40 protein-coding genes, 6 tRNA genes and 1 pseudogene are annotated in these 40,890 nt (G+C 39.6%); 15 read left to right on the top strand and 32 right to left on the bottom strand.

Going from position 1 to position 40,890, the window contains the following annotated elements:
* Nucleotides 1-670 precede the first annotated feature (670 nt).
* The 4 genes and pseudogenes from L659_RS0115600 to L659_RS0115590 all read left to right on the top strand — a co-directional run bounded on the left by L659_RS0115600 (nt 671) and on the right by L659_RS0115590 (nt 3,017).
* Complete coding sequence (locus tag L659_RS0115600) at nt 671-883, top strand: calmodulin (protein WP_007585535.1); 213 nt, start codon at nt 671-673, stop codon at nt 881-883.
* Nucleotides 884-1,052: 169 nt separating this feature from the next.
* Entirely contained in the window at nt 1,053-1,259 is a 207-nt protein-coding gene (locus L659_RS0115595; protein ID WP_024591130.1) for a hypothetical protein, read from the top strand.
* Between the two features lie 382 nt (nt 1,260-1,641).
* Nucleotides 1,642-1,836 (top strand): annotated as a pseudogene (locus tag L659_RS1000000123500) (EF-hand domain-containing protein); the annotation flags it as partial.
* Nucleotides 1,837-2,069: 233 nt separating this feature from the next.
* Nucleotides 2,070-3,017 carry a PDC sensor domain-containing protein gene (locus tag L659_RS0115590; RefSeq protein ID WP_024591129.1) on the top strand — a complete coding sequence of 316 codons (948 nt, stop codon included), beginning with the start codon at nt 2,070-2,072 and terminating at the stop codon, nt 3,015-3,017.
* Nucleotides 3,018-3,052: 35 nt separating this feature from the next.
* Here L659_RS0115590 and L659_RS0115585 read toward each other — a convergent pair whose 3' ends face one another.
* Nucleotides 3,053-4,672 carry a M28 family metallopeptidase gene (locus L659_RS0115585; protein ID WP_024591128.1) on the bottom strand — a complete coding sequence of 540 codons (1,620 nt, stop codon included), beginning with the start codon at nt 4,670-4,672 and terminating at the stop codon, nt 3,053-3,055.
* 142 nt (nt 4,673-4,814) lie between these two features.
* Here L659_RS0115585 and L659_RS1000000123820 point away from each other — a divergent pair, with 142 nt between their 5' ends.
* On the top strand, nt 4,815-4,964 hold the full coding sequence (locus L659_RS1000000123820; RefSeq protein WP_007585545.1) for a hypothetical protein: 150 nt from the start codon (nt 4,815-4,817) through the stop codon (nt 4,962-4,964).
* Nucleotides 4,965-5,070: 106 nt separating this feature from the next.
* On the opposite strand, the gene L659_RS0115575 is transcribed toward L659_RS1000000123820, so the two are convergent.
* Nucleotides 5,071-5,310: an RNA recognition motif domain-containing protein gene (locus L659_RS0115575; RefSeq protein WP_007585551.1), complete on the bottom strand. Its 240-nt coding sequence runs from the start codon at nt 5,308-5,310 to the stop codon at nt 5,071-5,073.
* Between the two features lie 256 nt (nt 5,311-5,566).
* On the opposite strand from L659_RS0115575, the gene L659_RS0115570 reads away from it, so the two are divergent.
* Nucleotides 5,567-6,853 (top strand): VCBS domain-containing protein, encoded by a 1,287-nt coding sequence (locus L659_RS0115570; RefSeq protein ID WP_024591127.1) that lies wholly within the window; start codon nt 5,567-5,569, stop codon nt 6,851-6,853.
* A gap of 80 nt (nt 6,854-6,933) precedes the next feature.
* Here L659_RS0115570 and lipA read toward each other — a convergent pair whose 3' ends face one another.
* The 13 genes from lipA to leuS all read right to left on the bottom strand — a co-directional run bounded on the left by lipA (nt 6,934) and on the right by leuS (nt 19,902).
* On the bottom strand, nt 6,934-7,899 hold the full coding sequence (lipA, locus tag L659_RS0115565) for a lipoyl synthase (protein ID WP_002958515.1): 966 nt from the start codon (nt 7,897-7,899) through the stop codon (nt 6,934-6,936).
* Nucleotides 7,896-8,549, bottom strand: coding sequence for a lipoyl(octanoyl) transferase LipB (gene lipB / locus L659_RS0115560; protein WP_010554695.1), 654 nt, complete (start codon nt 8,547-8,549; stop codon nt 7,896-7,898). Before lipB ends, lipA begins: the two co-directional genes overlap by 4 nt.
* 19 nt (nt 8,550-8,568) lie before the next feature.
* The gene (gene ybeD, locus L659_RS0115555) at nt 8,569-8,847 is read right to left on the bottom strand and encodes a DUF493 family protein YbeD (RefSeq protein ID WP_002958517.1); all 279 of its coding nucleotides are present in this window, start codon (nt 8,845-8,847) and stop codon (nt 8,569-8,571) included.
* Nucleotides 8,848-9,022: 175 nt separating this feature from the next.
* Nucleotides 9,023-10,186, bottom strand: coding sequence for a serine hydrolase (locus tag L659_RS0115550; protein WP_010554697.1), 1,164 nt, complete (start codon nt 10,184-10,186; stop codon nt 9,023-9,025).
* Between the two features lie 314 nt (nt 10,187-10,500).
* The gene (locus tag L659_RS0115540; protein WP_010554698.1) at nt 10,501-11,265 is read right to left on the bottom strand and encodes a septal ring lytic transglycosylase RlpA family protein; all 765 of its coding nucleotides are present in this window, start codon (nt 11,263-11,265) and stop codon (nt 10,501-10,503) included.
* A complete protein-coding gene (gene rodA / locus L659_RS0115535; RefSeq protein WP_007585558.1) occupies nt 11,265-12,371 on the bottom strand; it encodes a rod shape-determining protein RodA in 1,107 nt (368 codons plus the stop codon). The genes L659_RS0115540 and rodA overlap by 1 nt, the downstream gene beginning before the upstream one ends.
* Entirely contained in the window at nt 12,368-14,236 is a 1,869-nt protein-coding gene (mrdA, locus tag L659_RS0115530; protein WP_024591126.1) for a penicillin-binding protein 2, read from the bottom strand. Before mrdA ends, rodA begins: the two co-directional genes overlap by 4 nt.
* 9 nt (nt 14,237-14,245) lie before the next feature.
* A complete protein-coding gene (rlmH, locus tag L659_RS0115525) occupies nt 14,246-14,716 on the bottom strand; it encodes a 23S rRNA (pseudouridine(1915)-N(3))-methyltransferase RlmH (RefSeq protein WP_007585562.1) in 471 nt (156 codons plus the stop codon).
* A 37-nt stretch (nt 14,717-14,753) separates the two neighbouring features.
* Nucleotides 14,754-15,071: a ribosome silencing factor gene (rsfS, locus tag L659_RS0115520; protein ID WP_007585564.1), complete on the bottom strand. Its 318-nt coding sequence runs from the start codon at nt 15,069-15,071 to the stop codon at nt 14,754-14,756.
* Between the two features lie 55 nt (nt 15,072-15,126).
* A complete protein-coding gene (gene nadD / locus L659_RS0115515; RefSeq protein ID WP_024591125.1) occupies nt 15,127-15,762 on the bottom strand; it encodes a nicotinate-nucleotide adenylyltransferase in 636 nt (211 codons plus the stop codon).
* 21 nt (nt 15,763-15,783) lie between these two features.
* Nucleotides 15,784-16,821, bottom strand: coding sequence for a DNA polymerase III subunit delta (gene holA, locus L659_RS0115510; RefSeq protein WP_024591124.1), 1,038 nt, complete (start codon nt 16,819-16,821; stop codon nt 15,784-15,786).
* On the bottom strand, nt 16,821-17,312 hold the full coding sequence (locus L659_RS0115505; RefSeq protein WP_010554703.1) for an LPS-assembly lipoprotein LptE: 492 nt from the start codon (nt 17,310-17,312) through the stop codon (nt 16,821-16,823). Before L659_RS0115505 ends, holA begins: the two co-directional genes overlap by 1 nt.
* A 1-nt stretch (nt 17,313) precedes the next feature.
* Complete coding sequence (gene leuS, locus L659_RS0115500) at nt 17,314-19,902, bottom strand: leucine--tRNA ligase (protein WP_024591123.1); 2,589 nt, start codon at nt 19,900-19,902, stop codon at nt 17,314-17,316.
* Between the two features lie 196 nt (nt 19,903-20,098).
* Here leuS and L659_RS0115495 point away from each other — a divergent pair, with 196 nt between their 5' ends.
* The 5 genes from L659_RS0115495 to L659_RS0115475 all read left to right on the top strand — a co-directional run bounded on the left by L659_RS0115495 (nt 20,099) and on the right by L659_RS0115475 (nt 24,485).
* On the top strand, nt 20,099-20,557 hold the full coding sequence (locus tag L659_RS0115495) for a zinc ribbon-containing protein (RefSeq protein WP_007585575.1): 459 nt from the start codon (nt 20,099-20,101) through the stop codon (nt 20,555-20,557).
* A gap of 77 nt (nt 20,558-20,634) precedes the next feature.
* Nucleotides 20,635-23,055: a Lon protease family protein gene (locus tag L659_RS0115490; RefSeq protein WP_024591122.1), complete on the top strand. Its 2,421-nt coding sequence runs from the start codon at nt 20,635-20,637 to the stop codon at nt 23,053-23,055.
* A gap of 2 nt (nt 23,056-23,057) precedes the next feature.
* Nucleotides 23,058-23,534, top strand: coding sequence for an FKBP-type peptidyl-prolyl cis-trans isomerase (locus tag L659_RS0115485; protein ID WP_007585579.1), 477 nt, complete (start codon nt 23,058-23,060; stop codon nt 23,532-23,534).
* Between the two features lie 25 nt (nt 23,535-23,559).
* Nucleotides 23,560-23,814 (top strand): hypothetical protein, encoded by a 255-nt coding sequence (locus L659_RS0115480; protein WP_002958531.1) that lies wholly within the window; start codon nt 23,560-23,562, stop codon nt 23,812-23,814.
* A gap of 146 nt (nt 23,815-23,960) precedes the next feature.
* The gene (locus tag L659_RS0115475) at nt 23,961-24,485 is read left to right on the top strand and encodes a hypothetical protein (RefSeq protein ID WP_024591121.1); all 525 of its coding nucleotides are present in this window, start codon (nt 23,961-23,963) and stop codon (nt 24,483-24,485) included.
* Between the two features lie 21 nt (nt 24,486-24,506).
* Here the strand turns inward: L659_RS0115475 and L659_RS0115470 are convergent, their stop codons facing one another.
* Entirely contained in the window at nt 24,507-25,031 is a 525-nt protein-coding gene (locus L659_RS0115470) for a CIA30 family protein (protein WP_024591120.1), read from the bottom strand.
* An 82-nt stretch (nt 25,032-25,113) separates the two neighbouring features.
* Entirely contained in the window at nt 25,114-25,881 is a 768-nt protein-coding gene (locus L659_RS0115465) for a hypothetical protein (protein ID WP_024591119.1), read from the bottom strand.
* A gap of 180 nt (nt 25,882-26,061) precedes the next feature.
* Between L659_RS0115465 and L659_RS0115455 the strand changes: the two genes are divergently transcribed.
* Nucleotides 26,062-27,150: an alkene reductase gene (locus tag L659_RS0115455; RefSeq protein WP_029769915.1), complete on the top strand. Its 1,089-nt coding sequence runs from the start codon at nt 26,062-26,064 to the stop codon at nt 27,148-27,150.
* A gap of 65 nt (nt 27,151-27,215) precedes the next feature.
* On the opposite strand, the gene L659_RS0115450 is transcribed toward L659_RS0115455, so the two are convergent.
* Nucleotides 27,216-27,764 (bottom strand): hypothetical protein, encoded by a 549-nt coding sequence (locus L659_RS0115450; RefSeq protein WP_024591118.1) that lies wholly within the window; start codon nt 27,762-27,764, stop codon nt 27,216-27,218.
* Between the two features lie 17 nt (nt 27,765-27,781).
* The gene (locus L659_RS01000000123035; protein ID WP_024591117.1) at nt 27,782-28,357 is read right to left on the bottom strand and encodes a hypothetical protein; all 576 of its coding nucleotides are present in this window, start codon (nt 28,355-28,357) and stop codon (nt 27,782-27,784) included.
* A 223-nt stretch (nt 28,358-28,580) separates the two neighbouring features.
* On the opposite strand from L659_RS01000000123035, the gene L659_RS0115440 reads away from it, so the two are divergent.
* Nucleotides 28,581-29,591 carry an RDD family protein gene (locus L659_RS0115440; protein WP_024591116.1) on the top strand — a complete coding sequence of 337 codons (1,011 nt, stop codon included), beginning with the start codon at nt 28,581-28,583 and terminating at the stop codon, nt 29,589-29,591.
* Between the two features lie 82 nt (nt 29,592-29,673).
* Here L659_RS0115440 and L659_RS0115435 read toward each other — a convergent pair whose 3' ends face one another.
* The 7 genes from L659_RS0115435 to miaB are packed head-to-tail and all read right to left on the bottom strand — an operon-like array spanning nt 29,674 to nt 36,945.
* Complete coding sequence (locus L659_RS0115435) at nt 29,674-30,702, bottom strand: ATP-binding protein (RefSeq protein ID WP_024591115.1); 1,029 nt, start codon at nt 30,700-30,702, stop codon at nt 29,674-29,676.
* Nucleotides 30,695-31,426: a hypothetical protein gene (locus L659_RS0115430; protein ID WP_024591114.1), complete on the bottom strand. Its 732-nt coding sequence runs from the start codon at nt 31,424-31,426 to the stop codon at nt 30,695-30,697. Before L659_RS0115430 ends, L659_RS0115435 begins: the two co-directional genes overlap by 8 nt.
* 60 nt (nt 31,427-31,486) lie before the next feature.
* Nucleotides 31,487-33,037 (bottom strand): apolipoprotein N-acyltransferase, encoded by a 1,551-nt coding sequence (lnt, locus tag L659_RS0115425; RefSeq protein ID WP_024591113.1) that lies wholly within the window; start codon nt 33,035-33,037, stop codon nt 31,487-31,489.
* The gene (gene corC / locus L659_RS0115420; protein WP_007585597.1) at nt 33,018-33,902 is read right to left on the bottom strand and encodes a CNNM family magnesium/cobalt transport protein CorC; all 885 of its coding nucleotides are present in this window, start codon (nt 33,900-33,902) and stop codon (nt 33,018-33,020) included. The genes lnt and corC overlap by 20 nt, the downstream gene beginning before the upstream one ends.
* A 22-nt stretch (nt 33,903-33,924) precedes the next feature.
* Nucleotides 33,925-34,383, bottom strand: a complete 459-nt coding sequence (ybeY, locus tag L659_RS0115415; protein ID WP_002958542.1) for an rRNA maturation RNase YbeY — start codon at nt 34,381-34,383, stop codon at nt 33,925-33,927.
* A gap of 4 nt (nt 34,384-34,387) precedes the next feature.
* Nucleotides 34,388-35,446, bottom strand: a complete 1,059-nt coding sequence (locus L659_RS0115410; protein ID WP_007585598.1) for a PhoH family protein — start codon at nt 35,444-35,446, stop codon at nt 34,388-34,390.
* Between the two features lie 50 nt (nt 35,447-35,496).
* Entirely contained in the window at nt 35,497-36,945 is a 1,449-nt protein-coding gene (gene miaB, locus L659_RS0115405) for a tRNA (N6-isopentenyl adenosine(37)-C2)-methylthiotransferase MiaB (protein WP_010554713.1), read from the bottom strand.
* A 169-nt stretch (nt 36,946-37,114) separates the two neighbouring features.
* Here miaB and L659_RS0115400 point away from each other — a divergent pair, with 169 nt between their 5' ends.
* A complete protein-coding gene (locus tag L659_RS0115400; RefSeq protein ID WP_024591112.1) occupies nt 37,115-38,371 on the top strand; it encodes an FAD-dependent monooxygenase in 1,257 nt (418 codons plus the stop codon).
* Nucleotides 38,372-38,525: 154 nt separating this feature from the next.
* Entirely contained in the window at nt 38,526-40,109 is a 1,584-nt protein-coding gene (locus L659_RS0115395; protein ID WP_024591111.1) for a putative bifunctional diguanylate cyclase/phosphodiesterase, read from the top strand.
* 41 nt (nt 40,110-40,150) lie between these two features.
* Here the strand turns inward: L659_RS0115395 and L659_RS0115390 are convergent.
* From L659_RS0115390 to L659_RS0115365, 6 genes are all read right to left on the bottom strand, one after another.
* Nucleotides 40,151-40,225 (bottom strand) — tRNA-Gln (locus tag L659_RS0115390).
* Nucleotides 40,226-40,264: 39 nt separating this feature from the next.
* Nucleotides 40,265-40,349 (bottom strand) — tRNA-Leu (locus tag L659_RS0115385).
* 71 nt (nt 40,350-40,420) lie between these two features.
* Nucleotides 40,421-40,495, bottom strand: a tRNA-Gln gene (locus tag L659_RS0115380).
* Nucleotides 40,496-40,533: 38 nt separating this feature from the next.
* Nucleotides 40,534-40,618: transfer RNA gene (locus tag L659_RS0115375), tRNA-Leu, on the bottom strand.
* A 71-nt stretch (nt 40,619-40,689) separates the two neighbouring features.
* A tRNA-Gln gene (locus tag L659_RS0115370) sits at nt 40,690-40,764 on the bottom strand.
* Between the two features lie 38 nt (nt 40,765-40,802).
* Nucleotides 40,803-40,887, bottom strand: a tRNA-Leu gene (locus L659_RS0115365).
* Nucleotides 40,888-40,890 lie beyond the last annotated feature (3 nt).

Raw genomic sequence — 40,890 nt, 5'->3', positions numbered from 1 at the left:
AATAACCACACTACATAGGCTCTGCCTTGCCTAAAAACCAAACATACTGCTGCAAATTCACCCACCAAAGATCAACACGCCCTAATAGCGGCACATTTGCAGATAGCTGGCACACGATGTAGGTTTGCTTAACTCAAGCGAACCTATATTTTACGGTGCATTAAGTTATGAACTCAATGCTATAACTTAGCTCATATATCACATTCTTTCTGAGTAATTCGCCATTTGGCAACAAAACAGTTAATTTCAAAATATCCTTTAAAAATTTTTATAATAAATCTCAAAAATAATGTAACTGACTAATTATAAATGAATTAATTTTTTAATAGCCGCGAATAAATCCTATGCTACTTCCATGTTCATATTCAGTTTATTTTGAAGACTAACCCAAACGCCCCCCTTATTGGCTTTTTAGCAAAAGTGTGTCTTTTTAATTAAATTTAACTAATTGATTTATAATGGCTTATTGTTTTTAGTTAAATGGCTGTTGCTAAATAGCAACAATAAGACCTCCCCAAATTAAGCTTCTCTCGTTTTATGTCGTTTAACTCATTGTTTTTAAATAATAAATAAAAAGTGGCACCGAAGTTGTTATACCTAGAGTGTATTAAGCAAAACGTGATGAAAGCCAAAGGCCTTAGTCGCAACAACCCAATGAAGGAATACTATTATGAAAACATTTCAATCAACACTAGTACTAATGGCGCTAGCTTCTTCATCAGCGGCTTTTGCAGCAACAGATTTTGATACGCTAGACGTAGATGGTAATGGCGCAATCAGCCAAGCCGAAGCATCAGTGGATGCTGAGCTTTTAAGCAAGTTTGAAGAACTCGATACAAACCAAGATGGTGAGCTATCTGAAGATGAGTTTTCTAAGGCCTAAAATTAAAGCCTTAAGCAGTTAATGCTCTGTAATGTTATCTAAATTCTGAGTTGCCAAAGACAACCTAAGTAGGCAAGGGAGCCTACTAAAAAGAATAACCAGGAAGTGACTAGAGAGCACTATAGAGCAAATTTATTTGGGACACCGCATACTATTGAAGGATTAAATTATGAAAAAGCTACAATCAACATTTGTACTTATGGCTATTGTTTCTTCGTCAGTAGTATTTGCAAACACAGACTTTGAAACACTCGACGCAGACGACAACGCTTCAATTAGTCGCTCTGAGGAATCGGCGCAAGTGATAGAGCAATTTGACGAGCTGAATGTTCAAAGTAGCGGTGGTCCGACAGAAAATGATTTTTTTGAATATTAATTTATAAACACTTTACTCCTAAAGGCTCTTTGAAAAGGACTTCTTACCTCTAATCAGGTCACCCCTAATCAGGCTCAAAGCCTAAGGAAACGATTATGAAAACACTACACAAAACTTTAGGGCGTATTGATCTTTGTGGATTGAAATTTGTTCAATCTAGGGGAGATTAAATCGCGGCGCGAGGTTTGTAACCTAGTGGGCTAAGTAAAAACCGAGCAACAAAGAGTTAATCGTCCCTAGAAAGAACCCAAAGGGCAGCGCATGTTTGGTATTTATGCTGCGTTATCGCCTATTTATGGGGAATAACCACACTACATAGGCTCTGCCTTGCCTAAAAACCAAACATACTGCTGCAAATTCACCCGCCAAAGATCAACACGCCCTACCACTTGTAGCCCTTGCTTCTTCTTCAGCGGCGTTTGCTGCGGTAGATTTTGATTCTTTTGATACTGATGGCGACGGCGTAATTAGTAAAACAGAAGCCCAAGTAAACTCGCAACTAGTACAGCTTTTTGATCAATTAGATGCAGATGGAAATGGCGAATTATCTAAAGAAGAGTTTTCGAAGGTTCAGTAACAGGCTCTATATTTAAGTTAGTCGTAAAGCCTTACCAGTCATACTCACAAAGCAGCTAAGTAATTAATACTTAGCTGCTTTTTTGTGCATTTAATTTAATATATTACTTTTTAGTCACCAAAGTAGTGCAAAACTCGAGTTTGAATATCATTAAGTTGCTGATTGTTAAGTTATTTTATTATTGGTTTTAAACTTGCAAATCTATTTATAACTTAGGTTAATGAGTATTTAAAATGGCGCGAATGAGTTATATCAGTAGTGTTGAGCGCTACCACGAATATGAGCATGTAATACACAGCTTACTTGAATCTATTTTGATGAGTATTGAGGATGGGTTAACTAAAGAGCGTGATACCCGCTACCTGATTAAGCAGTACCCATTTTTAGAATTACAATATTGTTTAAATGCAGAAGGTTTGCAGCAGGGTAATAATGTCTGCTTTAAACGGGCATATAGCAAAAAACTAGGTGAAAGTGGTAATCAACAAGACTTAAGCGAGCGACCCTATTTTTTGAACGCTAAAACAAGTGATAGAGTGTGCTTTACTGATCCCTACATTTCTATAGCGACTAACCATTTATGTATATCGGCGATTAAAGAACTAAAAAAACCAATTAATAATCAACATTACTTGGTTGTCGATGTGAGCTTAACGCAGCTTATTGAGTTTGTAATGGGTGATACTGCGCGCGCTAATATGTCGCCTTACTTTAAAGCGGGTTACGGTATTATTGTGGCGTGCTTATTTTGCTTAGTATTATTTTTACTGAATATCGTTTTTAATGATATATACGCGCTATTAACCCATGTAGATACCTCATCAGATCCACTTGAACCCTTTAGTATCATTATTTACATCACCTTGGCATTAGCAGTATTCGATTTAGGTAAAACAATACTCGAAGAAGAAATCCTTATGCATAAGGATATTTTTAGGCACTCGTCTACGCGGCGCACTATTACACGGTTTATATCTACTGTGTTGATTGCTATATCAATTGAGGCGTTGTTAACTATGTTTAAAGCGGCGCTGGGGCAATCGGAATATTTAATGCCTGCAATAGCGATGATGCTTGCAGTAGTGGGGCTTTTAATTGCACTAGCTATTTATGTTTATTTAGGAGCAAAGGCCGAAACGCTATTAATGCGGGCTCGTTTAAAACAAAAATCCTCCAAGTAGGAGGATTTTTATATTACATAACTATTAATAGTTATTTATTGCTTATCTTGCGCGCGTTTGGCTTTAAAGTCAGACTCGCTCGTCCACTTTGGCCAATCGCCATTGTTTGCAAGTTGAGTGGCTATATCAACAATAAGATCTATATCTTGCTTAACACCACCTAACGACCAATCAGCTGAGTAGTCGTCTGCTTCTTTATGGTACTTATGCGCAATGTACTCAGGATCGGTATCGCCCAGGCTCATAAATAATAAACTAGGAACGCCTTGCTTAGAAAGTGAGAAATGATCTGATCTAAAAAATAAGCCATTTTGCGCTCGAGGATCCATTTTAACAACACGGCCTTGTGATTTTGCAGCCTTTGCTAAATAGCTTTCCATTGTCGATAAATCTTTACCGTATTGTAAAATGTAGTCAGTGCCATCAAGCACGTTCATGCCATCAATATTTAATAGACCGACCATTTGTTTTGTAGGTACAACCGCACCCGATGCAAATTCTTCAGAACCAATTAACCCCGTTTCTTCTGCTGTAAAGTTAGCAAAAATAATTGAGCGTTTAAATGGTTTTTGCTTGTTCATTTTGTTCATGATGCGTGCTATTTCAAGCGTGGCTGCAGTGCCTGAAGCGTTATCTACTGCGCCGTTATAAATCTTAGGGCCAGTATCGGTTTGTTTAGTACCAAAGTGGTCCCAGTGAGCGCTAATAACAACGTATTCGTCAGGTGATTCGCTTCCTGTAATTTGTGCAACTACGTTATGAGATTTTGCATGTGATACTTCGTTTTTAAAGGCAAGGTTTGCTTTTAAGTTAAGTGGCGTCGCTTTAAAGTCATCATTTAATGCTGCTTGTTTTAAATCTTGATAGTTAAGCTTTGCGGCGTTAAACATTTTCTCAGTCGCATCAAGTGTTAGCCAGCCCATAACCGGTAATTTAGACGCGTTTAAATTGTTATCCATTAACGTGTATTTGGTGCCGGTGTTTGAACTTTCAACTACGCCCCAAGGGTATGCCGCAGGTGCAGTTTCATGAACAATAAATACAGCCTTTGCACCTTGGCGAGCGGCTTCTTCATATTTATAAGTCCAGCGACCGTAGTAGGTCATTGCATTGCCGGTAAAAAGGGCATCGTTTTGAGTAGCAAAGCCTGGATCGTTAACTAGCACAACCACTGTTTTACCAGTTACATCAATATTTTTATAGTCATTCCAGCTATATTCTGGCGCATTAATACCATAGCCCGCAAATACAACGTCAGAGCTTCTTACATCAATTAATGGCTGAAGTTGCTCGGTACGTGCGGTAAAGTCTTTACCTGATTCAAAGCTCAAATCACCTACCTTTAACTGCATATCCTGATTAGCAGTCACCATTGCCATTTTTACAGGCTGTAAGTATTTACCTTTATAAGCACCGGTTAAACCCAGCGCTTTATATTGCTCGCTTAAGTAGCCTACTGTTTTCACTTCGCCATGAGTAAGCGGGCCTCGGCCTTGAAAGTCATCAGAGGCTAGCGTTTTAATATGCTGTTTAATATTGCTAAGGCTTACACCGGCTGTATTTTCTAATGGGGTTTTCTCGCTTGCAGGCTCTGAGCAGCCAAAGAGTGCAACTAGTAAGCTTAGGCTAGCGCTTTTTATAAGAGTAGATGCCATAGTTTTCATATTGTTATTTTATTAGGCTTTCAATATAAAGGAAGCACCGCAGCGATGTCGAATTTTTATAGAGAACTTTTCATTCAATTGCAGATTGATTTTATAAGGTGTATAAATAACGAACAACCTAAAGGAGCACATAATGAGCCAATGTAAAAAAAGTGGGTATTTATTTATAGCTAGTGGCATTGCATTTTTTGCTGCTGCAATATTAGCTGAGCAGGAGACATTTTTTGTGCTGTCTGCTTCTTTTATAATATTGGGCACTATAAGTATAAAAAAAGCGGCTTAATAACCGCTTAGTTTTTTTAGCTAAATATAAAGCTTAAATACAATACTTGGCACTAAAAGCAAAAAACCAGCATTAGCTGGTTTTTTAGTATAAGTTGCAGTTAGCTTTATGCGTCTGCAAGCTTTACGCGGATCTTACTTTTATCAACAGTAGATTGGTTAAGTGCTTTAATGGCGCTTTTACTTTCTATGTCGTTTGGCATTTCTAAAAAGGCAAAGCCTTTAGATTGGCCAGTTTCTTTATCAAGTACCAAGTTGCAGGTAGTCACTTTACCGTGCTCTGCAAATAAAGTACGAAGCTCATGCTCAGTGGTAGCACGAGACAAGTTACGAACTAATAGTTTCATAATGAACCTAAATAATTATGTCAGTACTAATTATCTCAAGTAACTCAGCTTTAACCTAATTTTATTTTAAAACATATATAAATAAACGTTCTATAGGAATAATTGTTTGTATCACACTGAAAAAACATAGCTTTTATAATTTTAAATAGATTGCCATCAAATTGGTCATGTTAATTGGTAATTGAGTTGTGGTTATTTGCATAGTTAATTGGTAAGTTTATATTTTATTAACTTACTATTAACTATAAAGCTAACAATGCCTAAATATAATCTTAAACTGTGTAATGTAATTACAACCGCACTTCTATCTTGTTTAGTTGTTGGTTGTGGCAGCTCTGGCTCTGATTCTACGGTGCAAAATAATGAAGCGATTACTTTACAAACTCCTGCAATAATTGGTGGTAATAGCCGAGGCGAAGTTATTAGTGATAGTAATGATGCAATAACAGGCTCATTAACCATTACTGATCAACAATCCGGTGAGGCTGCTTTTATAGCACAAGAAAATAGCGCTACAAGCTATGGTTTTTTTAGCTTAAATGCTGGTGGAGATTGGTCATACACACTTGATGATTTAAACGCTTCAATAACATCTTTAAGTGAAGATGAAACACTGCAAGACACAATAACAGTAAACTCTTTAGATGGTACTGGCGCACAAATTATCATAACAATTGTTGGTGCACCAATAACTCAAGCTGATGGCTTTGAGAGCATCTCGCACGTGTTATTGCAATCAGATGGCGTAGATTCGGGACTTGACGCATACACACTTATTGAAAATGCATTCGGCGAAGGGTCAATTGAATCTCCAGACTTATACGCTGGTAATCATGAAAGTGTTGTCCATATTATCGAAGATACCGATACGATAATTGGTAGCCATTTTGTATTTTTAGCCCACCGAGATGATGACCAAGATAAAGACAAAGGTGCAAGTGACAGGCAACGTAACGAAATAAAAACCTACGATAAATCACCACAAGAAACACTGGCGTTTGAAGGTGAGACATTTCAATACAGCTGGAAATTTAAAGTAAGTAGCGAGCTTGAGCTTACGAGTAAGTTTAGCCATTTTTTTCAAATAAAAGCCCGTAACGAGAGTAACGACAACACCAATGGTAATGACGATCAGCCTATTATCACTCTCTCAGGAGCGCAAAAAAATAGTACAGGTAATCAACTACAGGTTCGATATAGCGCAGGCTTTGACGAAAACGGTAACAGCACGGGTCTTGATAAAAACTTAATTGAAACCGACTGGTCTTTAATTACAGATGAATGGGTCGAGGTATTCGTACAAGCTACATTTAGTGAAAGTGGTAAGCTTGATATGACATTAACGCGCTTAAGCGACAACGCAGAGATATTTAATATAAGCGAGCAAAACATAGATATGTGGCGCGGCTTTAATGATGATGATTTTGCTCGTCCTAAGTGGGGAATATACCGCTCAATTGTTGAAACCGACAGCCTTCGAGTTGATGAAGAACGTGTTAGGTTTGCTGATTTTTCTATCACAAGAGGTAAGTTAGCGCAGTAAGCTATTTTATCAATTAGCATGAAAAAGCCGTTAATAATTATGCATTATTAACGGCTTTTTTAATTTTTTGAGAAAAGTGATTACTTCACTTCTTTACCCGCTGCTTGTTGATCAGCATGGTAGCTTGAACGCACAAACGGGCCAGAAGCCGCGTGAGTAAAGCCAATTTCGTCTGCATACGCTTTTAAGCCGTCAAACTCTACTGGTGGCACGTAGCGTTTAACCGGTAAGTGATGCTTAGAAGGTTGTAGATATTGGCCTACAGTTAGCATGTCAACGTTGTGTGCACGTAAATCGCGAAGCACTTCTTCAATTTCGCTAATTTCTTCACCTAAACCTACCATTAAGCCTGATTTAGTTTTAACTTCTGGGTGAGCTTCTTTAAAGCGACGAAGTAATTCTAATGACCATTTATAGTCAGCACCTGGGCGAGCTAGTTTGTATAAACGTGGCGCAGTTTCAAGATTGTGGTTAAACACATCTGGTGGCGTCTCGATTAATATCTCTAGTGCGCGGTCCATACGACCACGAAAATCAGGTACTAAAATTTCGATAGTGATAGTTGGATTATGTTTACGAATCTCGCGAATACAATCGGCAAAATGCTGTGCACCACCATCACGTAAATCATCACGGTCAACTGAAGTGATTACAACATAGCTTAGCTTCATATCTTTAATAGTAAGTGCTAGCTTTTCAGGTTCAGTGGCATCAGGTTTTAATGGGCGACCATGGGCAACATCACAAAATGGGCAACGACGAGTACAAATAGCACCTAAAATCATAAAGGTAGCTGTACCGTGGTTAAAACATTCAGATAGGTTAGGGCACGAAGCCTCTTCACATACCGAGTGTAAGCCATGCTTACGTAGCGCTTTTTTAATGCCGTCAATGCGATCGGTTGATTTAGGTAAGCGAATTTTTAACCATTCTGGCTTACGCAACATTTCAGTTTTTTCTGTAGGTAAAACTTTTACTGGGATCAACGCCATTTTTTCTGCGTCGCGTAGTTTTACACCTGGTTCCATTTTGACTGGTTTATTCATTCGTTTTCAAACCCTTCAGTATGCTTAACCTGTGTTGCATTAAGCTTCTTGATCATGTGTTTCACCAATCCTTCACCTGCACTTTCTAGGTTTTGAGGACCATCTAATTCTTTAGTTTGCACCATATTCATGCCCGCATAACCACATGGGTTAATGCGTAAAAATGGACTTAGGTCCATGTTAACATTTAATGCTAAGCCATGAAACGAGCAACCACGACGAACCCTTAACCCAAGGGATGCAATTTTGCTGTCGTTAACGTAAACACCGGGTGCATCAGCTTTAGCATAAGCTTCAATACCATACTCGGCGAGTGATTCAATAATGCACTCTTCAAGCCATGTAACCAATTCACGTACACCAATCTTTAAACGACGTAGATTAAATAATACATACATCATTTGCTGGCCAGGGCCGTGATAAGTTACTTGTCCACCACGGTCAACTTTAATCACCTCAATGTCGCCAGGAGCTAGTAAGTGTTCGTCCTTACCAGCCTGACCTTGGGTGAATACACTCTCGTGCTCTACAAGCCAAATTTCATCTGGCGTATTTTCATCACGGGTGTCGGTAAAGTCCTGCATTTTTTGCCAAATTGGCATATAACGCTGACGACCCAGTTGGCGTACGATCAAAGTGTTTTCGTTCACAACAAATCCCAACTATGGCTTAAAGCATGTGGCGTACGTCATCAATATTGCTGATCACGTTGTAAATTTCTTCAATGTGTTTGCCACTAGTAACCGTTGCTACAAGGCTTACTGACTCGTAATTACCTTTGCTGCTTGGTTTTACTTTAGGGGCGTAATCGCCAGGTGCTATTGGTTGTAACTTAGCTAAAATTTGATCAGTTAAGTTTACATTAGCTAAACCCATTATTCTGAATGTAAATGGGCAAGGGTACTCTAGGTACTCATCAAATTTAGTATCTTTAACAGGTTGAACCACGACGGTGACTCCTCATACAAAAGTGTGGACTCTATGCAAGCTTGAAGCTTAATACAGATAGGCAATTAGCAGTCTTGCTTATATGGGGCGCATTCTAACATTTTTCAAGCAAAAAAAAACGCCTCACAGTGGAGACGTTTAAATTAGTTACCCTAGTTAATAGGGGAGCTATAAATTACTGCATGATCTGTAAACGTAAGTAATCATAAATTTTGCTAAAGAAGCTGCCTTCTTCCACTTCTTCAAGTGTTACCAGTGGGTATTGAGCAATATCTTCGCCCTCTAGTTGTAAGAATAACGTACCTACTTTAGTACCTTTAGCAAGTGGTGCTTCAAGCGTGTTATCTAGCTCAAAGTTAGCTTTAAGGTTTTTATGCTGACCACGTGGGATAGTAATCGGTGTATCTTCTAAAATACCTAAAGATACATTTTCTTTGTTACCCATCCAAATACGTTGTTCTGCAAAGCTATCGCCTGCTTTGTACGGAGTAATTGTTTCATAAAAACGAAAACCATAGTTAAGTAGTTTTTTACTTTCTACTTTACGAGCTCGTTCGCTGGTAGTACCCATAACAACAGCAATTAAACGCATATCGTTTTTAGTTGCTGAGGTAACTAGGCTGTAGCCAGCTTCTGATGTATGACCAGTTTTAATACCGTCAACATCTAAGCTTTCGTCCCACAATAATGAGTTACGGTTATATTGCTTAATGCCGTTATAAGTAAACGATTTTTGCTTATAAAGTGCATATTCATCTGGCACATCACGAATAAGTGCAGCACCAAGTGTCGCCATATCGCGAGGCGTTGTGAAGTGCTCGTCAGTATCAAGGCCGTGGCTGTTGATAAAGTGGCTGTTGCTCATACCTAATTTAGCAGCATGGGCATTCATTAAATCAGCAAATGCGCTTTCGCTTCCAGCAATATGCTCAGCCATTGCAACACATGCATCATTACCTGATTGGATAATAATACCGTGGTTAAGCTGATCAACACTAATTTGCTTACCTACTTCAATAAACATCTTTGAAGATTCTGGGAAGTTTTTAGCCCATGCTTTTTCGCTTACCGTTACCATATCGGTAGTGGCAATATTACCTGCTTTAATTTCAGTACCAATTACATAACTGGTCATCATTTTAGTTAAACTTGCAGGTGCTAGCTGTGTATCAGCTTCACCTTCAGCAATAACTTTACCTGTTGTAAAGTCGACCAAAAAATAACCTTTTGCATTAACTTGAGGTGGTGCCGGAATAATTTGGGCGCTGGCTGAAAATACGGCGGCTGTACAAACTAGGCCGCATACACCTTTGAGGATTTTATGTTTAATAGATTTCATCATACTCATTAATGGTTAAAGTTAAAGATTCGCGTTACGCCATTCTATACCCAAACTACCCCGAGATGCGAGTTTCAGTTGGAGTTAAAAACGATTTAGGCAAGGCATTGATTGCAAATAATAGTTACTCTATTGTTCAAATCAATAACGCAGTATAAATCGTTTTTAAACCAACCCTTAGGGCGTTTCACTGGAGCTTACTCTCTGTGTTGTTACTTTTTAAAAGGGATTACCATTTCTACAAAGTAACGCCTAGATATTAAGCCCCAGTGTAACGCTGAATTCTGCATTTTGGGGTAGTTTGGGTATTAGTCTTACTGAGTGTAAAGCAAGAACGCGTTTTGAAATTGATTTTGTTTTAATTTTTTTAATACTTCGTCTGCATGAGGGGTATCTTTTATTGGCCCTAAATGCAGTCTGTAAATGTCGTCTTTTTGAACGATATTTGTTGGTAATTTGTATTGCTCTCGCAATGTGCTGGCAAGCGCTTCAATATTAGCAAGTGTACTACCTGCAGCTACCTGAATATAAGTTTGACGCGCAGTTGCGCCCGCAAGCGTAACGGCTTCTAGCTTAACCTTTGCTGTACCATGGGTGTAATAGCCAAGCTTGTAAGCGGCTGCGTACGAAAGGTCAATTATTCTATCGTCATGAAACGGGCCCCGATCGTTCACGCGCACGATTACCGATTTACCATTTGCTGTATTGGTTACTTTAACAAAGCTAGGTAGTGGCAGCGTTTTATGCGCTGCGGTCATGGCAAACATATCATACGTTTCACCATTTGAAGTGTGATAACCATGAAATTTACGACCATACCAAGAGGCAATGCCTTCTTCACTAAAGCCTGTTTCATCAAGCATGGGTGAATAACTTTTACCAAGCACTGTATATGGGCGACTAGCGCTGGCGCTTTTAGTTACTTCGGTAACTATAGCGTCTTGCATCTCAAGTGTAGTCGGGGCTCTAAGTGGTGCTGCATCATGGCGCATGCTATAACGGCTACTTGAGCCGCTACTACATGCACTTAAAAGCAAAATTAATAACGTGGTAAATATAAGCTGATTAGTGTGTCGCATTATTTTAAAAGCATCCTTTTATCTGTTGCGATTGACATAATAATGCCAAATCCTGCCATTAACGTTACCATCGATGTGCCACCATAACTAATCAGTGGTAAAGGTACGCCTACAACAGGTAATAAACCCGATACCATGCCTATGTTTACAAATACGTACACAAAAAAGGTGAGGGTGAGTGCGCCTGCGAGCAATTTACCAAATGCATCTTGTGCATTAACAGCAATGTATAAACCACGGCCAATAATAAATAAATAGAGACTAAGTAAAACACATACGCCAAATAAACCAAATTCTTCGCTTAAAACCGAAAATATAAAGTCGGTGTGGCGCTCTGGCAAAAATTCTAATTGCGATTGCGTACCAAGCAGCCAGCCTTTACCTTCTATACCGCCTGAGCCAATAGCAATTTTAGATTGAATAATATGATAACCCGAACCGAGCGGATCGCTCTCAGGGTCTAAAAAGGTGAGTACACGCTGCTTTTGATAATCGTGCATACCGTAGTGCCAAAATGGCCATGCGGCAAGCGCTACAATAGAGCTTAAAAAGCCGATTAAACGCCAACTTAATCCAGACAAAAACAAAACAAATATACCTGAACTTGCAATAAGTATAGCGGTACCTAAATCGGGTTGTTCTTTAATTAATAATGTAGGGAGCATTACAATCATAAAGCCAATAATTAAGTGCATTGGCCGAGGAGGTAAGTGGTTACGCCCTATATACCAAGCTACCATCATCGGGACTGCCAACTTCATTAATTCTGCAGGTTGAAACCGTGTCACCCCTAAATCGAGCCATCGCTGTGCGCCTTTTGAGCTTACGCCAAATAAAAGTACACCCACTAGCATTAATAAACCAACGCAATAAAGTGGGATCACTAAACGCTTTAATGTGGCAGGCGAAAACTGGGCCAAAACAACCATAGCAACAACCGCACCGCCCATACGAGTCATGTGCCTAATCATCATTGAAGAGTCTTGGCCGCTTGCGCTGTAAACAACCATTATGCTACCAGCCATCATTATGAGTAATGCAATAAGCAGTGGTAGGTCTAGATGCATACGCATCCAAATAGAGCGTTTATCGTGCAAAGCGGTCATGGTGTATCGTTCCTTGCAAGATTAACTGGATTGGCTGCAAAGTAGTAATCCATAAGTTGGCGAGCAATTTGAATACCACCGTGGTTGTTTTCTAATACAACAGAAACCACAATTTTAGGATCGTTGTAAGGTGCAAACCCTACGTAAATTGTGTTGTCACGCTGGCGCTCTTTAAGCGATTCTGCATCGTAGCGTTCACCTTGGGCAATACTAACTACCTGTGCAGTACCCGTTTTACCAGCCGAGTCGTAGTTAGTGCCTTTAAATGCTTTGTGCGCTGTGCCTGATATTTTTTGAACTGTATTATGCATTGCATCTAACGATACCTGCCAATGGCGTGGATCTTTTAAAATAACAGGGGGTTTTTCTTCGTTGTTAATTTGCGTTATGTCGCTATCTTTTTTTATTACTTGTACCAAATGAGGTGGATGATTAATACCACGATTAACTAATATGTTAGTCGCATTTGCAATTTGAATTGGTGTAGCAGTCCAGTAACCTTGACCAATACCTACCGAAATAGTATCACCACGCCACCAAGACTCTTTAAAGCGTCCTTCTTTCCATTCTTTTGAAGGTAGAATAGCAGTAGTTTCTTCATGAATATCAATACCTGACAAATCGCCGTAGCCAAAACGGGCCATAAAATCACTGATTTTAGTAATGCCTAATCGATAAGCCGCATCGTAAAAATAGGTATCGCACGACTCTTCAATCGCCTTGTATACATCCACATGACCATGGCCCCAACGTTTCCAATCTCGCCATTTGTGTTCAACATTTGGAATTTGAAAAAAACCAGGATCCCACATTGATGTTGATTCATTTACTATATTTTCTTCAAGCGCTAATACAGCCATTAAGGGCTTTACCGTAGAGGCAGGCGCATAACGACCTTGCGTAGTGCGGTTTATTAGCGGACGGTCTTGGTTAAGTAACGCTTTATAATTTTTGCTGCTAATGCCGTGTACAAATAAATTTGGGTCATAACTTGGGTTTGAATAAAGTGCCAGCACGCCACCATCTTTTGCATCCATAACTACAACAGCGCCACGCATATCTTTAAGCCCATGCTGTGCAATTTGTTGCAAGCCAATGTCTAAGGTAAGTACTAAATCGCTACCAGGTTGTGGCTGGGTCATGCTTAGAGTGCGAATTACACGGCCACGGTTATTAACTTCTACCCGTTGTGAGCCCACTTTACCGTGCAATGTCTCTTCATAGTATTTTTCTAATCCGAGCTTGCCAATATCATATGTAGCACGGTAATTGGTTGCACGATCTTCTTGTTCTAATTGGTTTAGCTCTTTTCTATTAAGCTTGGCAACATATCCAAGCGCATGCGTTAGCGTGTCGCCAAATGGGTAGTAGCGAGCCAGACGTGCCTCAATACTAAAACCAGGAAATTTATGCTGATTAACCGAAAATTTCGCCACTTCTGTTTCGTCTAAGCGGGCTTTTAGTACTTGCGATTTAAAACGACGGGTGTGTTTTATATCTTTTAAAAAGTCTTGTTTGTCTTGCTCTGTAATCGCAATTATTTTACTTATTTTATCAAGCGATTCGTCAAGGTCGTCTACTTCTTCGGGGATGACTTCAAGGTTGTAAACAGGTTTGTTTTCAGCAAGTAGCACACCGTTACGGTCGTAAATTAAACCACGGTTGGGTGCAATAGGAATAACTTTAATGCGGTTATCGTTGGAGCGGGTTTGGTAGTCTTGGTGATCTTCTACCTGAATAGTATAAAGATTAGAAAGTAGTACAGCGACTAATCCTAATACAAAAACAAAACCCACGAATGCTCGCCTAGCAAATAAGTTTGCTTCTGCGGAGTGGTCACGAATAGTGGGTCTATGTTTTAGCATGGCAAGGGGTTACTCGCGATGATAAGGATGGTTGTTATTTAAGCTCCAGCCTCGGTAAAGGCTCTCTGCAACAATTATACGCACCAAAGGGTGCGGCAATGTTAAATTAGATAACGACCATTTTTGCTCAGAAGCTGCAATGCACTCTGGAGCAAGTCCTTCAGGTCCGCCAATAAGTAAACTTACATCGCGGCCATCGAGTTGCCATTTTTCCATATTTTTAGCAAGTTGGTGAGTATCCAGCGCTTTCCCTGTTACCTCTAACGTTACAATACGATTGCCTTTTGGAATAGCCGCTAATGTTTTTTCACCTTCAATGTGTAAAATACGTTTTATATCTGCATTTTTACCACGTTTTCCGGCTTGAATTTCAATTAACTCTAGGGCCATATCTTTAGGGAAACGTCGCTGATATTCTGCAAATCCCGTTTCTACCCATGCTGGCATTTTAGTACCAACAGCAATCATTTGTATTTTCACGTATTACTTCCAAGCATTGTCTAAAATGAGTGAGCGTTTAGCCCCACAGTTTTTCTAGATCGTAATAGCTACGTGCTTCGTTTTGCATCACGTGTACAACCACATCACCTAAATCAACCAGTGCCCATTCGCCGTCGCCTTCACCTTCATAACCTAGTGGCTCTGAATCTGCATGACGCGCTTCTTTTGCTAAGTGATCGGCAATTGACTGTACGTGGCGTTTAGAAGTACCAGAACAAATTACCATGTAATCTGTGATATCTGATGTTCCAGTAACGTCAATATGAACGATGTCACGCGCTTTCATATCGTCAATTTTGTCCATAGCAAAGGCGAGTAGTTGTTTTGAATCCAAGGTTTTGTCTCAATTTAAAAATTTAATGGCGCGCATTTTAACACGCTAGGAGTTTTTAAGCATCAATTTGATAGAGCTGATGCACTTCTATGTAATGACTCACTGCATCGGGCAATAGTTCATTCTTTTTATTACTTTTTTTCAGTTGTTCGCGAATGGTGCTTGAGGCCGCATCGAGCATTTCGCCCGGTAAAAAATAAAGTTTACCTGCAAGTGAGTGTTTAAGTGCCGCTACTTCGCCGGCATTTGCGCGTTGCATATAGCTTTTGAGCTCACCTTTTACAGTGCAATGTTGAGCAGGGCGCTGGTACACCACAATATGGCAAAGCTGCGTTATTGCCTTCCACTCAAACCACTTATCGAGATTGTTAAACGAGTCCATACCAATTAAAAATAAAATAGGTGTAGTGGGGTGCTCTTTACGAAGTTCTTGCAAACTAAGTAGCGAATACGATGGACCAGCTCGGTTAAGCTCTCTTAAATCGAGTTCAAAATGAGGATAAGATGCAATGGCTGCGTTTAGCATATTAATACGGTGCTGAGTACTAATTCCCGGCGCTGCTTTATGTGCAGGGAGTGCACAGGGCATAAAATAAAGCGTATTTAAATTAAACGCATTTACGCATTGCTGCGCCATATTTAGATGGCCTAAATGGACTGGGTCGAAAGTGCCACCAAAAATTGCGATCATTTAACACCCATTAGCTATTTATTAATTAACCGCGTGGCACGGCATAGGAATGTTGAGCGGCTGGCAAAATTTAATACAAATATGAGCAAGCGCTTGGTAAGGTGCAATTAAATTACCTTGCTTGTAACTGGCATCAAACAACGCAACATCACTGTTTATTTGTTCTAGTGTGTGCATGTTTAAACGGTTAATTGCGTTTTGAACTGGACCTTGTTGGTTTTTCCAAATTGCTTTTTGTTTAAATAAATTAGCGATAGGTTCGCCATTTAATAAACCAAGTTGCACACTTATAAGTGTATTAAGCTCTTTGGTTATAGCCCACAAAATACTTACCACTTCGGTGTTATCGCTGGCAAGTTTGTTTAATACTTTTATAGCTTGTTTGGCGTGGCCATTTAATAGCGCATCGCTTAAATCAAAAATATCAAATTTGGCTTGGTTTAATAGGCCTTGCATTACTAATTGCTGAGTAATTAATGCATTGCCGTGCAGCAGCGAGAGCTTTTCAAGCTCCTGAAAACAGGCTAACAAGTTGCCTTCGGTGGCATTTATTAAGCTTATTTTGGCGTCGCTTTGCATATTAAGTGATAAACGTTGGCATTGCTCATCAAGCCATCGTTTTACATGAGAGCCCGTAAGCGGGTAGCAAGGTACAAATACACCTTGCTTATCAAGAGCTTTAAACCATGCTCCACGTTGTACTTCTTGGCTGGCTTTAGCGCCTTTAACAATTAAAATAGTATCGGGATTAACCAGCTCAACTACTTTTTTAAAGGTGTTGCTGCCAATAACGCCTGGCTTTTGTTGGTTTAAATCAAGCTCAATAATAGTGCGGGCGCTAAACAGCGACATACTTTGGTACTGGGCTATAATTTCTTGCCAATCGAATCCTTGCATTAAAGTAAACTTAATTACTTCATCAAAACCTTGTTGCTTAGCACTGTCGCGAATTTGTTGTACGCACTGCGCTTCTTGAAAAGGCTCTTCTCCAAATACTAAATAAAAGGGCTTTAGCCCTTTATTTAATTCACTCGGTAGTTGATTAGCGTAGCAGCGCATTATAGTTGCGACAGCTCTCTAACAATACGACGACTGGCTTGCTCACGAATTTCGCTAATAAGTAGCTCAAGCTCTTTTGCTTTTGCTAATGCATGATCCGGATCGTCTTGATAATTACGGTAAAGCTCAAAACGTTTTTCTATCGCTTTTTCACCTGGGCGTTTAACTACATACGATACGCCATAAGCGAGCTCATATTCAGCAACTTGGCCGTTTTGAAACAGCGAAAGTGTTTGGCGTTCAATGCTTTCTTTGCGTAAGTACAATTGGGCTTTATCTTTAGCTGACGATACTAACTCTACGTTACTCGCTTTAAGCTCTTTTTTAAGCTCAGTGAATAAAGTCGATTTTTCGTCATCGCCTACAAGTGTTAGCTGTTTTAAGTTATCAGGCAGGCTAGAGGCTTTTTTTAAATGAAAGCCACAGCTTGATAACAAAAAACAGACTAGCACTAAGGCTAGTCCATTTTTAATGGCGTTAAATGCAGCCATATTAGTTAGCTACCACGTTAAGTAGCTTGCCTGGTACGTAAATGATTTTACGAATGGTTGAGCCATCAGTAAATTTAGTAACGTTAGATTCTGCAAACGCAAGGGCTTCTACTTGCTCTTGAGTTGCACCAGCTGCCACTGTTAACTTAGCGCGAAGCTTGCCGTTTACTTGTACGATGATTAGTTTTTCATCTTCAACAAGTGCAGACTCGTCAACTTTTGGCCATGCAGCATCTAAAATTTCGCCTTTTTTACCAAGCTCTTTCCAAAGCTCATGCGATAAATGCGGAGTAATAGGTGCAAGCATAATAACTAATGCTTCAAGTGCTTCGTTAGCAATCGCTACATCTTGTTTGTCGCTCAGTGGTGCTTTTAATAACTTATTAGAAAGCTCCATAATGGCTGCAATAGCGGTGTTAAAGGTTTGACGACGTTCAACATCATCAGTCACTTTAGCAATTGCTTTGTGTAAGTCGCGACGTAGTACTTTTTGCGGGTTAGTTAGCGCTGATTTATCAAGTGCTTGGTAACCTACTGTTTTAACGTCTACCGCGTATTTCCATACACGTTTTAAGAAACGATGCGCGCCTTCAACGCCTGAGTCTGACCATTCAAGCGTTTGCTCTGGCGGTGCTGTAAACATCATAAATAAACGCACTGTATCTGCACCGTACTGGGCAATTACATGTTGTGGGTCTATACCGTTGTTTTTAGACTTAGACATTTTACTCATACCTGATGAGAATACCGGCTCGCCGTCTTCCTTATGCCATGCTTTAGTAACGCGGCCTTTTTCGTCGGTTTCGGTGTTTACATCAGTTGGCGAAATCCAAATGTCGCCGCCTTTTTCATCTTTACGATAAAATGTTTCAGCAAGTACCATACCTTGACAAAGTAAGCGGTCAAACGGCTCATCAGAATTAACTAAACCAAAGTCACGTAATAATTTATGGAAAAAGCGCGAGTACAATAAATGTAAAATAGCGTGCTCAATACCACCAATGTATTGATTTACTGGTAACCAGTAGTTAGCAGCAGCAGGGTCTAGCATGCCTTCATCGTAGCGTGGGCTACAGTAACGAGCGTAATACCAAGACGATTCCATAAAGGTGTCAAACGTATCAGTTTCGTGAAACGCAGGTGCGCCATTAACTGTTGTTTTAGCCCACTCTGGGTCTGCTTTAAGTGGTGAAGTTACACCGTTCATCACTACATCTTCTGGTAAGCGAACTGGTAGCATATCTTCTGTTGCAGCAAGTTCTTTACCATCTTCATCGCTAAGCATTGGAATTGGAGAACCCCAATAGCGCTGACGGCTCACACCCCAGTCACGCAGGCGGAAGTTTACTTTACGCTCACCAACACCGAGTGTTTCTAATTTATCGGCAATCGCTTTAAAACCAGCTTCAAAATCAAGGCCGTTAAATTCACCCGAATTTACAAGTACACCTTTATCGGTAAATGCTGATTCTTTTAGGTTTACTTCAAGATCTGAACCTTCAGCAGGCGCTATGACTTGTTTTATATCTAGGCCGTACGCTGTTGCAAACTCAAAATCGCGTTGATCGTGCGCAGGTACTGCCATTACAGCGCCTGAGCCGTAATGCATTAATACAAAGTTAGCAACCCAAATTGGTACTTGCTCGCCCGTTAATGGGTGAGTTGCGTAAAAGCCTGTTGCTATGCCTTTTTTCTCCATTGTTGCCATGTCTGCTTCGGCAACTTTGGTGTTTTTGCATTCTTCAACAAACATTGCAATAGCATCGCTATTTTTAGCGGCTTCTTGCGCAATAGGGTGACCACCAGCAACAGCAACATACGTAACACCCATAAAGGTATCTGGACGTGTTGTGTATACGCTAAATGTTTCGTCGTTATCGGTGCGTTTAAATTCAATATCACACCCTTCAGAGCGGCCAATCCAGTTGCGCTGCATTGTTTTAACTTGCTCTGGCCAATCTTCTAACTTGTCTAAATCGTCAAGTAGCTCTTGTGCGTAGTCGGTAATTTTAATAAACCACTGTGGAATTTCTTTTTGCTCAACCACAGCGCCTGAACGCCAACCACGACCGTCAATAACTTGCTCGTTAGCGAGTACAGTTTGATCTACTGGATCCCAGTTAACTGTCGACATTTTTTTATACACTAGGCCTTTTTCGTAAAGCTTAGTGAAAAACCACTGCTCCCATTTGTAGTATTCTGGATGACATGTCGCAATTTCGCGATCCCAGTCATAACCAAAACCTAATTGCTTAAGTTGGGTACGCATGTAATCAATATTTTCGTATGTCCACTTAGCTGGTGCTGTTTTGTTTTTAATAGCAGCGTTTTCTGCAGGTAAACCAAACGCATCCCAACCCATAGGTTGCATTACGTTTTTGCCTTGCAGGCGCTGGAAACGAGAAACAACATCACCAATGGTGTAGTTACGCACATGACCCATATGCAGTCGACCACTCGGATAAGGGAACATAGAAAGGCAGTAATACTTTTCTTTGCTCTCATCTTCAGTGACTTTAAATACCTGGTTTTCTTCCCAGTAGCTTTGTACTTTTGACTCTATATCTTGCGGGTTATATTGCTCTTGCATCTATGGTTCCAGACTTCTTGCAAACTAATAAAAAATTGCCGTTAGGATACCCCAAATAAAACACTATTCACAGCGTCAAAAACATGCTTTTATTAAATTGTAACTTTCAGTGCAGGTTAACCTGCCTTTTTATAGTGTGGTTAGCTAAAGACATAAGTTACAGACTGATTTAACAGCAATTTTGAAGGAGTAAAAAATGACTGATTACAAAACATGGCTTAGCAGTTTTACCCATTGGATAAAAGATGTGAAAGAGCATGGTTTAAAAGATGTGGTTTCTGGGTTTGTTGAATCTGAGCAGGCGCTTAAAGATTTAAGTCAAGAAAGATATGAGCTCTACAAAAGTTATTTAAAGAATGATATTGAACATATAGTAGAGAACGAATCACACTATAATTCGCTTGCATGGCAAGAGCTTAAAGAGTCTCTTTGGTTTGAACTTTCGCACATAGAAGATAAAACTCAACTTGAGTGGCAATCTCTTAGCCAAGATTTTAAGCACAATGGTGTGTATCACGCAGGCGAATGGATAGCCATGGGCACATTAGTATGTAAGAATTGCACCCATAGTTACGATGTTTATCACGCTACACAAATTACACCGTGTATTGAATGTGATGGAATCTATTTTAGTCGTAAGGCACTGCACCCTTAAATATAAGTATTAAGTGGCTGCGGGCCACTTAATACGCCCAAAGGCCAGCGAATATGCTGGTAAAAAAAGAAGTTAGAATGACGAAAAAATTGCTGCCACTATCTGTTTCAAAGCTCGCACCGAGTATTTCTACTAATCACGTAAACACGTGTATGAACAATCCATACCCAGAGCAACTTACGTTTATAGGCCAACAACGCGCCCAAAGTGCTTTAGATTTTTCATTAGGGATGGAACTGCCGGGTTACAACGTTTATGTAATGGGCGAGGCCGCTCACGGGCGCTTTACGCTTGTTAAAGATAAACTTAAACAACACGCAAAAGACCGCTCAACGCCAAACGAATGGTTATACGTAAACAATTACGATGACCACAGAGAACCTATTGCGCTGTTTATGCAACCAGGTCAAAGCAAGCAACTTAGTGACGATATAGATTCATTTTTAGATGAAGTACTCGACACCTTTCCTGCGGCATTTGATAACCCAGCGTATCAGCGTAAGAAAAAATCAATCGATCGTGAATTTAACGATGCCTACGACAGTGCTATTACCGCAGTAGAAATTGCGGCGTTTGAGCAAAGCGTTGCATTAGTTGAAGAAAAGAATTCAGTAGGGTTTGCACCACTTGTAGATGGTAAACAATTAAGCGACAGCGAATTTGGCGAACTTGAAGAAACGTTACGTGAAGAGTTTTTTGAAAAAATTGAAAAGCTAGAAGATGCATTAATAGAAGCGTTAATAGAGCTGCCACGTTGGAAACGTGAATCAAAAGAAAAACAACGCAATCTTAAAAAATCGACTGCAGAGCAAGCCACTAAACCACTTTTAAAAGACTTAGAACATAAATACGCAACTCATATTGGCGTACTGCGTTATTTAAAAGATATACGCGTTGAAATTATAGACGCGGTACTTGAATGGCTAGATGACGAAGATGAAAGTGAAGAAAGCAAAGAAGACTTTGATCGCAAAGGCATGCTTACCGACTTTTTTGCACCTAACATTTTAGTTGAGTTTAAAGAGGACGACGCAGCACCGGTTGTGTACGAGCCCAACCCAACGTTTGGCAATATATTTGGCAAAATTGAGTACTCAACATCTCAAGGCTCTTTAATTACCTGTTATCGCTCAATTCAGGCTGGTGCATTGCATCGTGCTAATGGCGGCTATTTAATTATGGACGCTGAAAAAATCATGGCAAACCCACAAGTGTGGGATGGTTTAAAACTTGCGTTAAAAACACATCAAATTAAAAACGACTTACCGTATCAAGACAGCACAGTAGGAACGAGCTTTACACTTCGCCCGCAGCTTATACCGCTTGATGTTAAAATTATTTTATTAGGTTCGCGCGAGTTGTACTACACCATAGGTGAATACGATGAAGAATTTGCAGAGCTATTTAGAGTATTAGCCGACTTTGATTACTACTTGCCAAGTAGCGATAAATTGCAATACCAGTTTATTACTAAAGTAACCGAGTATTGCGAGCAAACATTAAAGTGCACTGCAACGCAGGCTGCTATGGTGCGTTTACTTAAATTTAGTTACCGCCAAGCTGAGCATCAAAATAAATTATCAGCGCGTTTTGCTGATGTACTTGAACTTATTGCAGAAGCCAGTTACTACGCAAAACAAGACAAATTAGCCGTTATTGACGCGCACCATATTGACGAAGCCATTGAAGGCAAGCAATACCGTACCGGCCAAATTAGCGAAAATATGCTCAGTGATATAAAAGAAGGTCACACACTTATTGCAACCGACGGCCAAGCCATTGGTAAAGTAAATGGCTTAACCGTATTACACATTGGCGATACCTCATTTGGTACCCCTGCGCGTATTACGGCAACGGTTTATGCTGGCGCCGATGGCGTAATAGATGTTGAACGCGAAGCTGAGCTTGGTAAAGCAATTCACTCAAAAGGTGTTATGTTGCTTACCGGTTATTTAGGTAATAAATATGCGCAGCACTTTAGCTTAACGCTTAGCGCTAATATTGCCATTGAGCAAAGCTATGGTTACATAGATGGCGATAGCGCATCTTTAGCAGAGCTGTGTGCGCTTATTTCGTCTATTACAAGCCTACCTATTAGCCAATCAATTGCGCTTACAGGCTCTATAAACCAACATGGTGATGTACAAGCCATTGGTGGTGTAAACGAAAAAATAGAAGGCTTTTTTAAACTGTGTAAAATGCGTGGTTTAACAGGTTCGCAAGGCGTTATCATTCCTAAATCAAACCAAGTTAACTTAGTGCTTGATGACGAAATACTTAATGCGGTTGAAGCGGGTAAATTCAATATTTACGCAGTTGAAACCGTAGACCAAGCGCTTAACTTGTTAATGGATATAGAAGCTGGCGATATTATTGATGACCAGTATCCAGAAAACTCAGTAAACGGTATTGCACTTGCTCGCCTCAAAGAGATTGCCGACATAGTAAACGGCGATGATGACGAAAAAGACGAAGAGCTAGATAACGAAAAAGGTTAATGATGATTAATATAATTTTGGCGGTAGTTATCGCCATTTTTTGTTTTTTAATATTTCAAAATAGTAAAAAAGCAAAACAACAAGCAGGCATAAATGCACAAATAGGTGCAGACTATTTAGCCGCTAACGCAAAGGTAGAAGGTGTAGTAGAAACGACTTCTGGCTTGCAGTATAAAGTAATCCATAAAAGCGAAAACGAAAACACACCAACCCCAAAAAGTATGGTTAACGTGCATTACCACGGCACACTAATCGACGGCACTGTGTTTGACAGTTCAGTAGAGCGTAAAACACCGATTAGCTTTGGTTTACACCAAGTTATTAAAGGCTGGACTGAGGGTTTACAACTTATGAGCCCCGGCGATAAATACACGCTATATGTACCGCACCAATTAGCGTACGGCGAAAAACGTGTAGGGAGTATTCCTCCTGCCTCAGTACTTATATTTGAAGTAGAGTTACTGGCAATTGAGTCTTAGTGATCAAATAACAAGGAAGTAAATTATGAATAAAGACGAATTACTTAAAATAGCCAAGGGTGATATTAACTTTACCTTTCAATCTATTATTTATGCATTAGCGCTGTGCTTACTCGTTGCAGCTGTTTTTTTACTAGAGATGAGCGTTAACCTACAAATGGGTTTAATAGTTTGTATTATTGGTGTGTTTGGAATGACTATTTATAATAATTTAAATACTCGCTTAAATGCGGCGCTTGCACTTATTGCGCTCTCACAAGATAACCAAAGCACTAAGTAAGCAACGAGTTAGTTTAATAAATTGGTATAAGCCCTACTTTAATAAAGTGGGGCTTTTTGCTTTTAGCTAACATTAAAATTTACTCAAGGATTTTAATACGAAGTCGATACCTATAATAGTTACAAAGCTATTTTAGGGATAAAATAATGAAGATTTCACCGACTCCCATTGCATACCAAGTACACAGCTCAAATACTCAAACTTTAGCGCAATCAGATAAACTACCTGTTGAAAAAGCGAGTGAAGAAAAGAGCGAGGAAGAGCCAAAATATGTGTTATCAAAGTTTTTAGATACCAAAGCGCAAGAATATAGTGAAGATAACGCTACGTTTGGCAATCAATATAAAAACCTAGAAAAAGTATACAAGCACTTCACTGGACGAGTTATTGCGCTGCAAGAGCAAATTAATAAACTTAAACAAAGCCCCGTACAACGTAGTTTAACTATAAACACTTCTGCAAGTGAGTTAGATAAAAGTGATGCAAATTCAGTTTTAGATGCTGACCACCTAGGTGCAAAAAAATATAAAAACACGCAACAGCAAGAACAAATAGATATGTTAGAGCTGCAATTAGGGGAGTTAAAGTCAGAGCAAGCAGCAATAAAACAACAAATGGTTGAGCTGGTTATTAGTGAAATGAAGAGGCGGGGCGACGACTATACTATTTAGCGCCACCAACATGCTGGTGGGTTAGCTTTTAAACTCAATTTTACCCACTTCAAGTTTAAACTTACCTTCTTGCTTGCCTGCAATCATAAAGCCTAGCTGTTTTATATCGTCAAAATCAATAATCGGTTGTTGCTCAAGCACGCGACCGCGATACGTTAAAGTAAAATCACTCGGAGCAAAGTTTATATCTACCCATTCATTTTTTACTGTTTTAAATGAGTGGGTGTACGCTGCGCCATCAAGATAATTGGTAGTTCTGAGCCTGAGCTGATAGGTTTGTCCATCGCCTTTAACACGCAGTGCTATAGCTTTAGTGTTTTGGCTTTGTGTATTTAGCTCTGTACGTATTGATGCAAAACCGCCGTTATTATCAAGCGAAACATTGCCTGTAAAAAGCAAACTTTCTTGAGTTTGAGTGAATTGGCTATTAGATACACCGCCCATTACTGAGTCGTTAACAACGTACCAGCGCTGATTTGCATTCGCTTGTGCACTTACAACTAATAAATTAAATACAAAAAGTGATGATAGTTGCTTTGTTGTCATACGTGTTTCCTAATTGGCATTAAGTAAGTGGAGTACTTATAACTAATACGCTTTAATAATGTATTTGTTCACTAATTTAAAACTAATTATTTTTACGAGCCCACTTATCCATTATTTTATTAAATAATATTTCATCATCAGTTTGCTCACCAGGGCAGGTCTGCGCGCTACCTTGAGGCATGCCATTACTACCAAATACGGTTGAAGTATCAATTAAATAGCATTTACCGTTAAATTTTTCTAATCGTCGTGTGCCTATTGTATTTTGGCTAATAACTTCCGATTTTTGTGATTTAACCGGTGATTTAATTGTGGGCGTGGCAGCTATTGCATCATCAGTACTATCTGAGTTATCAGCTTCGCCAAACGTGACCATTTTTTTATGCGTTAAGTTATTTATAGGTGCGCCATAAATAGGCGCATACGGGTTAAGTTTTTTAAACGTTTGCGTGTTGGTATTAATGGTGTGGGCAGGGGGTTGAGGTTTATTTGTAATAGTGGACTTTGTTACTGTTGTTGTTTTTGGTTTTTCGTCACGTTGTTTGGGTGCTTTAGTAACTTGTGTTTGAGTTGTAGGTATTTTATTAGTGCTTACAGATTCAGGTGCTTTTTTTACCTCTAACTTTGCAGGCTCAGCAATCGGTGCGTTAGTGGTGGTGTTAACGGTGCTTAACTTAGGTTGCGTTGATAAGTTAACCATTACATAAGCGTTTATTACGGTGTCTTTTTTTGTTTGAGGTTCTTCAACCTTTATTTTTTGCGAAAGTAATTTATGTGAAAGTAATAAGTACAGCAACACGCCATGTATACATAACGAGATAACCCACGGCCACGCATTCCCTTTATTCACATCAAACCCTCAACTTAATAGTGCTGTTAAGAGTCAATAAAATACATTTAGTTCACCTAAAGTTAATGTGTTTTACTTTGTAGCTTTATTGCAGATACAACAAAACTATTTTGCAGTTTTTGTTGTTTTTGCATGTGCTTTGTTACGTTATTATGAGTGCAATCAAACTTAGGAGGCATTATGACATTACTTTTTGAACCAATAGAACTTGCAGGTAAAACATTAAAAAACCGTATTGTTATGCCCCCAATGACTCGCTCGCGTTCAACACAGCCTGGCGATATAGCTAACGACTTAATGGCAGCATATTACGCACAGCGCGCAAGTGCCGGGCTAATTGTAAGCGAAGGCACACAAATTAGTGAACTTGGCAAAGGCTACGCTTGGACTCCGGGTATTTATTCAAATGAGCAAGTTGCAGGCTGGAGTAAAGTAACCAACGCAGTACATAGCGCTGGTGGCGTGATGTTTGCTCAGCTTTGGCATGTTGGCCGTGTAACTCATAGTGGCAACACCGGTGGCGTGCAGCCTATTTCAGCCTCGGCCATTGCTGCAAAAGACGTAAAAGTATTTGTAGATACAAACGGTGCGCCGGGGTTTGTAGACACCCAACTCCCACGCGAAATGAGCAAACAAGATATTACGCATGTAATTGGCGAATTTCGCCAAGCTGCTAAAAATGCAGTTAATGCAGGGTTTGATGGCATAGAGCTTCATGCTGCAAATGGTTACCTTATTAACCAATTTTTAGACTCAGAATCAAATGCTCGCACCGATGAATATGGTGGCAGCATGCAAAACCGTATACGCTTTTTAATTGAAGTGGTAAATGCTGTTAGCGACGAAATTGGTAGCGGCAAAGTAGGCGTAAGACTAGCCCCATTAACAACTCTTAATGGCACAGTAGACGAAAACCCTGAGGAAACTTATTTAGCGGTTTCTGAGGCATTAAATAAAGCCGGTGTAGGTTACATGCATATAGCCGAAGCCGATTGGGATGACGCACCTTTAATGAGTGTTGAGTTTAAATACGCTATTCGCAAAGCCTACAGCGGTGTATTAATTTACGCAGGCAAGTACACAAAAGAGCGCGCAGACAAAGCACTTAGCGAAGGCTGGGCCGACATGATTGGTTTTGGTCGCCCATTTGTATCAAACCCAGACTTACCAGCACGCTTAAAGCAAGGCAAGCCTCTTAACAGCCACAACCCCGACACTTTGTTTGGTGGTGCAGAGCAAGGCTATACCGATTATCCAGTTACAAATTAAATTTATATATAAATAAGGAGCAGTAGCATACAGCTCCTTATTTGTTTTAATTACACTGAGAGTACTTACTTAATTGCAGTAATAAACTCTTCGTCAGAATACAAGTTCTTAAGTAATTTTTGAACAAGCTCTACATAGCTTCGTTGACCATTTGGGATTGCAATTGCGCCAATAAATGAAGAGTCGAAATCATGTTCAGCTGAAATTACTTTTTCAAATAAAATTGCATCATCCTCTGAAACAACAAAATTTACTTTTATAAATGAATTCCCCTCTGAGAACCCTGTTACATCAATATCTTGGTCAATAACCTTGCCAGTTACTTGCTTTTTAGCAACACCAGACCAAAGTTTAGCCAGTTTTAATTCTTGTATTAAAGCGCTCTCAATATATTCACCATAGCTGTTGCCTACAGATGAAACAAGAGGAGAGCCTCGAAGTGATATCTTATTTAATTTTTTTTCAGATTCAATTTTTCCGACTGAGACTGGTGTATTAGACTCTTCTTTTAGTTTAGAAACGTTACTGATATCTGCACTATAAGGTGGAACTTGAATGGTACATGCACTTAAAAATAAAGCCGCGATTAGACCTAGTGAACTTTTATACTTCATTTTATTTCTGTCCTTATTTATAAATTTGATTGATCAAGTTCTACAACTAGTTTGTTAAATGCTTCTTCTGTTGCACGTTTTGCAGATAAAGAAAAATCATTTTTAAACTCATCAAATTCAGCTTTGCCAAAACCTTTAACTTCACTATTCCATGCTATATCACCATTGTTATTTAAAGTTTTACAGTTTAGCGTGAAGGTAAATTCTGTAGGTGGCCATGTGAATAAGCTATCTGAGCTAGATTGCGTTGTTATTGTCGGTATGAATACATACTCAATTTTTTTATCTTTTAAAAATGTACTATCAGTTAATGATTCAAGCTTATAGACGTTTTCAAATTTATTAGAAAGCACAGTATACAGCGCTGCTTCTGTGTCTTTATAAGGTTTGTAACTAACATTATCGCCACCACCGCCAGGTGTTTTTACTTGTGTTTTTATATCATCTTCAGAAATATAATAACCTACAACTGATGCTGATTTATTTTCTGTAACCTGAAGTTTTTCAGTGTCTGGATTTAAACTTATCTGGTGGGCACAGCCACTCAAAATAAGGACCGAAAACAAGAAAAACATGTTAGTTAATAACTTCAAAATATACTCCATATATTTAATTTTTAGTGTGAAAGCAGTTTCAGCATCAATATATGTTCAATAGTTACTTTTGTAAATTATGTTAACTTTATATTTGTAAACGGTTGTAACTTTTAGCATTTGTGAGGTCGGTTTTCTTCAAAATAAAGCAGAGTTAATCTTGAGCAAAAAATAAAAAACGCGTAAGTTAACCGGGTTACCTATTTTAATAACAAGAAAATAAATGAAAGCCAAAGAGATAGAACAATTAGAATTATCAAATTCTGAAACCCGAGAAGTTGTTACCCCCTACGCCTTTAAAATTGACAGTGCTTTACTGGGCTTGCCTTTAGCTACGCCAATTCGGCGTGCACTAGCTATTATTATTGATGTAGCACTGATATTTTTAGCAGCCAAACTCAGCGCGGCTTTAATAGCATTTGTTGCTGCAATGGCCTTTTATAAAGGTACGGCACAGCAATACCTTCCAAAAATGTCGAATGTATGGCGAAGAATTTTAAAAATAACGGCAGCAAGTATTTTATTTGTAAGCGCACTTACTGTGCTTTCAATTGGCATAGATTACCTAGAAGACGATAAGGCTGATCAAGGTTTAGCTGTTCAGGGCGTAAAAATACAAGATGAAATACAGCTTACCGCCACAGAAAAACAACGGGTAAATACTTATTTAGCGCAAACAGCCGATGACAGCTGTGAGCAACCTTGCCAACAAAGCGCGCTTGATAATTTAATAGGGCAAGTTCCCAAATTAGCAGAAATGGACGACCTACAAAGCCCACAACTTGCTACCGTACTTTTACAACTATTAGTACTCAGTGAAAATAACGAAATAAAGCCTGCACAGTTAATAGAAGAAAAACCTGCACAAACAAGCACAAATAGTATTTTGCAGTGGAGCAAAGGCATTATTCAAGACTTGGGCTTAGGGTTTGGTTGGGCTGCAGTTTACTTTACGTTGTTCTCGCTACTTTGGCGCGGCCAAACGCCGGGTAAAAAGGTTTGTAATATCCGTGTTGTCGCCCTAAGCGGTGAGCCATTAGGTTTATTAGATTGTTTTGGTCGCTACGGCGGCTACGGTGCAGGCTTTGCCACAGGCTTGTTAGGGTTTTTACAGATATATTGGGATCCAAACAGACAAGCGATTCAAGATAAAATATCAGCGACAGTAGTTATTAAAGGTAACTTGAATCAAGTTGTAAATGTTGAAACCGTTGTAGATGTAGTGAAAGATTAGTCAAAGCAGCTAGATGATAATGAATGAGTTAAAACTGTGGTAACAGAAGGTTTTGATTGAACTTCCTGTTACCTAGGGAATATTAGTAAATTGATACTGTAAAAATATTTCTAGCGATGTTTTTCCTCGTTGTATCTAATACTTCACTTCTAACTGTAACTTGAAATTCATGAGCTTCAGCTACAACCTTTAGTGCATATAAACCTAAGCCCGAACCTTCAACATTCATACTTTCAGCTTTTTTTGTTCTGTAGCCTCTTTTGAATAATGATTTTATTTCCTCCTCTGAAATGAAGTCGCCATAAGAAACAACAGAAAAGTCTAATTTTGTGTCTCTTTCGTCAAATACGATTTCAATATCATTGCACTTACGATATTTAACAGCATTTTGGATAAGAGATAGAGGGATTATTTTGAATGACTCGAAGACTCGGTGAAGATTTTTAACTCTTCCCATAAGATTGATTTTGACTCTATTTTTATTAGTTTTTGAATGAGATAGCACCATCGATATCTTATGAATCATACTGTAAAGATCGGTTTCTCTTTTTCGGCCGAAAGTAGCACTTTCTGGATTTACATAAAGTGCAGCCGTATCTAAAGAGTCCATTAGCATTACCGAGGTTTTGTGAAGGCTTCTTAGGTTTTCGGAGGATTTTTCGAATCCATCTTTATTGATTAGTCTACTTGAATAAAACTTTATCTCATTAGCCCATTTTACAAACTCATGAAAAGGATCAAACCTTTTTTTAGCTTGAAGGTTGATAACAGACTCAATAGAAACCAACTTGGTTTCGAACTGCCTGAACCATAAAAAAACAGATTCCTTAGAGACTCTTCTTTCTTTTATTTTTAGATTCTTGTTTGATTGCTTCGTTGAATTAGAGCTTTGGATGTATAAGTCACATACCGTAACAAACATTCCAGAAAACTCTCTAGTGAAATGAGTTAGGTTATGTTTACAAGTATGCATACCTATAACCTCAGTAGTTCTACAAGCATCGTTACATGTTGGGGAAGGCTTTACTTTTGTTCCATTTACTAAACTTTTTTCAATTAATATAGGCCAAGGTGTTTCAATAACTTCGCTTTCCAATAGCTCTTTAATCATTATCTAATCGGTCCTTCATTATATTTATTAGCTGGATTATATTTTCTGAATCTACAGTTGCAATCTGATGTACTGATTGCATTAAATCCTCTTTGGGTATTTGTATTGAAAAGTACTTAACTATTTGAATTTCTAAGTTAAACTTCTGCTTTCTCTCTACTGGGAGTTTTCTAATTCTTTCTTTTAATGATTGCGCTAATATATCAATATCAAAGAAGTCAGCTTTTAACTCTGTTAAAACTTCTCTAATTTTAAATTCTTCGATAGGTTTATTTATTATCGCATCAGATATTTTAAAATAGTCGTTTAACTCGGCTTGAAATTTACCAGATGAAACGGCAACTATCGGGAGCAATGCTCTCGCTTCTTTCAGGATTTTAATAAATTTAGCACCACCCTCATCTGGATCTTCTTTTACCACTCCTTTCACATCTAGTAGTACAACATCAAACTTTGACATTTTTAGGGAGTCAGCAAAAGAGATTGATTCATAAGTTTTAACATCAAAATCCATGCTTCTAATGAAATCTATAGGGAAGCTTTCTATTTCGTCATCGATAATGGCTACGGTATACTTTTTTCTCAGATTTAACTGGGCTATATATTGATCTAGAGTAATTTTAGCGAATAGAAGTTTTAGATTCGACCATGGAACTATATACATAAAAACACATATTATTAAACTTAAAATAGCTAATATAATACCCAACGTAGTTAAATCCATTATTTATATCCCTAAAGAACGCAAATAAAGCGTACCACAAATATTTATGGTACTACTAAGTTAATACTTATATGCAAAACTTAACCCGCCAATCCCCATCAACAACACAAATCCCCACACAAACATGTTGCCGTATTGGCTGTACACGCTGTCGCCTTTTATAAGCTTAATGTTGGCTTTCAATATAGTAGCTTCAAACTGAGGCATGGTTTGTTGTGCGTGGCTTATAGGGTCGTATACGGCGCTTACACCATTGTTTGTAACTCGCACTAGAGGGCGTTGTAGTTCGAGCGCGCGCATACGGGCTATTTGCATGTGTTGCAAAGGCCCAATAGAGTCGCCAAACCAGGCATCGTTACTGACAGTAAAGAGTAGGTCGGAATCGCTTTTGTAATTACCGCGTACTAAATCTGCAAAAACAATTTCGTAGCAAATAGCGGGGAGTAAATTAAAGCCGTTGGCGCGCAAGTTGTTTTGCACTTTGTCGCCACGGGTAAACGATGACATAGGCAAATCGAATAATGGGGCAATAGGGCGCAAAAAGTCTTGAAACGGTACAAACTCGCCAATAGGTAATAGCTGGTGTTTTTGATAGCGGTTTTTATCAAGGTAATGATAATGCCCGTGATCGTCGCCGCGTTCTTTATTACCGACCACAATAAGTGTATTGAATATGTTTTTGGTGTCTCGCTGGTAGTCAACAATACCGGTAACAAGGGCGGTTTTATTAAACGAGGCGGCACTGTCTAAATTGGCTAAGTAGGAATCAGCAAGCATTTCTATTTCAGGCACTGCGGCTTCTGGCCATACTATTAAGTCGGCATCCCAATGTGGGCGTGTCAGGTCTTGGTATTTGCTCATTGTGGTCCAAAACTCACTTGGCTCAAAGCGCAGGTGTTGCTGTATGTTCCCTTGTACGAGCAATACTGACATGTTTTTATCTGTGTAATGAATACTGCCGGTGGTGCTTGCGCCTGTAAAAATAAGCGCAACAGCTGTCGCAGTAACCGCCGGGGTTTTAAAATCTTTTTGGGTAAGTCTATACAGTGCAAAGCCAATAGCGACACAGGTAAGTGTTAAGCCAAACTCGCCAATATAAGGGGCAAGCAGCCTTAAAGGTCCGTCGGTTTGTGTGTAGCCAAAACTTAACCACGGGAAACCGGTAAGTACGGTGCCACGTAAATACTCGCTAATTGCAAAGCAGGCAATAAGCAATGCGCCAAAGCTTTTAGGACCAGTGGCAAAGCGTGTAGTTGCCCAAAAGGCAAGTGCAGGAAATAACGCTAAGTAGGCGCACAAAAATGCCATTAACGAGAGTGACGCAATAAGCGGCATACCGCCAAAGGTGGCAATAGAAACATGTACCCAGCTTATACCTGCACCAAACCAGCCTAAGCCAAATATAAAGCCATATTTAGCAGCGGTTTTTGCGTGTGCTTTACCGGTATTATTGGGGTTAACGCAAAAAATTATGGCACCAAGGCTAATAAATACGATGGGCCAAATTTCAAAGGGGGCATAGCCAAAAGTTAAAACAAGGCCCGCAACGAGTGCGAGCCATGCTTTTTTATCTTTTGCTAATAGGGTAAGTCTAGTTAGCAGTTTCTTCACTGTCGTTATCATCAGCCTTAGGAACGGTGACTTGCAGTTGCAAAATACGACGATTATCGGCGTTGGTTACTTTAAATTGGTAACCTTCTATGTCAATCGTTTCACCACGGCTTGGCATATGGCCAAATGCGTGCAGTACAGTTCCGCCAATAGTATCGGCTTCGTCTGTGCTGTAGCCTGTTTTAAAATGCTCGTTAAAGTCATCTACAGGTGTGAGTGCTTGCACTACGTGAACATGTTTAGCAAGTCGACGAATATCTTGATGTTCTTCTTCTTCGTCGTGCTCATCTTCGATTTCGCCAACAATTATTTCAAGAATATCTTCAATCGTTACCAAGCCCGATACGCCGCCGTATTCGTCAATAACAACAGCCATATGGTAGCGCTGCTGACGGAATTCGTTTAGCAATGTATCAACACGTTTGCTCTCAGGTACTACCATTGCTGGGCGTAAATAATCGCGTATTGATGGTAAATGCTCGTCTTTATTTAAGATCAGTGGCAATAAATCTTTAGCGAGTAAAAAACCTTCTACATGGTCTTTGTCTTCAATCACCACAGGAAAACGTGAGTGAGTTGAGTCAACCATCATTGGAATTAGCTCTTCAAGCGGGCTGTCGATCTCAAGAGTGATCATTTGTGAGCGCGGAACCATTATGTCTCGCACTTTAAGCTCAGACACGCCAAGCACACCTTCTATCATCTCTTTTGTTTCAGGATCGATTACGTCTCGTTCTTGCGCATCGGCAATAACTTCGACCAGCTCTTCTCTATTCTGGGGTTCCCCTTGCAACATTTGGGCTATTCTGCCCAACCACGTTTTGCCAGAAGAACCCTGGCTAGATTGCGAGTTACCGTCGCTCATTGCGTCTAATTGCTCCGTTAATTTAAATATCGTCCCGGTATGGGTCTGCTATGTTTAGCTCTGCAAGTAATTGCTTTTCGATGCTTTCCATCTCTAAAGCATCGTCACTCTTTATATGGTCAAATCCAAGCAAATGCAAGCATCCGTGAATAACCATGTGAGCAAAGTGGTCATGAAATGACTTCTCTTGCTCAATTGCTTCAGCTAATACAATGGCTGGGCAAATAATTAAATCACCAACCAGGGGAATATCTATTCCCGGTGGTGCTTCAAATTCGAACGACAGTACGTTGGTCGGTTTATTTTTACCGCGATAGTCGTTATTAAGTTGTTGCGATTGCGCTTCGTCGCTAATAACGATACTGAGTTCTGACTCGTCACGGTATTGGCTAAGGGCTTTGTCGGCCCACAGTGCAAATTGCTCTTCGCTTGGGAGGTTGTCAAACTCACAGGCTATTTGTAAATCAAGTTCGGTTGTCAAAGTATTACTCTTTAGTAGTAGGCTGTTGAAGAGCAGCAAGTGCGTCTTTTGCATTTTGCTTTTCAATGCGCTTTAGTCGCTCGCTTTCGTCGTTTCGCTCGTAGGCTTCAACTATGCGTGCTACAACAGGGTGGCGTACTACGTCTTGGGCTTTAAAGTAGTTAAAGCTAATTTCGTTTACGCCATCAAGTACTTCCATTGCATGGCGAAGGCCTGAACGTGTGCCACGAGGTAAATCGACCTGTGTTATATCGCCTGTAATAACCGCTTTTGAGTTAAACCCTATACGGGTTAAAAACATTTTCATTTGCTCGGCGGTGGTATTTTGGCTTTCATCTAAAATAATAAAGGCATCGTTTAAAGTACGTCCGCGCATGTAAGCAAGCGGGGCGACTTCAATGATATTTTTTTCGATGAGTTTTTCTACTTTTTCAAAACCTAGCATTTCAAAAAGAGCGTCGTAAAGAGGGCGCAGGTACGGGTCTATTTTTTGACTTAAATCACCGGGTAAAAAGCCAAGCTTTTCGCCCGCTTCTACAGCAGGGCGCGTTAATAATATGCGGCGTATTTCTTGGCGCTCAAGGGCGTCAACGGCGGCAGCAACTGCAAGGTAGGTTTTACCAGTACCAGCAGGGCCAATACCAAAGGTAATGTCGTGGTTTAAAATATTAGCCACATAAACACCTTGGTTATCGTTACGTGGTTTAATAACACCACGGCGCGTTTTAATCACCATTTCTTTGCCGTAAGCGCTGCTTGATGCGTCTTGCTCTAGGGCTTTTGATTCGGTAATAGCTAAATGAACGGCTTCGGGTTCTATTTCGCCTAAAACACCACGAACTGGCTGAGTATCAACATAAAGGTTTTTTAAGATTTCTACAGCGCCGGCGCAGTTGTGTAGTTTACCGGTTACTTTAAAAAAGTTGTCGCGGTGAATTATTTCAACAGCCAGGTGGCGTTCAATTTGTTTGATGTTTTCGTCAAACGGGCCACATAAAGAAGAAAGGCGTTTGTTATCGGCAGGTTCTAAATAAATCTCTAATGTTTTTAACTGATTACTCAAAATTGCTTCCTATAGTACTGCGCCAGCGTTAACTGGCGCTAATAGTGTGACTAAGGAACGAAAGTAGCTACGCCAATTTCGTTAACAGTGTCTGGTTTTGGCTCTGCAGCTGCAGCTTTAGTTAAAATAGCTGAAGGCGCGATTTCACGTCGTAAGTTCATTTCTGATTCTGTACGAATTAAGTCACCACGTAAAGAGTTAGGTAGTGCTTCGGTAATACGTACGTCAACAAACTGTCCGATCACTGTGTGCGGGCCAACAAAATTTACTACACGGTTATTTTCGGTACGGCCACGTAATTCCATTGGGTTCTTTTTAGAAGGACCTTCAACAAGTATACGTTGCTCTGTATCGAACATTTGACGGCTAATTTGCTGCGCCATTTGTGTAATACGGTTTTGTAGTAAGTATAAGCGTTCTTTTTTCTCTTGCTCTGTTACGTCATCTGGCAAATCTGCCGCTGGCGTACCTGGGCGTGCACTGTAAATAAAGCTAAAGCTCATATCAAAACCAATGTCGCTAATAAGCTTCATGGTTGCTTCAAAGTCTTCTTTACTTTCGCCTGGGAAACCAATAATGAAATCTGACGACATGCTTAAGTTAGGGCGAATTTTGCGTAACTTACGAATTGTCGATTTGTATTCAATTGCCGTATGGCCACGTTTCATTAGGTTTAATATACGGTCTGAACCACTTTGTACTGGTAGGTGTAAGTGATCTACAAGCTCTGGTACATCAGCGTAAACGTCGATTATATCAGGCGTAAATTCTACCGGGTGCGATGTGGTGTAACGAATACGGTCAATACCATCAATAGCAGCAATAAGACGAATTAAATCTGAGAAGTAACATATTTCGCCATCGTGCGTGTCGCCGCGGTATGCGTTTACGTTTTGGCCTAGTAGGTTTACTTCACGTACGTTTTGCTCAGCAAGCTGTGCAATTTCTAGTAATACGTCATCTACTGGGCGGCTAACTTCTTCGCCGCGAGTATACGGTACAACACAAAAAGTACAGTATTTAGAACAGCCTTCCATAATTGATACAAACGCAGATGGGCCATCCGCTTTTGGCTCTGGCAGGCGGTCAAACTTTTCAATCTCTGGGAATGAAATATCAACAACTGATGAGCCTTTGTTGCCTTGCACTTGTTTAATCATTTCTGGTAAACGGTGCAATGTTTGCGGGCCAAAAATAACATCCACAAATGGTGCACGTTGACGAATAGAGTCACCTTCTTGTGAGGCAACACAACCACCTACACCAATTATTAAGTCTGGCTTGTCGTCTTTTAACAACTTCCAACGACCTAACTGGTGAAATACTTTTTCTTGTGCTTTTTCACGAATTGAACAGGTGTTAAGTAAGATTACGTCGGCATCTGTTGCATCATCAGTTAGCTGGTAGCCGTTGGTGGCATCTAAAAGTTCAGCCATTTTCTGAGAGTCGTATTCGTTCATCTGACAACCCCAGGTTTTAATATGCAGCTTTTTGCTCATTGAAATATTGCCTCGTGTTCAATTCGATAGTGGCACAAAAATGTGCTAGAAACAGGATTAAGGAGCAAGCATGCTCACTTAAAGGAGGCGTATTTTAGCTGGATACCCGCCCAGATCCAAGTATAGTTTTCATGTTTGTGATCTCAAATCAATACAGGGCGAGTTTAATGTGCTGTTAGGGATATCCTCTGGTATAAAACAAATTAATTTTGATACAATCAAAACAGACTCAAGTAATAATAAAATGATGAAAAACATGACCAAAAATAATGTGATAGTGGTTGGCGGGGGCATGGTTGGCGCGGCTATGGCGATAAAGCTGGCTCAGCAAGGCTTTGGCGTGCGCATAATTGAAAAACACCTAATAGACCCATCGCACATTCTTAGTAGCGATAAGGTGGATATTAGAGTGTCTGCTATTAATCGTTTTTCAGAAAATTTACTTGATGAATTAGGGGCAATGCCTCTTTTAAGGCAAAACCGCATAGCACCTTATCAACAATTAGAGGCTTTTGAGCGCGGTGGTGACAATTTATTATTTGATTGCGCCGACATAAACACGACACATTTAGGCCACTTGATTGAAAATAGTTTAATTCAAGCAAGTTTGTGGCAGCAATTTGGGCATTATAAGATTGAGGTTATTGAGCAATCATTGCCGGTAACTAAAATAGAGCAAACGGATGATTTAATTACGCTTGTGTATGGAGATCAAACCTATACAGCTGATTTAGTAATTGCCGCCGATGGTGGGCAATCGCAGCTGCGCGATAAGGCGAATATTGGTATTACGGGTTGGCAGTACCAACAGCATTGCATGGGGGTGTTAATTAAACTCGATGCACCGCAACAAATTAAAACATGGCAACAGTTTACACCAAGTGGGCCGTTAGCATTTTTACCAATGCAGGCTCCGTACGCTAATTTAATTTGGTACGACGATGCAAATACATTGCAAGCATTTAAAGGGCTAAGCCCAGCTCAGTTAAAAACGCACATACTGAATAAATTCCCAGAACTTGCTGGAGACTTTGAAGTACAAACCCATGCAGTATTTCCGCTTACTCGCCAACATGCTAATAATTATTCGCAAGGGCGCTTGGTTTTAGTAGGCGATGCAGCGCATACAATTAATCCCCTTGCAGGGCAGGGCGTTAATTTAGGCTTTCAGGACGTAGTGGCACTTGCTGAGGTTTTAAACGAAGCAGGAGATATAGGTTGCCCACTAAAACTTAAAGAATACGAGCGAGCTCGCCGTAAAGCTAATTTATTAATGATGAGCATGATGGACGCGTGTTACTTTGGGTTTTCTAATCAAATTACGCCACTTAAATGGGCACGCAGCCAGTTTTTAAAAATGGCTAATAATACGGGGCCAATAAAAAACTGGGTTTTAAAATACGCAATTAGTGGTGATTTAGGCTAAATTTAAAGTAGATATTAGAAAGGCTCATTTATGAGCCTTTTTTTATGTCTGTTTTTAAGTCAGCAAATAGTGACTCGGCTATATTGAACACGGTTTTAATTTAACTGGTGTTACATCACTAAATCGCAATTTAATAACTTTAAAGAGCCTGTGTGTGGATAATTTTTTTACAGTAATAATTATTTTAGGTGCGCTACTGCTTGTTGCTAGCTTAAAAACAACCGTTAAAGTTTGCAAAAAAACATCGCAAAGAGCATGGAGTGTACTGCTATGCGCTATTATTTTTTTTATTATAGGGTATTGGTGGATACTTTATTATTTTTCAAACCACGACATTGCACCCGTCGTTATGAATATGGTGGCTATGTTGTTACTTGGCGGTGGTGGGTTTGTTTTTTTAGTTATTAAACTGAGCTTAAAAAGTATTCTTAAAATAGAGCAAGCAACGCAGTATCAAAAATATCAAACTGAGCACGATAACTTAACAACTCTACCTAACCGCGATAAATTTTTTAAATCTTTAAGTAAACAAGTTGAATATCCTTCCCCATTTTCATTATTTTATATCGACTTAAATAACTTTAAACAAATTAATGATGCGTTTGGGCATCAGTGTGGTGACCAACTCTTGGCTGCATTTTCCAATAAATTAAATAAAGAATTATGCGGCATTGCTAAGTTATATCGAATAGGTGGCGATGAGTTTGCTTTTTTATTGCATACCGATACAGATGAAAGCATGAATTATTGTGTAAACATTATAAACTCAGCCGTCAAAAGTCCGTTTTGTACGAATGAGCAAATGGTTAAAATACAATTAAGTATAGGCGTAAGCCGTTTTCCTGATGATAGCCGATTGCCCGATCAGCTATTAAAAAAAGCTGACTTGGCACTGCATGAAGCTAAAAAAACATTTCAACCTTTGGTAAATTACTCATCTGCAATAGGTAAACGAGCTGAGGACTTTTTTGATTTATCAGCCAAAATTAAAGTGGCATTACATAAAGATGAGTTTGAGCTTTATTTACAACCCATAATGGACTCTAAAGATCTGCAATTACATGGCCTAGAAGCGCTTATCCGATGGCCGCAAGATGATGGTAGCTTTATTAGTCCAGAAAAGTTTATAACCGTAGCTGAGCGTACAGGGCTTATTTTTCCTTTATCGAAATGGGTTGTACAAGAAGCCGTTAATCATATTAGAAAGCTCAAGCTATTTGGTTTCACCGGTACTATACATGTCAATTTATCAACGAAAGATATTGAAAGCAGCGAGTTTTACGATTTTATAATTAGTTTACTCGCAACCGACCCTACATTAAGCGACTCGTTAATTTTTGAAATTACAGAAGGTGCAATGATGACAAATATACCGGCTGCTAGAAAAATGATGCAACAGTTGAGTATGCGCGGGTTTAAATTTAGTGTTGATGACTTTGGTACTGGCTTTTCGTCACTGTCGTTATTAAGAGAGCTGCCAATTAATCAAATAAAAATTGATCAGTCGTTTGTCAAAGATATGCTTACTAACTCGCCTGATTACGCCATTGTAGAATCTACATTGTTTTTAGCGAGTCGATTAAATTGCGATGTAGTTGCTGAAGGAATAGAAACTAAAGAGGTAGAACAGGCGTTGTTGAGTCTTAACTGTGATTATTTACAAGGGTATTTATATAGCAAACCAATAAATATAGATGAATTTATAAATGTTTATTTAAGTGCAGAAAAAGTAAGTTGAATTTAATGAGTATTGAGAAGTTTTAGACAGGGTAGTCAAATTGGCTGGGATACCAGGATTTGAACCTGGGAATGCCAGGATCAAAACCTGGTGCCTTACCGCTTGGCGATATCCCAACTATAAATTTGAATTAGTTTTAGTTCTTAATAAGAACATGGTGCGGAAGGAGAGACTTGAACTCTCACAACCTAAGTTACTGGAACCTAAATCCAGCGCGTCTACCAATTCCGCCACTCCCGCATCACTAAGTTGCTAATTTAAACTCTAAGCTAGAGCAATTCTTTTATCCAACTTTCCTTGGTAGAAGAAGTTGGCTGGGATACCAGGATTTGAACCTGGGAATGCCAGGATCAAAACCTGGTGCCTTACCGCTTGGCGATATCCCAACAAAGAATTCTTTATAATTTTAGTTCTTATAAGAACATGGTGCGGAAAGAGAGACTTGAACTCTCACAACCGAAGTTACTGGAACCTAAATCCAGCGCGTCTACCAATTCCGCCACTCCCGCATCAACAATTTGCCAATTTAAACTCTAAGCTAGAGCAATTCTTTTATCCAACTTTCCTTGGTAGAAGAAGTTGGCTGGGATACCAGGATTTGAACCTGGGAATGCCAGGATCAAAACCTGGTGCCTTACCGCTTGGCGATATCCCAACAAAGAATTCTTTATAATTTTAGTTCTTATAAGAACATGGTGCGGAAAGAGAGACTTGAACTCTCACAACCGAAGTTACTGGAACCTAAATCCAGCGCGTCTACCAATTCCGCCACTCCCGCATC

Origin of the sequence: Pseudoalteromonas sp. S8-8 (genome assembly GCF_000497875.1) — a bacterium.
GTDB classification, from domain to species: domain Bacteria; phylum Pseudomonadota; class Gammaproteobacteria; order Enterobacterales; family Alteromonadaceae; genus Pseudoalteromonas; species Pseudoalteromonas arctica.
This window is presented reverse-complemented; position numbering and strand designations above follow the sequence as displayed.

Bases quoted from the DNA above. Each gene is read 5' to 3' on its own strand.
- L659_RS0115600 (WP_007585535.1), top strand. From the start codon at position 671: ATGAAAACATTTCAATCAACACTAGTACTAATGGCGCTAGCTTCTTCA.
- L659_RS0115595 (WP_024591130.1), top strand. From the start codon at position 1,053: ATGAAAAAGCTACAATCAACATTTGTACTTATGGCTATTGTTTCTTCG.
- L659_RS0115590 (WP_024591129.1), top strand. From the start codon at position 2,070: ATGGCGCGAATGAGTTATATCAGTAGTGTTGAGCGCTACCACGAATAT.
- L659_RS0115585 (WP_024591128.1), bottom strand. From the start codon at position 4,672: ATGGCATCTACTCTTATAAAAAGCGCTAGCCTAAGCTTACTAGTTGCA.
- L659_RS1000000123820 (WP_007585545.1), top strand. From the start codon at position 4,815: ATGAGCCAATGTAAAAAAAGTGGGTATTTATTTATAGCTAGTGGCATT.
- L659_RS0115575 (WP_007585551.1), bottom strand. From the start codon at position 5,310: ATGAAACTATTAGTTCGTAACTTGTCTCGTGCTACCACTGAGCATGAG.
- L659_RS0115570 (WP_024591127.1), top strand. From the start codon at position 5,567: ATGCCTAAATATAATCTTAAACTGTGTAATGTAATTACAACCGCACTT.
- lipA (WP_002958515.1), bottom strand. From the start codon at position 7,899: ATGAATAAACCAGTCAAAATGGAACCAGGTGTAAAACTACGCGACGCA.
- L659_RS0115550 (WP_010554697.1), bottom strand. From the start codon at position 10,186: ATGAAATCTATTAAACATAAAATCCTCAAAGGTGTATGCGGCCTAGTT.
- L659_RS0115540 (WP_010554698.1), bottom strand. From the start codon at position 11,265: ATGCGACACACTAATCAGCTTATATTTACCACGTTATTAATTTTGCTT.
- rodA (WP_007585558.1), bottom strand. From the start codon at position 12,371: ATGACCGCTTTGCACGATAAACGCTCTATTTGGATGCGTATGCATCTA.
- mrdA (WP_024591126.1), bottom strand. From the start codon at position 14,236: ATGCTAAAACATAGACCCACTATTCGTGACCACTCCGCAGAAGCAAAC.
- nadD (WP_024591125.1), bottom strand. From the start codon at position 15,762: ATGATCGCAATTTTTGGTGGCACTTTCGACCCAGTCCATTTAGGCCAT.
- holA (WP_024591124.1), bottom strand. From the start codon at position 16,821: ATGCGCTGCTACGCTAATCAACTACCGAGTGAATTAAATAAAGGGCTA.
- L659_RS0115505 (WP_010554703.1), bottom strand. From the start codon at position 17,312: ATGGCTGCATTTAACGCCATTAAAAATGGACTAGCCTTAGTGCTAGTC.
- leuS (WP_024591123.1), bottom strand. From the start codon at position 19,902: ATGCAAGAGCAATATAACCCGCAAGATATAGAGTCAAAAGTACAAAGC.
- L659_RS0115495 (WP_007585575.1), top strand. From the start codon at position 20,099: ATGACTGATTACAAAACATGGCTTAGCAGTTTTACCCATTGGATAAAA.
- L659_RS0115490 (WP_024591122.1), top strand. From the start codon at position 20,635: ATGACGAAAAAATTGCTGCCACTATCTGTTTCAAAGCTCGCACCGAGT.
- L659_RS0115485 (WP_007585579.1), top strand. From the start codon at position 23,058: ATGATTAATATAATTTTGGCGGTAGTTATCGCCATTTTTTGTTTTTTA.
- L659_RS0115480 (WP_002958531.1), top strand. From the start codon at position 23,560: ATGAATAAAGACGAATTACTTAAAATAGCCAAGGGTGATATTAACTTT.
- L659_RS0115475 (WP_024591121.1), top strand. From the start codon at position 23,961: ATGAAGATTTCACCGACTCCCATTGCATACCAAGTACACAGCTCAAAT.
- L659_RS0115470 (WP_024591120.1), bottom strand. From the start codon at position 25,031: ATGACAACAAAGCAACTATCATCACTTTTTGTATTTAATTTATTAGTT.
- L659_RS0115455 (WP_029769915.1), top strand. From the start codon at position 26,062: ATGACATTACTTTTTGAACCAATAGAACTTGCAGGTAAAACATTAAAA.
- L659_RS0115450 (WP_024591118.1), bottom strand. From the start codon at position 27,764: ATGAAGTATAAAAGTTCACTAGGTCTAATCGCGGCTTTATTTTTAAGT.
- L659_RS0115440 (WP_024591116.1), top strand. From the start codon at position 28,581: ATGAAAGCCAAAGAGATAGAACAATTAGAATTATCAAATTCTGAAACC.
- L659_RS0115435 (WP_024591115.1), bottom strand. From the start codon at position 30,702: ATGATTAAAGAGCTATTGGAAAGCGAAGTTATTGAAACACCTTGGCCT.
- L659_RS0115430 (WP_024591114.1), bottom strand. From the start codon at position 31,426: ATGGATTTAACTACGTTGGGTATTATATTAGCTATTTTAAGTTTAATA.
- corC (WP_007585597.1), bottom strand. From the start codon at position 33,902: ATGAGCGACGGTAACTCGCAATCTAGCCAGGGTTCTTCTGGCAAAACG.
- miaB (WP_010554713.1), bottom strand. From the start codon at position 36,945: ATGAGCAAAAAGCTGCATATTAAAACCTGGGGTTGTCAGATGAACGAA.